We start from the raw sequence: 56,043 nt of genomic DNA, 5'->3' as shown, positions 1-56,043 counted from the left end.
TCGGTGGTGTTCGGGCAGGGCAGGCAGCGGGTCGAGAACGACCGCTGGGTGCTGTTCCGCTCCCACTACGGCTTCGACGCGTTCTACTGCCAGCCCGGCATCACCGGCGCCCACGAAAAAGGCGGTGTCGAGGGCGAGGTAGGCAGGTTCCGCCGCAACCGGCTCTCCCCGATGCCCGTCGTCGCGTCCCTGGATGAGCTCAACGACCGTATCCGTGTCTGGGAAGCAGAAGACGACAATCGGCGGATCAACGACAGGATCCGCACCGTTGGCCAGGACTTCGCCACCGAACAACCGCATCTCGCGCCGTTGCCGGCGGAGACCTTCGATCCAGGGCTGGTGCTGACGCCGAGGGTGGACCGGTCCTCGATGATCACCGTGCGGATGGTGAAGTACTCGGTGCCGGCGCGGTTCATCGGGAGGAAGGTCCGGGTCTCGCTGCGGGCATCCGAGATCGTGGTGTTCGACGGGCGCACGGTCGTGGCCAGGCATCAGCGGATCACGATTAAGCATGGGCAGTCGGTGCAGCTCGATCATTACCTTGAGGTCCTGCAAACCAAGCCCGGTGCCTTGCCTGGTTCCACTGCTTTGGCCAGGGCTAGGGAGGCTGGTTCCCACCGCTCACTGGAGACCGACGCTGTTCATGCGGGTATTAGTGCGGCCCTTGGGGTAGGTGCGGTCAGCGCTGACGTCGTCGCGGTCGAAGCACGCCGTCACGCCGCAACGACTCAGGGTGGGTCCGGTTCGGACCGTCATTTCGACGCGCATCGTGGTGCTCACGGCGAGGAACACGTGCAACGGGTTGTCAGTCTCACCCAGCGCCGGCTCATGGATCCGGCCGCTGTCATCGCCGGCCTGCCACCGGACAGCCGCCCGGTTCCGTCCGTCAGCTCGTACGACGAGCTGCTCGCCAAACGTGTTCCGTCGAACCCAGCGAACACCTCTGTCAACGCGTCCGTCAGCCTGTCGAAGGAGAACATCTCATGAGCCCCACCATCTCGACCACCACGGTGACTCCTACGCTGCGCCGGCGTCGTGGTCTGACGGAGCAGGCCGCCGTTGCGGCCGTCGATCAGGCGTGCCGTCGGCTACGTCTGCCGACGATCCGGGCGGTCCTCGACGAGGCCCTGACCGTCGCCGGGAAGGAACAGCTGTCCTATCAGGGGTTCCTCGCCGAACTGCTACTGGCCGAATGCGACGACAGGGACCGCCGCTCCTCGAGCCGACGCGTGAAAGCCGCGAACTTCCCGCGGGACAAGTGGCTCGGGGACTTCGACTTCGACGCGAACCCGAACATCAACGCCGCGACGATCCATACCTTGGCGACTGGGGACTGGATCCGCAAAGGACAGCCGCTCTGCCTCATCGGTGACTCCGGGACCGGGAAATCGCACCTGCTCATCGGGCTGGGCACGGCGGCCGCGGAGAAGGGGTATCGGGTGAAATACACCCTGGCCACGAGGCTGGTGAACGAACTCGTGGAAGCCGCGGACGAGAAGATGCTCGCGAAGACCATCGCCCGGTACGGGCGGGTGGACCTGCTCATGATCGATGAGCTCGGCTATATGGAACTCGACCGGCGCGGTGCCGAGCTTCTTTTCCAGGTCCTCACCGAACGCGAAGAGAAGAACTCGATCGCGATCGCGTCCAACGAGTCCTTCTCCGGGTGGACGAAGACCTTCACCGACCCCCGGCTCTGCGCCGCGATCGTCGACCGGTTGACGTTCAACGGTGCGATCATCGAGACCGGGACAGATTCCTACCGCCTCGCCCACACCCTCGCCCACCGGGTCCCCGGGTCCCCGGCCAGAAAACCGGTTAAGGAATCAGTCAGGCAACCAGCAACGGCGGAGTGAACCCGTCACAGTCGTAGTGATCACGCCGTGAGGAGTGCTGGTTGACGGGGTTAGTGCCCGGCGCCGAGTTTCCCACCGAGGCGTTCGCGCATCATGGTTGATGCCTCGTTGAGTCCGACGATCTTCACGTCGGTGCCGTGGCTCCGGTATTTCTCCTGAATGGCGTCGAGGGCGGCGATGGTTGAGGCGTCCCAGAGGTGGGAGCCGTGCAGGTCGATCGTGACCCGGTGCGGGTCGGTGGCGTACTCGAACTGGGTGTAGAGGTCGTTGGAGGACGCAAAGAACAGCTCACCGTTTACGGTGTAGATGGCGTGCCGGTCACCGTTCACGGTCTCCTCGGTCCGGTCGACGGTGACGAAGTGGGCGACCCTGCGGGCGAAAGCGACCATCGCGACGAGCACGCCGACACCGACGCCAATGGCGAGGTTGTGGGTGGCGACCGTGACGATGACGGTGGCGAGCATGACGGTGGTCTCGCTCTTGGGCATCCGCTTGAGGGTGGCGGGCTGGATGCTGTGCCAGTCGACGGTGACGATCGAGACGAAGATCATCACCGCGACCAGAGCCGCCATGGGGATCAACGCGACGAGACCGCCGAGGACGACGACGAGGAGGAGCAGGAAAACGCCGGCGAGGAACGTCGAGATCCGGGTACGGGCGCCGGAGGCTTTGACGTTGATCATGGTCTGGCCGATCATCGCGCAGCCGCCCATGCCGCCGGTGAACCCGGTGACGATGTTCGCCACTCCCTGACCCCATGCTTCGCGGGTCTTCTGGGAGCGGGTGTCGGTGACGTCATCGACGAGCTTGGCGGTCATCAGGGACTCCAGGAGACCGACGAACGCCATGGCGACGGCGAACGGGAAGATGATGCCCAGTGTCTCCAGGGTGAAGGGCACGTTCGGGATGAACAGGGTCGGCAACGACTCCGGCAGCTCGCCCTTGTCCCCGACGGTGGGTACCGCGATGGCGGCGAACACGGTGATCGCGGTCAGGACCACGATGGCGACCAGCGGGGCGGGTACCGCTGTGGTTATCTTCGGCAGGCCGAACACGATGACCAGGCCCAGGGCCACGAGGGGGTAGACGAGCCAAGGGACACCGAGGAGTTCGGGGACCTGAGACATGAAGATCAGGATGGCCAGGGCGTTGACGAAGCCGACCATGACCGAGCGCGGGATGAAGCGCATGAGACGGGCCACCCCGGAGACCCCGAGGATGACCTGGAAGATCCCGGCGAGGATGACAGCGGCGATGAAGTAGTCCACGCCGTGGCTGGCGACCAGTGGGGCGATGACTAGGGCGATCGCACCGGTGGCCGCGGAAATCATCGCAGGACGGCCGCCCACGAAGGCAATCGTGACGGCCATGGTGAAGGACGCGAACAATCCGATGCGCGGATCGACGCCGGCGATGATGGAGAACGCGATGGCTTCCGGGATCAGGGCCAGCGCGACGACGAGACCGGCGAGGGCCTCGGTCTTCAGCCGTCGCGGGGACTTCAGGGTTTCCCGCACGGATTGGAGCTGTTCGGGAGTGATCACCGGCTGATGATCAGGTGATGTGACGGCCATTTCTGGCTCCGTTCATGGTTGAGAAACCGCTTCTGCGGCTTCGCTTTGCAATGCTTGAGGGGGGCGCAGCGCCGCGCCGAGGAAGGGGGCCTGAGGTTCGAGGTCTTATCCCACTACCCGAACCTTACTCTAACGTGATGGTAGGGTTTGCATTCGATCAGAACGGAGCCTTTGATGGCAGCGAAGACCACCAGTACGAGCACTGGTGCCGGCACGATGCATATCGGTGAGCTGGCCGAACGGACGGGTCTGTCCCTGAGGACCATCCGCCACTATGACGATGTGGGGTTGCTTCCTGCCACGTTGCGCACCGACGGTGGCTTCCGGGTGTTCTCCGAAGATGACTTCGAACGCCTGATGGTGATCAAGCAGATGAAGCCCCTGGGGTTCTCGCTCGAAGAGATGGCCGAGATCCTCGGTTTCCTTGCCGTGCCGGACAACGCGGAAGCGCAGGAGCTCGGGGCGAACGGATCCGCGTCACTGGCAGAATTTCTGGAGAGGGCTGTGCATCAACGAGCAAAGATGGCGCGGAATCTGGCGCAGGCTGATGAGTTCATCGAACGGCTCCAAGGCCGCGTTTGAGCTGTGTTGAAGGTAACGGGCGCGGCCAACCGTAAGCAGGTCGGTCTCCAGCAAGAAGCTGCCAACCGGCACCCGTGCTCAACTCCTAAGAACCAGTCCACCTTGTAATGGTGTTTGAACTGGCGGACGGCACCTCATTGATCAGAGCTCCCGTGGGGCCATTCCTAACCGTCACAACGGGGCCAGATTAGATTGACACAGCCAGTTCGCCGAGGACTTGTTGCGAAACCCACCCAGCCAGTTGGACGGGGTCCTCGTCAGGGGAGGGGATCGCCTTCAGGACCTCGGCCCGCTGCTGCGATTCATCAGCCAGGGCGGCCGGGTTGTTTCCGGAACCAGCCGGACACCCCCGCGCGATCCTGCGGGAGGCCCGGCGACGAGAAGTGAGCGGCTACGGCGGTCCTTGGCTGAGCGAACGGGCCGTGGGGGGCAGCGAGGGCGATTAGCGAGTCTCCCACGTCACGCACTGCTGGCGACAAGCCCACACCTTCCGCACCTCTACGCCCCGCTGAAGTGATTCGCGGATACGAACGATCCCTCCGCAGTGTGGGCACAGATCGGGGATCCTCGCGTCCCTCTTACTCATCACGCACCATCACACCCCTCCTGGCGTCAACCGGCTCGGCGGTATGCGGTGGCGTGTGATGGCGGGTAATGGTCTACGAATTGTGATGGTCAACGAGTGAGTGCGACGCTGCGATGAGTGATCAGTGCCCGGTAGTGCGGGTTCTCTGTCAGGAAATTGATCGCCATCTCGCACCGCGGCACCAAACCCATTCGTCGCTTGTGAGCGTTGAGCACAACGTGCCGCATCAGGGTCATCTCATAGCCCTGACCCTCAAAGCCGGGCCGTTCAATGCCCTCGACGAGCACAACACGATCACCGCTCGCCACGTACTTCACGTACGCGGCGAGGGACCCGTCCACGAACAGTTCGAACCGGCAGTACAGCGGGTTATCCCGGAAGGTTCCATTGACCGTCGATGTGGCTGCTTTGCGCGCGGCTTCTTCTGCCCTGGCGTCGAGTTCCTCAGTGATGAGCGCGTAACGGGCTGCGACGCCGGCAGGCGGATTCGGGGCGTCCTGCAGTGCGAAAGTCTGATTCGCCAGTACACGGAGCTCCCGGGTCGTGAGCCCGGCGAGATCGTTCACGATCAGTAGGTCATCGAGCTGAGCAGCGGCGCTTTGCACGGCGGCCGCCGTCACGTCCAGCGACTGACACATCCTCTCCGCCGGCATGCTCACGGGCGTGTCCACTGTCGTGCAAGTGGAGCTCGGGTCGTATCGGTCAATCTGGGCAGAGTGCAACGTCGTGGTCATCGTCGTTCCTGTCCTGGAGCTGCCCGAGGCCTTCCTCTAGACCCCAGAGGTGTCACAGATTAGTAACGAACGCCGCAAAAGCAAACCCAGACCACCCAGGACCAACGAGGTCATCGATCGTTCTCGCGGCCTTCGACGTCGACCTGCCTACGCGTCCTGAGCGCCGCGAGAGCTCCTCGTAAGAGGCTGGCACCTGAGGATGAAATCGTGCTTGAGAGGCGGACCCAGCGCGACGGTGCCCTTCGGCAGGCTACTGAGCAGTGCGCCGGTGCGGGTTAGGCTCACAGCAGGGTGACGTGGTCCTATGGTCGCCCGGACATGTACTTCTCGGTCTCACACCAGTAGGTGCCAAGTGCTCTCCAGCAGTCCTTCTACCGCTCAATCGCCCCGGGTAGACCAACGTCGGCCGCCACGGGCATCACGCGAAACCGCGCCCGGCCTGCATCGCGCGGACGATGGTGAGCAGAAGCTCACCGTCGGTGAGCTGCTCATTGGTGTCGCTGATCAGGATCAGGGCGCGTTCGATGAGTTGTATCGGCGTTGCTCCTCACGTGTGTACGGGTTGGTGCGCAGGATCATCTGGGATGAGCAGATGAGCGCCGAGACGGTTCAGGACGTGTTCCTGACCATCTGGCAGGGTGGCACAGCCCGCTACAACCCGAGCCTGGGTACGGGGATGTCGTGGCTGCTCACGATCGCTCACCGTAAGGCCGTCGATAAGGTCCGGGCGGAGGAGAACCACCGGGTCAGGGATCTACGCTGGGGTATCAGGAATCAGTCAGTCGATTACGACCAGGTGAGCGAGACCGTGCTCACCCGCGAGGACACTGATGAGGTCCGTGAGTGCCTGAAGAGCCTGTCTACGCTGCAACGCGAAGCGATCTACCTGGCGTACTACGACGGCCTGACCTACAACAATGTCGCGGCCCATCTCGGGATCCCAATTTCCACCGCCAAAACGCGGATCCGCGACGGTATCGCCCGCCTCCGATCAACACTGCAGTCGACCTAATACTCGAAACACAGCCTTATGGACGACACCTTCCGGCCACACTCAACCCTGCTGATCATTCGTCGACTCGCCGTCGCTGCGGCGAACAAGGAAGCCGCCACGTTCGAACTCGATCACGCGTACCTCAACCTGAAGGAAGCAGCCGTCGTCGCCCTCAAGCACGCACACCCCCTGAGGTCATCGCTCAGGTAGCAGACCTCGAGCCCGGGGAAGTCATCGACCTCGTGAACAACGTCGAGGAACCAGCACTCCCGGCGTTGAATGACGCTAACCTTTTCCCTGCCCACCAAGCAGGAGTGCTAACGACTGACCGCCTCCCGTCGAGGACGCCAGCTAACCTCGGGTGACGCAAGCCTCTCGCTGTAAGTCTGGCACCCGCTACTTTTGAGCTTCGTTGTACGCGTCGATGATCGTCTGGTTGATGCGGCCCCTCGAGCTGGGGTTGTACCCGTTCTCTTGCGCCCAGGCGCGGATCTGCTGAGTATCCTCCCGCTTTGATCGGCTTGCCGCGCCGCCCGCCTTCGAAGCGCTTTGACTCCGGCGCCCCGTGCTGGCCTTCCGACCGTTCTCCACGTACTCGGAGAGAGTGGAACGAAGCTTCGACGCGTTCTCGGTAGTGAGATCGATCTCGTATTCGGTGCCATCGAGTCCGAAACGAACTGTTTCGTCTGCCGTTTTGCCGTTGACGTCGTCAACCAATTCGACTTGTACGCGCTGCGCCATTCTTCACTCCAACTTTCGGTCGTCTATCCCCACATGACCACCCTATCGTTGATTACACGACAAGGCTCTCGGGATTTCTGCTTCCTCACTCGGAGGAGTCCTTTTGTGAATGGCGACTTGTCCTTCCCAGCTAATTTTTGAGAGTAGTTACTCAGCGCAGTGGTTCATGACAAGCCGAGGTCGCAAGCAATGCGAAAGGAGCCCTAGCCCAGCCGGCATGGCCGCGCGTCGGTGACTTGGCCGTTGCTTATCACCTGAGTCGGCCCCTTACGGAGGCTGTGCATAGCCACCGCTCACTCGAGGTGAGCTACCCGATATTGGTGACGTGGTGGGTGTGTGCAGGCGGTCAGGATGGTTCCTGCTGTGCACGTGTGTGCGGGCCAAGCAGCGCAGCGGGAAGGGCTTGGGCCGTGCCCAGGTGTACAGGAGGCGTCTCGTCTTCCGCAGCGGACTGGTGGGGGCTTGCGGTTAGGTTGTGAGCGTGAGGTTCGATGAGCTGATCCTGCCCGAGGACGCGTACTCGCCGGTCCCGCGGGAGAGCAAGTCCGAGTGGCTGCTCATGTACTCGCGCGGCGTCTCCGTCGCGGCGATCGCGCAGGTGTGCAGGGTCGACGCACGGCGCGTGATCCGCGCCGTCAACCGGGGGATCCGTGCGGATCCGGACTGGTTCGGGCGGTGCTGGCTGATCCATGACCAGCCGGTGGCCGGCACAGCCGCCCAGCGCCGGTATGCGAAGAACCTCGAGCAGACCTGGTGGGAGAACTACGCGGAGCTCGTGAAGTACATGCGTGCCCGCGGCGGGGAGCTCCCGCGGCAGAACGACGGCGCGGAAGGTCAGAGGCTGTACCGGTGGATCGAGGGTCAACGGCGTCGCCGCAATGCCGGCACTCTCACCCCGGTGAGGAACGACGCGATGAACGAGCTGGGGGAGTGGCTCGGCGCGCAACGAGGCACCCACGACGACTGGTGGGACCAGCGCCTCGAGGAAGTACGGCAGTTCCACGCCGAGGCCGGACGCCTTCCGAACACCGACAGGAAACGGCATCCCGACGAGGCGTACCTGTCCACGTGGCTCGTCAACCAACGCATCCTTCATCGCAGAGGCCGGCTACGCCCGGGCCGGCGGGAGCGACTCGATAAGGACCTGCCCGGCTGGTTCGAATGACCAGCCGGCGCTTTTAGTGCTTTCCTGGTTTCCGCTGGCGCTCCAACCAGGGGAGTGGTCCTTCGCTGCTTTTCGGTCAGAGACGGACGGATCGCTCCTTCGTCTTTTCATGTCGCCCGCTTAGCCCTTTGAGCTTTCACGTATTGAGTGACGGCGATGCCCAGCCCCGCGCCACAGCCAGCCAGCACGCCGCCCGCGCTCAGGTCAAGGACCAGCCTTGCCACCACGGCGAAGCCGACGATCAGGGCGAGCTGTACGAGGAGATTGGCCAGGTCACGCATGCAATCCACCCTACGGCGGACACTCTCAGCTACCGCTGGTGCCCAGGAGTCCGCGGGTAGCCGGCGGTCGTGGGTGTCGTGCCTGTAGTGCTTCCCTGCTCTCCGCCAAGGCTCCGAGCAGGGCAATGGTCCTGCGCTTCGCTTCGGCCTGATAGGGCCCGGGCGCTCCTTCGTCGCACCCGATCCTGATCTGTCTACGACGTTTTTTGCTGCTGTCCTACGGATTGTGCGTCCCCGCTCCACACCGTCAATCGCTGCGCGACGAGCGCCGGCCACAAACCTCTACGGCGCTCCTGCGTCGCTTATTTCCTTCGAGGTTTCCCACCACCTCCGCCCTTCGGGTTGACAGTGCTCCGTCGGGGACGAGCGAGCGAGCTCGCCAGCAGGCAAAAAACAACGGGGGAGAGAGGCCACTGCTGGTCACAAAGGCCTCCCGACCCCAGACACCTACACCCACAGGAGCACCACCACATGAACACCCAGAACCAGCCCATCCTCGCCACGTCCGCCGCTGACGTCCTCGCACTCGTCCCGCGCGTGCTCGGCTTCCAGCCCCACGAGTCCCTCGCCATCGTCACGATGCACGGGAAGGTCACGGGTGCGACGCTGCGCGTGGACCTCCCCGCCGACACCGTCCCACCGGCGGACTTCGCTCAGATGGTGATGCACTACGTCCTCGCGGACACCGCCGCCGACGGCGCCTTGATGTTCGTCTACACGAACGAGGTGGCAGAGGACGCGAAGACGGGCGCGAATCACTACGCCAAGCCCTACATGGCCCACGCGCAGGCCATCGAGACCGAGATGGGGCGCGCGGGCCTGCAGCTGCGCCAGAGCTGGCTGATCACCGATCAGGGTTGGATGACGTTCTTCTGCGAAGACGAAGGATGCTGCATCCTGCAGCAGCACGAAGAGATCCGCGACAGCGCCGTCAACGCGCACATGATCCTCGGCGGTCACGTCGTGCAGGACAACGCGGACGGGATGGCCGTCGACCCCGTGTTCATCGGTTCGACCGAGGCAGCCGGGAAGATCAGCAATGCCGCGTACTGGTTGGACCGACTCGACGCGATGGACTTCACCTCCCCGGGCATGACAGTCGGACGCGCGGCGTGGCACGAAGCGATCGGCACGACGCCGGACGAGGAAGCCGCGTGCGAGCTGGCCGCACACCTGCAGTACGGGCCGATCCGGGACCGGATCATGGCCGACGCGATCAGCGCAACCGAGGACACGGCGACGTTCGTGCAGGTTCTCGCTGGCCGGTACGAGGGAATCCCGGACTGGTCGCGCGTCGAGGCTACCGAGGACCTCCTGGCCAAGGTCCTCGCGTACACGCCCACCGAGTTCCGGGCGCCAGTGTTCGCCTTCCTCGGCTGGCTCGCATGGCACCGCGGATCATCGTCCACCGCGGCCGCGTACCTCGATAAGGCAGTGGAGGCGAACCCGCAGCACCGGCTCTCCCGGCTCATGCGCGAGCTGATCAGCAGGGGAGCCCTCCCGCTGGCCGCACTCAACCAGCACACCAGCTACGGCGAGCACCAGCGCAAGAACCAGCACTAATCCGCTGATTCGCTAGGGCCAGCTGGATCACAGGCCGAGGGCCGGACACCCACCCCACGGGAGTCCGGCCCTCTCTGGCATCTTGAGATCGATCAGGTCGCTCAGGTCGCTCAGGTCGCCTGGGTGCGCGGGCGGCGGCCTCCGCCGCCAGCTCCCCCGGCCGCCGCCTGACACGCTGACGCGACCACCTGTCCCAGCCACGAGCTCCACCGTGGCGCCCACGTACAGTAGGCCCCCACAGCACCAGGAGGACACAGCCATGGGACCGACCGATTACATCGACCACCCCACACCCATCACCCTGAGTGCCGGCCTCAGCGACCGGCTCGCCGTCCACCTGCCGAAACTGCGGACACCCGGCCTCGAGGAGCTCCTCGAGGACCAGCTCGAGCACCCGCTCGAGGATCCCCAGGCGGGCGCCCGGCCCGTCGCTCTCGGGCCCGTCGACCTCGTCATGACCTCCGACGAGGCCCGGCGCTACTTCGACATCTGAGACCCGGCCCGTGAAGACACCGGCCCTGGCGCAATGCTGCATCTGCCGCGCCACCACGAAACTCCCCGACGAGGGCAGCCCCCTGCCTACAGGCTGGTTGTACCGGTCGTTGACCGTCGACGCGGGGCGCTACTACTGCCCCGACGACGCCCACAGGGCCTGACCCACATACGAGCTGCTATCGCCAGCCACTGATGCCAGGGCGCCGGTTCCAGGGCTTCCCAGGGTTCCGCTAGCGCTCCACCCAGGGCAATGGTCCTTCGCTTCGCTCCGGCCTGATGGGGTCGGGTCGCTCCTCCGTCGCGCCCCGCCCTGATGTTTCTCCGTGGTGCGTGGCTGGGTTGTCTCCGTCATACAGGGCCACTGATCGTAGCCGTCCGGGGGCCCGTCCAGTCAATCCACGCGCCCAGGACCGGGGACGCGGTCGCATGCGCTCCCTTATTTCGCCCCCAGTCCCGGTCACTCTTCGGGATTGACAGTCCACCCTCGACCGGCTGGTTCAGTGGGGCCCCGCATGTCGGGGCAGGAGGTGTGGCTAATGGGCACCGATGAATCGCTGCAGCTCGCTACCGCGGTAGTGCAGCTGCTCACAGCGGTCGTGGCTCTACTCACCGCACGAAGCGCGCTCGTCTTAAAGAGCAAACGCTCCCGAGCAGCAACTCGGAAGCGTAAGCGTCGTGCAGGTAGGTAGTCACTCCTAAACCGGTGGTCGTGACCGTGAAGGTTGCGGCCACCGGGCCTTCCATCATTTTATCGCTACTCAAGGAGAAAGGAAGGGACATGGAAGAACTGAATCTCGGACTCTCGTTGATCGTCCTGGCGATCACGATCATCGCTTGGCGCAAGGTCACCCGAAACGCCGAGAACAGCTAGCAACAGCTCAGCTGATCGCATGATCGATGAAGAGGTCGGCCGCCCACCAGGGCGGCCGACCTTCTTCTATGCCAGCGCTGATAATGCCACTGCCCCTTCGACCTTCCCCGTTCCGTCGTTGTTGGGATCCTGGCTGGCGGCCGTGGGTGTCTTGCCTCTCCTGCTTCCCTAGGTTCCGCTGGCGCTCCACCCAGGGCAATGGTCCTGCGCTTCGCTCCGGCCTGTCACGGCCAGGCTGCTCCTCCGTCGCATCCCGTCCGGGTCTTTTTTGCTGCTGTCCTACGGATTGTGCGTCCCCGCTCCACACCGTCAATCGCTGCGCGACGAGCGCCGGCCACAAACCTCTACGGCGCTCCTGCGTCGCTTATTTCCTTCGAGGTTTCCCACCACCTCCGCCCTTCGGGTTGACAGTGCTCCGTCGGGGACGAGCGAGCGAGCTCGCCAGCAGGCAAAAAACAACGGGGGAGAGAGGCCACTGCTGGTCACCAAGGCCTCCCGACCCCAGACACCTACACCCACAGGAGCACCACCACATGAACACTCAGCAGGCCACCAGCCCCACGCTGGAAATGCTCGACCCCCGCACGCTTACCGTGGACGTGAACGTGCGCAAGGACGCCGCCCTGACGCCCGAGTTCATCGCGAGCATCAAGGAGCACGGCGTGATCGAACCCGTGATCGCACACCCCCGCAACAACGGCGACGGCACCACCACGATCCACGTCCTCATGGGACAGCGCCGCACCCTCGGCGCGGTCGAAGCCAAGACGGCCCTGATCCCGGTCATGGTCGTCGGCAGCCCCGAGGAGGCCGAGCGGATCACCACGCAGGTCGTGGAGAACGTGCAGCGTTCCGCGCTCACCGACGCCGACGAGGCCGACGCCTTCCACCAGCTGTCCCTGCTCGGAGTGAGCGCGGCACAGATCGCGAAGAAGACCGGACGCGCCAAAACGACCGTCGAGGGCGCGTTGAAGGCCAAGAAGAGCGCAGCGGGGGAGGCTGCACTGACGAGGGGCCGGACCATCGAGGAAGCTCTCGTACTGGCCGAGTTCGAGGGCGACGAAAACGCCACCGAGGAGCTCGAATCGGTGATCGAGGGTGATCCTGAGATGCTCGCCCACGCCGCCCAGCAGTTGCGGGACAGGCGCACCCGTGAGCAGGCCCGCATCGAGCTCCTCGCAGAGCTGGCAGCGGCAGGGACCACCGTCGTGGACCACGCGAGTTACGGCTACTACCCGACGGATGAGAACGTGCGCCCCAGTGGGTTGCTCCGCTCGGACGGCGAACGAGCGACCGACGACGACGCGAACGCCGTGTTCGTGGAAAGCAACTACTACGGAGAGGTCTTCACCGTTCCCGTGGTCACCGGGTGGAAGGACCTTGGCTTCACCCTCCGGCACGCAGCGACTTCATCGGCGCCGTCCGGCCCGATGACCGATGAGCAGAAGGCCGACCGCCGGACCCTGATCGCGAACAACAAGGCCATGGTGTCCGCGACGACCGTCCGCCGCGACTTCGTCCAGTCGTTGCTGGCGAAGAAGCAGGCACCGAAGGGGTGGCAGCACTTCACCGCCTACGCGCTCACCCACCACCCCGTGGTCGCCAGCGGCTACAAGGGCGACGTGGCCGCGACCATGGCCGGGGCGAAGATCGAGGGCAAGGAGACATGGGGGTGGAACCCGCTACGCGATCACGTCGCGAAGACCACCACCCGGCCCGAGGTGTCCCTGATCGCGCTGATCTGTGCAGGGTTCGAGGAGACCATCGCGAAGGACTCATGGCGCTCACCCTCCGCAGGTCACGTCGCGTACCTGACGCAGTTGGTTACGTGGGGGTACAAGACCAGCGAAGTCGAGCAGATCATCCTCGACAGCACCAAGCCCACCGAGGAGCTGGACGAGGAGCCCGAGGATCGTGAAGAGGGCGACGAGCTGGACGGCGGTGAGGACGGCGAAACGTTCGCAGAGATCCACGCCGAGGAAGAAAACCTCATCGCTGAAGAGGTAGCCGAGGAGCTGACGCCCTTCTAATAGCACGGAGGGGCACTGAGGGGCACTGAGGGGCACTGTGCAGGGCGGGACACCACCCGCCCTGCACAGCACAGCCCAGCCGCTCACGTGCCACTCATGTGTTGAGGGTGCCGGCTCCCAGGTGCCGGGGCGGTTCGCCGCCGCTGGTGGAACCTCGAGCGGTGGTCGCCGGCGGCGAACCGCCATCCACGCCACACCCAGCACCATGACCCGGAATCCGCGCTGCACGGTGACAGCCGATAGGCCGTTTCGGTCACGACATTCCCAGCAACGAGCACAAGGGCTTCCCTGGTTTCCGCTGGCGCTCCACCCAGGGCGATGGTCCTGCGCTTCGCTTCGGCCTGTCACGGCCAGGCTGCTCCTCCGTCGCATCCCGTCCGGGTCTTTTTTGCTGCTGTCCTACGGATTGTGCGTCCCCGCTCCACACCGTCAATCGCTGCGCGACGAGCGCCGGCCACAAACCTCTACGGCGCTCCTGCGTCGCTTATTTCCTTCGAGGTTTCCCACCACCTCCGCCCTTCGGGTTGACAGTGCTCCGTCGGGGACGAGCGAGCGAGCTCGCCAGCAGGCAAAAAACAACGGGGGAGAGAGGCCACTGCTGGTCACAAAGGCCTCCCGACCCCAGACACCTACACCCACAGGAGCACCACCACATGAACACCCAAAGCACCGAGAGCACCGTGAGCACTGTGAACGCAGACACTGCGGTTTTGGTCAGCACCACCACGAAGGACACCGAGGAAACCGTCAGCGCCCCGCTCCTGCCGGTGCGCGATCGCACAGGCGACGGGTACGACTGGCTCGACACCCTCACCGGCAGCCCGTGGAAGGTCATGGGCGCGTGGGGCACCGACGGATGGGACGCCGGGTCCTGGCCCTACATCTTCTTCGCCACCGCCACCCACCATGACGAGACCGGCACCCTATACGGGTACGGGACCTACATCGAGGGCGACACCTACACCCACTGGTACCGCGCCGAGGACGCATGCCACAAGGCGATCACCCGCGAAGTCTTCTGGTACTGGAAGCACGGACAAGCCGACGGCCCAGCCCACCTGCCAGCCACGGCCGAGGAGCTGGGCGACGAGTTCACCAAGCTCTACGGATGCATCCACCGCTGCTAGAACCCGCTGACAGGACACTGACGGAGACGCCGCACCCTTCCCCTCGCCCACGGGAGAAGGCGCCTCAAATCGAGGGAAAGTAGGCCTGAATTCCCAGACCAAAACCCTCGTTTTTCAGATGAATAAACGGTAGACTTGGTACCAGCAGCAAAGCAGTTGACTCTCATTAAAACCCACACGTAACCAAGGACTGAGCGCCATGACCATCACCGTCTACGAGAAACCCACCGGGTGCTTCGGGTGCAAGAAGACGAAGGAACTGTTCGATGCCGCCGGCGTCCAGTTCCTCACCGTGGACATCACCACCAACGACCAGGCTCTGGCCTACATCACCGAGGAGCTCGGCTACAGCCAGGCCCCCGTCGTCGTGTACGAGAAGGACGGCAGCGAAGATCACTGGTCCGGCCTGAACCCCACCAAGATCAGTCAGGTCATCGCCCTCGACGCAACCACCGTGACCACCTCCATCAGCACGGAAGGGGAGTGAGCACCATGGCCGCACCCACACCCACGCCCGTTCCCACAACTTTGAGGAAGCGCATCGACGGGTTCGTCGTTCTGGTCTGGCTCATCGGTATCGCCGGCGCCGGCCTCCTCACGGTGGCCGCAGTCCTGGCCATCGCCCGGGGAACTCTCCTCGCCGGGCCCGACGCCCTGTTCTACGCCGCCCAGGGCGCCCTCCTCCTCGGAGGCGCACTGAAAATCTGGCGCGGCTGACCACCAGCCGCCCTGCTTCTACTTACTTACTCATCGCACTCATTTACTCATCAACGACAACACCAGCACCCCACACGAAAGGCAGTTGAGCATCATGGCCGGAGAAACCGTCATCACCGTCATCGGGAACCTCACCTCGGATCCCGAGCTCCGTTTCACCCCTAGTGGGGCGGCGGTCGCGAACTTCACCATCGCGTCCACCCCGCGCACGTTCGACCGGCAGTCCAATGACTGGAAGGACGGCGAAACCCTGTTCCTGCGCTGCAACGTCTGGCGCGAGTCGGCCGAGAACGTCGCCGAGACCCTGACCAAGGGAACCCGCGTCATCGCCCAGGGCCGGTTGAAGTCCCGCAGCTACGACACCAAGGAAGGCGAGAAGCGCACCGTGATGGAGCTCGAGGTCGATGAGGTCGGGCCGAGCCTGCGGTACGCCTCGGCGAAAGTCACCCGTGCTCAGCGCAGCGGATCCGGCAACAACGGCGCCGGTGGAGGCAACGCTCAGGGCGGGGGAGGGTTCCAGGGAGGTGCGCAGCCGGGCAACCAGGGCCAGCGGGTTCAGCAGCAGCCCGCGGATGACCCGTGGGGAGCCCCCGCAGCAGCAGGTGCCGGCGGTACCGGTGGTGCCGGTGGGTGGGGCAACGGCCCTGACAGCGAACCGCCGTTCTGATCAACACGTAGGGTGGCCGGCAACCGTCGGCCACCTCCTGATCATCGACCCTCACTCACCAGCAGACCTGCACCCACGAAGACCGCCTCTGGAAGGATCACACCATGACCGAAGACTTTGACGAGTTCAGACTGGCGGAAGACGAGCCACCGACCCCCGTGATCGTGTCGTCGGCTAACGCGATCTACGAGGAGCTGCGCATGATCTGCCACCACAGCTTGCCCGGACATTCCATCCCGGCCCCGGTCGCCTACAAGGTGCTGGGGAGCCTCAAGGGTGTCGAGTGGCTGCTCTCGCAGGCCCTCGGCCAGCTCGCCGCTGGCCTCGGGAAGTCCCTGGACACCCACGACGTCTACGAGTGGCAGGGCCGTGACCCGGTGCAGTCAGTCGCCACAGCAACCGATCACCTGACCTCCGCGGCCGCTCTCGCCAGACAACTCGGTGATAATCTCGCGCAGGCACAGAACGCCATCGCAGGCCAGGGCTACCGGGACTGAGGCATCGTGAGCGACAGAACGATCCTTGACGAGCGGCCGCAGCCGTTGCGGTTCCTGACCCTGCAGCAGGCGGGCGAGGAGCTGAACGTGCAACGCACAACGGTGATGGGGCTCATCAAGACCGGTGAGCTACCGGCCATTCAGGTCGGTGGCCGTGGGCAGTGGCGCATCGAACGGACCAAGCTCGAGGAGTACATCGCCACCGCCTACGACCGAGCCCGGGCAGAGCTAGCTCGAGGGGAACAGGTTGAGGGACAGATCAGGGAAGAGGCTGGGGGAGGGGATCCAGAGTGAGCAAGAACAAGCCTGCGTCGTTCACCCCGTACTTCAGCCAGACCGACGCGGACCAGGTCCGCGCAGCGTTCCTCGCCGCAGGCAATGCCGAGGGGTACCGGTCTGTGACAGACTTGATCGAAGCAGCTGTGATGCGTGAGGTGAAGCGCCTGCAACGCAAGCACAACCAGGGCAGGAAGTGGGAACCGGTCGCACCGGGAGCCCTCCGCCCAGGCCGACGGACTCTCACCGAAGAGAAGAACCGGGCCCACTAGATTTCCTCGGTGTAGGGGAAAGCAAGAAAGCAGTACGGAGACGGAAGCTGGTGGTGCAGCTTCCGTCTCCTTCTTTTTGCCCCAAGGCCTCCACGCTGCAGTCGGCAACCATCCAAGCGAGCCGTCACGGGAACGTCGGCGGTTTTTGACGGGTAGTACGTCATCAGAATGTCGTCAGGTCTTCGTCAGGGTTCGGTGGGGTCGGCTGGCACTGGTGTAACGGCGCTGAGCCACACCCAGCCTTCCCGGTGGATCTTGATCATCGGTTCGAGGAACCGGATCTTGATCGCGGTCCGGGTATAGGCGGTGGCATGGGCCTGGACTCGTATTGCCTTCGAGGGGTAGCGAATCCAGGCGTACACCCGCCGCGGCTCGGCAAAGTCGATCGGCGCGCAGTTCTCGACGTCGAGCTCGGCCGCGGTGAGCATGATCAGCTCCTCGCGCATGACGAACTCCTCGATCCGGTCGTCCATCAGCCTGGCGTAGTGCTTGCCGTACCTTTTCGAGCCCATGAGCCGGCCACGTCCCGCCTACCGCCGCTCTAGAGCCCGTCGACGCCGGCCACGCGACGCAGCCGCCAGTCCTCCCACCGGGGATCGGCGCTCATGTCGAGCTCGAGCACCGGAGACGCCGGCCCGGTCTGCACCTGGAATCGCCAGAACCTCGTCGTCAGGACTCGCCCCTGATCGCGCTGGCCATTGGGAGGGGTGGTGGCTGGTTCCCACCAGCTGCTCGAGCTGGACCACGAGACCGGTTCGCCGATGACCTGCCACAGGCTGCCCCGCCACCGCAGCGCCAACGGCAACCCCGAGGGCAGGAACCGGACGTCCGCGACCTCATCGAGCACATGCCAGGCCGGCACACCGGGCCCTTGCGCGCCAATGCGGGCCGTCTCGGTGTGTGGTCTGTCGACTGGTTGCGTTGTCATCGTCCGTACCGTCCTCATCCTCTGCCGTCCCTCGTGCAGGCTTAAAAATAGAACACAGGTTCGATTATTTGGGAAGCTGGCTGCAACTTGGTGCGGCGGAGGAGCGATGCTTTGTTGCTACGAAGGCCCGCAGTGGCAGGTGGCGATGCCTGTCCTGGTGGCGAGGTCAGCCAGAACTAGGATGAAGCGTATGGCGACATACGATCGCGTGCTGACAGTATCTGCTGTGCAACGCGCAATGACCGATCTGCGTCGCGCGCGGATCCACTCCTTCTTCCTTGCGTATCTCGTTCTCCGGCGGCACGCGATCGAATCAGGAAGCCCGACAGGACTAGCTCCCCACTGGCAGCAGGAACTAGCCCCTTTCATCCGAGTAGAGGGTGCGCCGCGCAATAAGCCCTATTACCGACCCCTATCTCACCAGCAGGTCAGAGATACCAATTCCTACTGGCTGAACAGGAACCTCGCCGGCTCCTTCGCGCCGAGCTCCCTCCGAGGATCCATCGCAGACCTCGCAACAGACGGCCGAGGCCACTATGAACTTGATGACAACCACGAGCAGCAAGCCCTCGATGCACTGCTCCACGGGGAGCGGGTCAACGCCGCGTCGTTAGCCGCGTTCCTACTACGTGACTTCGGCTTCGATCTTCTTCTCTCAGATGTCGAGGACGCGCTGGTCATCGCCTTCCGCAGCGTGTTTCGATTCGACTTCGACGACGTAGGGCAGAAGGCCTTCGATCAGCTGTTTTTACCTGAAGAAGCTCCCCTGATAGAGCTGTTCGAGCCACTTGAGCCGCCACGCACGGAAGAGGGCGAAGGCATTGTCGCCTTCGGGGTGAACGCCGATCCCATGCCCGTCGAGACTTCTCGAAATCCAGTTCGTTCACTGTCCGTCACCGATTTAGGAATCGGCTATCAGCAGGGCCCCGTGACGTCGCACGCATCGAACAGTCCGGCAGCCGAACAACTGCCCGAGTCTCATCCCATGGTCACCTTGGTGCGCCGGCTCCTGGAGACCAGTGGAGGCGTGATCTTCACCGGGCCTCCTGGTACGGGAAAGTCCTATGCGGCCGCTCTCGTGGCTGAGAGCCTCGCAGCGGGGAAGCCGGAACGCATCCGCTACGTCCAGTTTCATGCCTCATACCAATACGAGGACTTCATCGAGGGATTCCGGCCGCAGGAGTCCGGTCAAGGCTTTGTCCTTCGCCCGGGACATCTCATAGAGATGAGCAGGCGCGCTCGAGCGAGTCCCGAGCACACTTTCGTTCTCGTCGTAGATGAACTGAGCCGCGCCGATGTGGGGCGAGTCTTCGGAGAAGCGCTGACTTACGTCGAGAAGAGCAAGCGGGACGTCTCGTTCACTCTCTCATCCGGGAGAGAGGCCTCCATTCCCAAAAATCTCGTACTGCTGTGCACGATGAACCCGATGGACAAGGGAGTGGATGAGGTTGACGCAGCGTTCGAGCGTCGCTTCGCCAAGATTGTCATGCAGCCTGATCCGGGTGCCCTAGCTGCAATGCTCGATGACAACGGTCTTCCCGAGAATCTTCGCAATCGCGTCGTCGCGTGGTTCCGCGATGTGAACAAGAGAGCTACCGATACGCCGATGGCGGCCCTCGGTCAGGCCTACTTCGCGCAGACTACAAACGTCAGCGATCTTCAGGACCTCTGGAATCATCAGCTGCAGTTCCATGTTGCTCGAGCGTTCCGCCACGACAGCGAGTCGCGTCAGAGTGTCGAACAGGGATGGCGTGCTGCCGTCGATCGTGAAGAGGAATCGGCCGAGCAGCAGACACCCTCGGGCGTTCCTGGCGAAGAAACTTCGTAGTGTGAATGTCGCCTGACGAACAGGTCGAGGGAGCGGACTCTTTCGCGGTCCTGAAGCTGCGTGAGTTCGAGTCCAGAACCGTGCCAGCGGGGTTGATCCTCAATGACGACAAGTCATTGAACGTGTATGAGGATGTGCTGCGTCGGGCCCTGGTCACCGTCACGATCAAGGCGGGTTCCTTCCGGTTGCAGGCTGGCCAGTACGTAGGAGTCGTGCCGATCAACAACCGATGTGTGGTTCACATTGAGCCTCGGACTCCGTTGACGAACCTCACCGCAATGGTCAGGGCCGCTGGCTATGACCCGGAACCTCTGGTCGCTATGCGCACGTATGGGGTGTCTGCAGAATCCCATCGTTGGATGAGGGATCTGCTGTCAGATGCACTCGTCGAGGCGGTCTTCGCAATCCGCGAGAACGGGATGCTACGAGCCTATGAGCGCAGGACCGATGAATCGTCCATGCCCCGCGGCCGCATCAATATTGGTGAGACGATCACAGCCCTGGCCGTCCGAGGGATCAACCACCGCGCCCGGTTCTCATGGTTCGAGCGGACCGTCGACACTCCGGAGAACCGGTGTCTCAAATCGGCGCTCCTCGAGCTCGCACGCGAGTACTCGAGCCCAATGCTTCGAGGAAAACCCGGATACCGGGAGCGAGTCCGCCGAATTAACACCGCTCTTCACATGTTCACTGAAGTCACCGACGATCGCGGACGCGACTACCTGCACAATGACGTCATGCAGGGTTTTACTCCGCTGCCGGGGCCCCGTGCCTACTACGCACCTGCGCTCAGTATCGCCCTAAGAATTCTCCGGAAAGAGGGCCTGTTGCTCGAGGAGCCAGGGGCAACAGTGCTGCAGACTTCCTTGCTCGTCAACATGGGCGACGTCTTCGAACGATACGTCCGCGTCCGATTGCAGCGTCACGCCGAGGAGCGCGGATGGGAAGCAGAAGTACTCGACGGCAACCTTAAGGACGGAAGCGTCGCGCTCTACAGCGAGACAACGGCTGAGGAAAGAGCCCTGGCGCCGGACCACCAACCGCCCAGAGGAGTCACTGCCACCACATCGAAAATGACGCCCGACATTGTGCTGCGAACAAAGGGAACCGCTCCTATCGTCGCGGATGTGAAGAACAAGGTCCCCAGTGGCGACATGCCATCACGAGCCGATGTTGAGCAAGTCGCAACCTACGGGCTCAGGTACGGAGCGAGATACGTCATCCTGGTCTACCCGGTGAGTGGAGCCCGGCTGTCAGGTATGCAACCGGTCGGTAACCTCGGGCCCATCACTGTCTTCCAGTACCACTACGACCTCGCAGCGACAGATATGGACCGCGAAGCGCAAGCCTTCGGCTCAGCGGTGCAACGCCTCCTAGGAAGGTCGCAGTAGTTACTTAGCAGAGGTGATGTCAGGCGCATCGAGCATCGGTATGAGATCCACCCCGACAGCATCCAGGCCGAACTCGTTCGCGATTCGAAGAGTCGTGCCAGTGCCCACGAAAGGATCCAGCACCACGCCACGGCTCGGCGTCCTGTGACCGCAGTCAGTCCACCCTGTCGTGACCTTCTTCGCGAAGGTGAACTCCCTGAAATACCCCCCGAGGACATTCTTCGCTTCGGCCGCCAGCTTCTGCACCGCGACGGCATTGCGTCCCGTGCCCGTCTGCACACTCAGAGCCTTACCCGCGTCCGAAACACCTGTCGCCTGGATCGCGGCGATGTGGGCAGGCGTCAACTTGTGCTGCTTCGCCAGTTCCATCGCTCGCGCTGCCTGAGGCCGTGACGGGTCGAGCTGGTCAGTGCGCTCCACCACCCGCCGGCGCGGTGTGCCGCAGGTCGCACACACCTGAGGCGGGCACCCGAGAAGCAGTGAGCGACGCACCAGCTCCCGAGGGAACGGCGCCAAGTGCTTGCCCATATTCCGCTCCGGGTTGATGTTCCAGACATCTCCCGGGTTGGCTCCGTTACCCATCGCTTCGGAGTAACCGACGAGGTCGTAGTAGTAGGACTGTTTCGGTGCCAGGTGAAGGATGTACTCGTGTCTGTTGGCGAGTCGGTTCTTCACAGGGTCCGGCATCCCAGATTCCTTGGCCCAGATGATGCGGTTACGTACGAGCCACCCGGCGTCGACGGCCGCTGCTTCAATCCGACCAGGGATGCCCACCAAGGAGCGTTTGTTGTACGTATCCCCGACATTCAGGAAGACCGAACCGGTCGGCCGCAGCACCCGCTTCCACTCCGTCAAACAATCCATGATCGAAGAGACGTAAGCCTGCGGGGTGCTCTCGAGCCCAATCTGATCCACATGCCCGTAGTCTCGCTTCTGCCAGTACGGGGGAGAGGTCACAACGACGTCCCCAGAATCATGCTCAAGACCGGTCTCGCGAGCGTCACCTGTGACAACCGAGCTGGTCGCGGGCGCTAGCTCCGCCTCCCAAGACTTAAGACTGGAGATGGATACCGAACCCAGATGAGGCGCGTTGGCGACTTCACGATTGAGTGCAGATGGATCTGGAATCGATGTCATGCGGAAAGTGAGCTCCCAGTAGCAGTAGCGAAGGCCCCCGAGTAGGGAGGTTAGACCACGCCTCCCACGTTACGCGTCAAGCGCCCGGTCGTCGAGTCCGGCCTACCCGGGCTATCTCGCCTGCTGCTTCTGAGCTTCGTCGTGCGCGTCGACGCTACTAGCTGGCTGCCGTGTCGTAGAGGGCTCTAAAGGGCGCGGTGTCGAAGCGAGAACCGCAGTAATCCTTGAGGACAGAGCAAGACGGAAAGACCTGAGGAGGTATTTAGCCCACCCGAACCGTGCCCTGTGCGGCGGTAGGCTGATGGGCATGTCGATTCCGGAGGGAGAACCGCGCGTTACCCTCGCTCAGCTTGCGGCGGCGGCAGGCGTTTCGCTCCCGGTGACATCCAAGGTGCTCAACGGTCGCGGCGGTGTTTCACCAAAAACGCGGGCAAAAGTTAATGCCCTTTTGGAAGAACATGGCTACCGTCCCCGTCAAAAGTCAGCCGAGCAAGCAGTTCTTATCGAGCTGGTTTTCCAAGAACTAGAAAGCGCGTGGGCGCTTGAGCTCATCCGTGGTGTGGAACATGTTGCGCGGGAGCACGGTATGAGTGTCGTTCTCACGGAAACTGGTACGGGCCACGCTCCAGGACCTGAATGGATCGAAGGAGTGCTGTCGAGGCGACCAGCAGGCGTGGTACTTGTCTTCTCAGACTTACCTTTGAGCTTCCGTAGGAAGCTCGACGTACGAGACATCCCGTTCGTCATCATCAATCCTGCGGGTGATCCGGCACCCGACGTCCCCTCCGTTGGCTCCGCTAACTGGGCCGGTGGCATGATGGCAACCCGGCATCTGATCGACCTCGGGCACAAGCGAATCGCAGCGATTAGTGGCCCCAAGAACATGATGTGTTCCCTCGCGCGTATTGATGGATACCGCTCCGCAATGAACATGGCAGCTCTCCCCATCGACACAGAATTCATCCGGTACGGTGATTTTCACGTTGAGGGAGGACGCGTTCACGCCTCCGCATTGCTGCGCAGCCCTCACCCACCGACTGCTATCTTTGCGGGCGGCGACCTTCAGGCGCTGGGTGTTCTCGACGCGGCCCGACAGATCGGGCTTCGGGTCCCCGAAGATCTTTCGATTGTTGGCTACGACGACTTACAACTTGCTCAGTGGACAAGTCCAGCTTTGACTACCGTTCATCAACCGCTTATGCAGATGGCAGAAGAAGCGGCAAGGATGGTGCTGCGATTACGCAGCGGTGAACGGTCAAATGATCGTCGCATTGAATTAGCAACTAGTCTCGTGGTGCGGCAGAGTACTGCGGTACCGTCTGAAAATAGAAAATCGCGCCCCGCGGATTCCAAGTGATGCCGCCTCTAAACCCTATACCTACAAGCACCATCGAAGAGCTTCAGCGTAGGGCGTTGAGGGTGCGGGTGAGCTTGTCGGGGTTTGGTACGTCGAAGAATCCGATGCCCTGGTCCTGTCCGGCACCGAGGATTCCCATCCCGGTGTTCTGGTACATGGTGTAGCGGTTGCTGCCGAAGGTCACTGTGGCGTGGGTGTTGTTCCGCGCGTGTTTAGTGCTGACGGATACGCCCTGGATGGGGGCGTCTTGGTAGGAGCGGTCGCCGGTGGACACGATGGCCCGGCTCTCGGTGAGCCCGTACACGGTGGAGCGTTTGCGCCGGCTCTTGAAGATGAAGCGGCCGATGATCATGTAGCCCGTGAGGATGAACGGGATCCCGAAGAGGATGAAGACGGGCTGGGCGCCTGACGTGATGACTTGGTATTCCCAGAACAATGCGAATCCACCCCAGAGCAGGCTGAATGGGATGAGGAAAAGGTCGGCGGGGGAGAAGAGGACCTTCGGGTCGGGCCAGCCCGTCCAGTGCAGGGTCTCATCGGGGCGCAGGAGTGGTTCCAGTCGTTTCCGCTCCTCCATGGAAGGGTTCCGCTGTTCCTTACTTCTGGGCTTCGTTGTATGCGTCGATGATGGTTTGGTTGATCCGGCCCCTTGAGCTGGGGTTGTAGCCGTTCTCCTGCGCCCAGGCGCGGATTTGCTGGGTGTCTTCGCGCTTTGAACGGCTTGCAGTGCCGCCAGCTTTCGAGGTGCCCTGGCTGCGTCGTCCGGTGCTGGCCTTCCGGCCCTTCTCCACGTACTCGGAGATGGCGGAGCGCAGCTTCGAGGCGTTCTCGGTGGTGAGGTCGATTTCGTATTCGGTACCGTCGAGTCCGAAACGAACTGTTTCGTCTGCTGTCTCGCCGTTGAGATCGTCCACCAATTCAACTTGCACACGCTGCGCCATTGTTCACTCCTACTGTCGGTTGTCTATCCCCATGTGACCACCATATCGGGAATTACGTGACCGAATCGAATCGCGCCCTGTTCAGGAACAGCTAGTTCAATCGCGCTCGGAGCGTTCCGCAGAAGGATCATCTAGTGCATGAGGTGAAGTAATCTCGTCGAGCCTATTGTTCGGTAGGAAGCGCACCGGCCAGAACAGCCGCAACCTCCCGGAAGGCTTCGACCCGACGATTCTCGCGCACGTGCCGCACTGCCGGATCCGGATGTCGAAGGGCGCTCCGCCCTGGGTGGTACGACTCAACCGCTGCTAAGCGGCCTGCGGTGTCAGGGTACTTCCTACTGAACCGTTTCCAGAGCAGCTGAGCCTCGGCTCCCTGGAGCAGCACGACTTTCAGGTCCGGCATGAGAGCGATCAACCGCCGGAGTGGATCGACGCCCTCGGTGACCTGGCGACTAGTGAGGCCCGAGCTCTGGTCATGGCGGTACCAGGGGTAGGCGTTCCAGAGCGTAATGTCCTTCGGAGTTAAGCCCGCGTTCTCGAGCAGCTCGCATAGAAGCGCAGCCGTGTCGTCGTCGTTCTCGACGCTCAGCATTCCCGAGCCCCTGACCTCACTCGTCATCGGACCGGGGTCGCGGAGCACACTCAGCACGGGAGCTTCGCTGCCACCGTGCAGAGGAGCGACGTAAGGCACCCAACCGCGGCCGACAGGCGGCTCATCCTCGCGGAGGTCCTCGACAAGCGTGTTGATGGCGGTGATGAAGGGCAAGTGGACACCCAGCGCCATCGATCTGCGAAATGCGGGGTCCTTCATCCTTCTGGTCACGCTTGCGACTCTATCCGGCGGCACCTCGATCGGCTTTGCGTGCAGCACCACCTCGCCGTCTAAGCGTTGAATGGCTAACTAGCTTTCTGTGCTGTCCTTAGACGGTTTGGTCAGCACTGAGCCCGTCGATAAGCGTGTCGCTCAGGCGAGATCACGTGGTGGATCATTTTGCAGGGCCCTGTTGCGCGTCCAAACGGTTCGTACTCGTAGCTAAACCGAGAAGAACACCCCTTACGGCAATGATGTAGTTGTCGGTCACCTACCGTATGTACGGTGATGGAACCAGCACACTACCGACGGAGAGCCCCAATGCGGGAGAGCCAATGACTGACTTCAGTGCCGAAGCCATGGGTATGGTGATTCGCAAGCATCGGCAGGCCCAATCGCCTGTAATAACCCAGGACGAGCTTGCCGCGCGGGCCGGATACGCCAAGGGTGGCGCTGTCTCAATCTCAAGAATTGAACGTGGGCTGGTCCGTCCCAGTAGCCAACGTCTGGTCGCCATAGCTCTCGTCCTTCACCTAACGCCTCAGCAGCTCAAGCAGGAAGCTGCTGACCTGACCGTCGCCTTGCCGGCGAACAGGGACAGCGCCCCGTGAAGCTACGCACTAGGTTTGGCTTGAGAGCGTGACACGTACGCCGGCGCCCACCCACTTCGGGCAGACATTGCGGAAGTCAAAGTTCGGCCACCGCATGACCCGCGAGCTTTACGCGTACCCCAACCGATCGCCGCACCAGAAGCTGTACCGCGAGGATATGCCTGAAGACCTGTGGCTGGGGACTGCATGGGCCTACCGCGACGAGGACCACACAGAACACTCGGACGTGTACCTGCTAGTACAGCGCGACCGAGCCCTAGTGAACTTTGATCTGTCGATGACTTACTTCACCTCACTCGATCCAATTGAGTTCGAGCAGGCGTTGCAGCACGCCCTAGTCAAAGGCCGAACCTTCAAACCCATCGAGTCTCTGCAGGAGTGGGACGAAAAGGCAGGCGCCTACATCATGGTCTTTGACGACTACAAGCAGTTTTACATCGGCCAGTCAGAGAACATACGGAAACGCATCAGACAGCACTGGAGCGCGCGGAAAAGCTTCGACCGCCTCTTATGGGGAAGCCCCTACGAGTCCATCTTTCCCGTCGATGAGTTCCGGGCGCTTGATAACACCCGGATATTTGCAGCCCGCAGCCGCAGTCCCTATGCGGTGGAGGAACGAACCGAGCGGGCAGCCAATCAAAGGTTTTGCTTGAATCGTATCGGCGGCGGCGAAATGAGCCCTCTAAAGTACATGCTCACAGGTAGCAACCCTCGTGTCCGCGAACATGCCTCGCTCGCCGTCCCCATGTCATACGAGAATTGGGAGTCCGCCCGCAAAGAAATTGCCGATTTGGTGGCCCTGCCGGGGGCTACGTCGCGACTAGACCTCGTAGCTCACCTCGCAAGCATGGATATGACAATTTACTCGGTCTCGCACCCATCAGGTCGTGTGTTCTTATGGACGCGCCGAGATTACATTGGACGAACCGCTGTGGCAGGCAGCTTGAGCCCCGAGGAATACGCTGCGTTCCTCTCAGCGATCGGCGAACAAATCGTCTGGCCAGATGAGCAGTCTGCCTGATGATTGAGCTAAGGTGCGACGACACCACGTACTTCAATGGGCGCTGTCATAGGTGTTGGGTCGAGTGCCCTCGACAGGCAAGTGCGGCTTCCGGCGTTCATGGACTTAGATGATGACATGCGATTCTCCTTCGGTTCTCTAGCCCCGTACAAGCAGCCGCCTGACCTCTCATGGCTGATCGCTCTCGGTGAGTGGTTCGGAAGCATTCTGAGTTTCCGGTGGGTCCCAAAGGTCCTTGGCTCGCCGATGTGGGACGGCATCGCAGGTATAGCCGCACTCATCTCTCTAATCGCTATCGCCCTCGCGGTCTACGAGTTTTTGAAGGACAAGCGGCGAATTAAAGCAGTTTTATGGCAAGTCGAAGGGTGGGCCACAGGCACCTTAAATCCTGGCTCGATGCATTTAGAAGTACTGAAGATTGGGCAGACATCTGGTTCACCGTTACAGATTTTTGGCTGGAGCGTCGTAAAAGGATCACTACATCGAGACGAAATCTACGGTTACCCTTGGCAGATGCAAGCTGGGGAGACCGTGACTGTTGCCTTCAAAACCTCCGATCCGAAGCTTGCCTGGTTCCTCATCATGTGGGTCGAAGTAGACGATAATCGCTGGATGAATGCGGAGTGGTTTCCGGTAGCAGATAATCCGAAAGGTTCAAGGGTCGAGGGCAAGTATAACTCCCTGAGCAATAGTAAACGAAAGCCGTGGTGGAAGCCTGCAAAAAAGCACTGGGTGGCGGAACCAGTGGGGCCTGATGGGGCAGGGCGTAACCGCTTCCTAATAAACCAGAAAACTCTCAAAGAAGACATGCTGAAGGTCCTCAGTCTCGTCAGTGCATCCGAAGATGGGAATAATTATGCACCTACGCTTAGAAGCTTTTAGCGCTGATGATCTGGATAGCTAGGGGAACTTCATCCAAAATGGCTGTGGCCGATCGGTTCGGGGCTTCCCGCACTGACCTGAGGCTCTTGAATCGGCTCGAGCACGGGACAGTTCTGAACCAGTTTTTGATGTTCGACCAAACAACCAGTTCGTTCGTCGTCTAGACACCAGTCCCGACTCGAACGCCGGGCTTGGAGTAAGTTGCGGCCATCGCTTCGAACGTTGCGTTTGGGTACACCCCAGGCAACGTTCGTTGGGTTGCTTTAGGAAGAGCCCGTTCGACGCCTGTACTCGGCGTTGAGCCAGCGGTTACTTAGTGCGGGGAGGTGGCGGTAGCCGAGAGCGAGGGCTTGGGCTGGTGCAGGGAATGTGATGATCGGCCGGTTCCGTTGTACGCCGTGCAGGATAGTTCGCGCGGCCCGGTCTGCGCTGACCGCTTGCGCTGGCGCGACGGCGGCCGGGTTTTTCGCGCCCAGGATCGGTGTGCCCCAGATAGCGGTGGCAACTTGGCCGGGACATACGACACTGATGTGCACCCCGTGTGCTGCAGCTTCTGGTCGGAGAGTCGTGGACAGGCCGACGACCGCGAATTTGGTCGTGTTGTAGAGGGTCTGCAAGGGGACAGGTACGAGTCCGGAGATGGAGGCCGTGTTGACGATGTGTCCATGGCCTTGTTTTCGCATGATGCTGTAGGCGAGGTCGGTTCCGTCGATGACGCTGCGGAGGTTGAGGGACAGGATGCGGTCCCACTGCTGTGGCGTTGCTTCCTGGAAGGGGAGGGTTCCTCCGATGCCGGCGTTGTTGAAGACGAAGTCCAGTGCGTTGTTCGCCGTGGCTACCTGCTGCAGGAGGTCCTTGACGGCGTTGCGGTCTGTGACATCGAGGGCCGCTGCAGTGGCCTTCATCCCTTGGGTGCTGAGCGCCAAGGCGCGCGCTCCAGCGGTGTCGGCGTCGATATCGGCGAGGACGACATGTGCACCCTGTGCCGCCATCTGCTCGGCGAGAGCAAGACCGATACCGGAAGCGGCACCGGTTATGACGGCAGTGCGACCAACGAATGCTCCCTGACTGGTCGCCCCGCGAGAGCTCGTGACTTTCTTGCCGACGGCTGCAGCTGCAATGCTCACGGCGGAAAGAGCTGCATTCAGGTGCTTGGGCGACATGACTCTCATGCTAGCCACAGCACCCAACCTCTGACTGTTGCATTGGGGTACACCCAAACGCAACTGCGCAGAAGTACCTATTCTGCGTGGATCTAGGGTCCATTCCTGGCTTTTGCAACAGGATCATGCGAGGGTCTAGACATGACGCAACACAAGATTCAGCGGATCGGGTACGCGCGCGTCTCAACCCTGGATCAGAATCTTGCCCGGCAGCTCGCCATCATCGGCGCTGTCGATCGCATGTTCGAGGAAAAGCAATCAGGCGCGCGGCGCGTCGGCCGCGCTGAGCTGGCAGAGATGATCAAGTACGTCCGCAACGGTGACACCGTCGTGGTGTCTTCCATGGACAGGCTTGCCCGGTCGGTGATCGACCTCAATCAGATAGTGGGGGAGCTGACGGCCAAGGGCGTCTCTGTCGAGTTCGTCGCAGAGCGCGTGACCTTCACACCGGGGACCGCGGATCCGTTCGCGGAGTTCCAGCTGAACATCATGGCGTCCTTCGCGCAGCTCGAACGATTGATTATCCGGGAGCGTCAGGCTGACGGCATCGAGGCTGCTAAGGCCCGAGGCGTTTACAAGGGCCGGCCGCGCAAACTCACTGACGAGCTGCTGGCCGAGGCCAGGGCGCTCATCGACGCGAACATGAACAAGACCGAGGTCGCACAGCGACTCAACGTCGACCGGACCACGCTGTACCGGGCACTGCTCAAAGCACCACCGACTGAGCCGACACTATCCACGTCCTAGGCGCACAGCATGTTCATCTTCTTCTTCCTCGCAGCGTTCCTCGCCGTGTCACTGCTCGGGTGGATCATTCTCGCTCCGACCCACCCGCTGGTGGGGCGAGGGGTGTGCTTCTTCGCCTTCAACAAGCTCGAGCTCAGGTGGCGGAGCGCCTGGTGATTAGGGGTGAAGACGAGAGGTTCTGGTCCAAGGTCATCAAGGGACCCCGCGCGCATGGCCGCTGGCTTTAGACCGGGGCAGTATCCGGCGACGGCTACGGCCTCTTCTGGATCAAGACATCAACCGCCCGAGCTTTGTATCGACGTCGCGCATGGCCTTTGCTAGGTCGCCAGGGGTGACAGGATCTAGTTGCTTCGAACGCTGTGAGGACTACTTCCGACGCTTACGGAATCGGCGTTGATTCGCCGCCATCGTCCTCGACCTGACTTCACCGTGTCCTGTGCTCGCAATAGCCCGCAGGTTCTCGATGCCCAGTTGTCTCTCGGCAAGCTCTTTTTTGACGAACTCCATCTCGAAGTATCTAGATTCTGAGGATCCGGGCCCCAGTGTCCACGGAAGGACTGTTTCAAAGGGCTGCCATCTCAGGGACACCAGTTGGCCGTCGAGACCCTCAGCGGTGAGAGCAACGGACTCCACAACAGCAGTTCCCACTCGACCTCGGTTGGTTGCAGTCACCACGTAGTAGTAGCCCGGTGGCTCGGTTCCGATAACGGCTGCGTTGACTTTCAGCTCCACACGAGCGTTGTCAGTGTGTCGGAACCAAAAAGTCAGCCCGACACCAAGAAGGGAGATCACGATTGCGATGGCTGGAAGGACCAAGTCCCAGGGGCTGCCCCCGACGAGCTCGACACGTACGACGTGTGGCAATGTATTCGCTCAGCCTTCAGCGGTTGAAGATGCACTGGAGCTGTGAGGGCTCGATGAGCGCCGGGTGCGGCGCTTCGCTACTCCGCCGGATTCGAGTCCGAGCTTTTTCAGTTCGTCTTCACTCCAGCCGTCCTTGGTGGCGCGGACGTATGCCTTCTTGTCTTCACGTTCGGCCTCCGCGAGCTGCTCGCGAAGTTCTTCCACGCGCTGACGCGTAATGGTCAGATCCGCGACGGATTCAAGGCGTGAGTCGAGGAGCTTGCGTGCCTGGTTCCTGGTTGTTTCGAGGTCGAGTGTAGTCATGGCTTCACCTTAATCTGGGAGTCGGACGAAAGGAACGCGGGAACCCTGTTAGTAGCCGGCAGGGTAGTCATGAAGGTATGCGTTCGCAGGGTCGTTGAACCAGTCGGTGACGTCGTCGGAGTCGTATCTCACGGTGTTCCGTCCGAGCACGAAGTAGGGCGGACCGATGCCCTCCCGCCGCCACTCGGCCAGCTCTTGGGTTGTTACTCCGTACAACGCAGCCACGTCCCTCGCCGCCACTATCACTCCCACCTGGAGTCCCGCTTTCATCCTTGCCCCCGTTCCTTTCGGCAACGCCGTCAACACTTGGCCGCGAAGTGAATTGGCAAGGTGGAGAGGTCGGACCGTGGAATACCGGAGCGGAGCGAGGATATGCCGCGAAAGCCGTCCTCGGAGCCTTGCCAAGAGAAGGGCGGACAGTACATTCACAAGCCGAAACGGAACGGCGCAGCCGTGAGGATCAATCCAGACGCGAAGCGTCTTCCGAGAGCCTGAACAGCCCACCCGGCACACACCCCCGTGCGAGTACGTTCTCAACCACCTGCGAAGCAAGCTATATGTTTATGTGCCATAAACGCTTAGACCGCTGGCGCCTGCGGCTTGGCGGTGACACACTTGGGGTGTGGGGCCTCCGTTGGAGGGGCGCTGCGCTGGGCCTGAGGATCAAGGGCGGGGGAGCCGTGAGCGAAGGAGGCGAGCAGGAGCCCGCTGAGAGCTCTGCGTCGTCCCCAGGGGAGACGTCAGGTCGTGCCGCCAGGCGGCACGTGTGGTCTTCCCGGCGCAAGCGCATCGAAGGTAAGACCGTGTACGTGCGGGTCTCGATGTCGGAGATGGAGCGCGCGCAGCTGCTGCAGCTCGAGGCGCAGACAGGTTTGTCGCCGTCCGCGATCCTCGTCGACGCCGCTCTGGGTTCCGGTGACCCGGCCGTGCTGACGGTGCGGAAACAGGAGGTCGTCACGTTGTTGGCGATTCGCCGGCTCATCGGAACGGCAGCGAACAACGTGAACCAGTTGGCGCGTCACGCCAATGCCACCGGCGAAGTCAAGAACGAGGCGCTGGCTGCCGTGCAGGAAGCGCGTCAGCTGATGCGTCAGATCGAAGCGAAGATGTACGAGCTGAAGCCGTGATCCCGAACATCACGAAGGGATCCCGGACCGTCGGTCTGATGAAATACCTCGTCGGCCCCGGCAAGCGGAACGAGCACACCGACCCGCACCTGGTCGCAGGCAGCCCGGTCATCATGTCCTGGTTCGACGACGCCGAGCTCAACGACCAGTCCGCGGTGCGGGTCGCGAGCGAGATCGACTTGAACAAGCGGATCAACGACGTCGACATGGACCAGCACGTCTGGCATTGCTCCTTGTCGCTACGCGACGACGAGCGGCCGGTCAGTGACCGCGAATGGGCGGACATGGTCGAGACGTTCATGGACGACATGGGGTTCACCGACAGCAGCGGCAAAGCACCCTGCCAGTGGGTCGCGGTCCACCACGGAACGAGCGTTGCGGGAAACGATCACATTCACATCGTGGCCTCCCGCGTCCGTGAGGACGGCACGAAGTGGAGCGATTGGTCGGACTTCCCGAAGGCGCAGGCAGCGGCCCGGAACCTCGAGAAGCAGTTCGGGCTCATCGAGCTCGGCCAGCACTCCGAGAGGGGTCTGAAGCCGGCGGAGCAACTCGTCGATCGCGGAACCGGCAACACGCGGGAACCGGCTCGACACCGCCTGGAGCGTACGGTTCGCTCGAGCGCGATGGCCTCGACCACCGAGGGGGAGTTCGTGCGCCGGCTCCGTCGCCAGGAGCTTCTCGTGAACGCCCGTTTCGCTGACGGCGGCCGAGCCGTCGTCACCGGCTACTCCGTGGCAGAGCGACCGCCGGCGGGGATGGACCCGGTGTGGTTCGGCGGGGGGAAGCTCGCAAAGGACCTCACCCTGCCGGCGCTGCGCACAGCGTGGACGGACACCCCGGAAGCTTCCCAGGAAGCAGCCGAGGAATGGTGGGCAGCTAAGCGCCACCAGCGGATCGTGAACCGTGACGCCGCGGACATGACGCGGGGTCCGCGCGTGTCGATGATCGGCGGTCACGCCGTCGACGAGGTCGCCGCGCGGAAGCTCGCACTGGACATGGCCAACGCCCGCCGAATCATGTCGTCAGTGGCCCCCGGCGATCACCAGACGTGGGCTCACGTCGCCCGTGAAGTATCCGGTGTGTTCGGGGCCTGGTCGAAGGCCACGGAGTCCGAGCCGGGTCCTCTGGCGCACGCCTCACGCGTCCTGGCGAGGTCCGCGCACCGGTCGGGTGTCACGATCAGTGAGCCGGTGCGCACGCCGCTGCGGATGGCCGGCACGACAGCGTTCCTCCTCGCAGCCACGTCCGCGCCGTCGCCGGTCGCGCAGACGCTCATCATGCAGCAGATGCTGCGCACCATCCGCCTCCTGCACGACATGCAGGCGAGCAACAAGGAGCTCCGTGAAGCGCGGCTACTCAACGACACCGTGCGCCAGCACCTGAGCATCGTCGGAGCGCCATTGCCCGACGTCGCAGAGCCACGCCTGCCCGCGCTCGAGTATGCCGCCGGCACCCCGGCTGGAGCTGAGCGGAAGCCAGTGCCGAACCTCACCGAAGCCACACCACCGCAGCGAGTCCCGCAGCGCGTCGCGCGTGAGACAGCGGAGTACGAGACCGACCTGCACACACCGGATCAGGGGATAGGGAGATAGCAGATGAACCACGACACACCCGACGGGGCAGAGGGACTGTTCCGTCCGCAGCTGCAAGCAGCGATGGCCGTCGCCGGGCGGCTGGGTGAGGTCCTCGCCCGTCAGCGAGCCGAGCGCAATGAGGAGATGCTGCGCGCAGAAGAAGCCCAACGCAAGCAGCTGCAGGAGCGCTTCGAGGCCGAACGAGCCGTGATGCGCACGCAGCTCGGCGCCGTTCATCAGCCGCAATTCTGGGAGAGCGCGAAGCCCGAGGACATCGCCGCCCAGTACGGCCTGGCGCAGCAGTGGGAACCGTTCGACGACATGGCGCGGCTGTCCCGCGAACACATCCGCGACGAGATCCTCACGCGGTACGAAGTGACCCCGGAGGAATACCTCAAGGGTCAGACAGCCGAAGTGACCAGCGACGTCGAGCCGGAACTCGGAGCGGCAGCGACCAAGCGTGAGGCCGAGCGCGACCACGCGGCCGCGGAACTGGAGTCGGCCGCTGTTGTCACCGGCGACCTGCAGAACGACGTCGACACGCAGAACGCCGCCGTGAACGCCGAGGATCTCTGGGACTCAGGGGACCGCAGAGCGAGGCTCGCGGACTTCCTCATGGAGCGGGTCGGTACAACCGGCGTCGAACGCGAAGGAGTCGCCGCCGTCCTCGCAGCCGACGTCAGTAACGGGACTCAGCCCTCAGCGGCAGTGAAAGTGAAGCCGGGAAAGCGTGCAGGACGCCGACAGGAGTCGTCTGAACCAGCACTCACAAGGAACCAGGGCTTTGGTCGTACCGAAGGCGTGGAAAGGTGAGTGAGTTATGGTGAATAAGGGACTTGCTTATCTTGCCGGAATAGCGAGGATTCGCTAATGAAACTTTCGACACGCTTTCGCAAGCTTTTCCGGTCGTCTAGCGCGAGTTCGATATCTTTCGCACAAATCATTACCCTCGGTTTGGGTGTATCTATTCCACTCATCATCCACTCTTACGCTACCCCGACTCTGCAAGACCTCGCATGGGCAGATCGAGTAGTTCTGCCGTTCGAGCCAGCCGAGGTTCTTGGTGCTCTCGCAGCTATAACCACCGCGACGATTGCACTGCAGGTTATGGCGCAGACGGGCTATGCTAAACCGTCTGCATCGGCGGCGGAATGGAACCATCGTCAAAATCTCGCGATTCTATCGTTATTCGGTCCGGTTGTAAGTTGCACGTTGTTGGTACTGGTCGTCATAGAATCTCTCATTGATGGAAGCCTTTCACTTCCCTATATTTGTGTCGCACTCACGATAACTGCAGTGAACTGCTTTATTTCTGCGGATGCCACGGGCAGGATCTTGAGGATTGACCAAGATAATGTGGGAGTGAGGATGGAGATAGCTCGCCGTCGAATCAGTCACTATCGACGGCACCGATTGCCTCAAGTAGTACAGAGAAAAACGGGTGCGATCGTTGCCTTAATCGTCGTAAACTCGCTGCCCGTTACGCTGCTTTCGTTTCTAATCGGGGCGATCATCTCTTCGCAACTAGAATTGGAGTGGTACTGGCAGTGGGGAACACTTGTCTTTTTCCTGATTTTGATAGCTTCTCAGCAGGGTCTGTTTGTATACGTCGGTATAAGCTGGCACGGAATCGACAGAGTTGAAAAATATATGTCAGTTACTTTCTTGACGGTTTTTTACCTGATTGTCTCGATAATTGCCTACTTTGCGTCCCCTAAGAATTTCCTGTTTTTTGTGGGACTACTCATTCTACTTCCGTTGGGCATTTTTCTGTTCTGCATGCAAACTACTCACAATAGAACTCGATGGTTACTGCCCAAGTGGTTCCCTGGGGCCAGCGTGCGTATACCTGCTGCGGCGAATGTGCGCGGCAGGCTTGTGAAGTCGGAAGAGGAACTTCGCAGATTGAAGGAACCGATTATTCCGAAACGTGGTGGGAATAAGCTAGTGAGACGTGTCGTGTCTGCACTCAAACTGGCTCGCCACTTATCATTTTGAGCCAGATTTGATGGCTAACATAATCGACTAGCAAGAGGAGAAAGTGGTGTCCGAAGAGGTAACGACGGACGGAATATCCTACCCTGCAGATGGGGCCATACGCCTGAAACGAGAAGATCGCCGCATGGGTTTATGTCGGTCGGTATGCAGAGAACGTATCAATCTGGGTAGGGCCGCTCGTAGCGCTGGCCGCATCATGTTCGCTCGGGTCTTGCCGAAACCGCAGTGCAACCTGAACATCGGATTTGCTATGTCTCCCGTTGCCGAAAGCGCGATGTCACGTCCTTACGCATCAGATCAATTACTTCAGCGAGAGCAGCGTCGCTCTTCTGTCGACTAAATCTCACTCCAAGAGGAACGTTTTTCCCGTTCCGTATCGGTTTCATTTTCCATGCCTCGGTCATCGCGGGGCCTGCCTCGCTACGTGCAGCTTCCACGAATTTATCGTAGGTTCGAGCGATGGGTGCGGGCGCGTGGATCTTAAGCTGCGCTCGATAGTAAGCGATCCGTGACTGGATACCACTGATGTGAGTAGTTAGTTGCTGTTGGGTTTCTGCGGAACCCTGCCGTCGTCGAATTAGAAAGGGGGCCTCGAGATAATCCTCAACAGCGCGGATGGACTCACTGTAAATCCCCACACGCTTGTCTCGCCGGACCGCTCGTTGTTGTAGAAAATAGCCAATAACAACTACTAGGGCGCCGACGAGTGCAGCAAGTATCGTCGCGAAACCGTCTCCTTCAATCCAGGATGAAGCGGATTCTACGGGAATCGGAGGAGCTACCATCTATTGGCTCACTTCTGGATCGTTGGCTTCGTCTCGAGGTCCGTGCTTCTCCTCAGGTCCTATCCATTCACCTGTGTGGCGATACCACTCCTCCTTTATAAGGTGGACGCCGATTCTTACGGTTAGTTCCGCAGCCCCATCAGCTGGCACCCAACGCATCTCCCTTCGATCGTCGGGGTGCCACATACAGAGGGAGCCGTCTTCATATCGGTGGGGGGAGTCTTCTGGCCCATTTACATGCACCCTTGGCGATGCTGGTGATCCTCGGGAGAACGAAACGGTCACAGAACGTTGAGGAAGGCCGGTTGGTTGGAGGTTGAAACTGACACTGAAGCCTCCTGGAGCGTTCTTGTCCTTCAGCAGGCATACGTCCTCCACCCCGCTCAGTTCCCGCATGAATTGAATGCGTGGAGCTGGTTTTGCGAACCAAGGAGGAGGGTTCCACCTCGACCTCATCGAGAGATGCTCCTCCCATATGATCGTGCGAGACTTGAGGCTGCTGTCGTCGCGGCCACCGGGATACCGATCCTAGAAGCTGCGACCGGCTTGGGGGAGCGCAGCGATGCCACCATCGCTCTCAGCTCGGACGTGGCAGATGCTTCCACGTACTTCCAGAACAGCAGGCTCATAGCGGCCTCAATGTCGTCCTGTTCTGAGCTGTCCAATGCATCGCGTAGATTCCTGGCCGCCTTACGTAGTCGCGCTGCCATGGTCGTCGAATCGATCAGGAGGCGGAGATCGTCCGAGACGCCAGCGGGGTCAGGGGTTGGTTGCTTGGCCTCGAGGCGATCAGCGGCTCCTTCGAACACTGCCAACAAACCGTTAGCTATGCCAGCCCCAGGAGTGACGAACTCGTAGCACCAGACCGATATCTCGAATGATGATGCTCCTGGGTTGGCATACTGCTTGTTCCAGGCTTTTGCGAGCCGCATAATTCTCCGCCTGGTGGAACGGTACGCGGTGGGGGCATCGTTGAACAGATCGATGTGCCCCTCGGGATCGGATGCGTCCCATGCGTCGGTTTCCAGGTTCGGAATCCAGATCCCGCTGCCGGCCTTACGGGTCAGCGCGAGAACTATATCGACGGTCGGATCGGAGCCATCGTCTAGAGGGGAGTGGAAGTGTATTTTCGGTCCGCGCTTCGACTTGGCGACTACGGCGTGAGGGTACTGCTCTCGGATGAGCGGTCCGAGATGGTCGCAGAGCTGCTGGACGATGTCTGAGGGCTCCTCATCATTCGTTCCCTCCGGTCCGAGTCCAGGGTAGAAATTCCGATTGAGGACCAAGCCTCCATCGCCATCGGTAACCGGGTCATTCATCGTGTGCGCAGCAAGCGAGCCGCTGCGGTATGACCGCAGGGCGCCATAAAACTTCTCCGCCGCTGAGCGGGTGAAAGCCAGACGTGAGCGAGCTTCGTGGAGGGCGGCATCACCAGCCTCTATCTGCTCACGTACGTCCTCAAGGATCTCTATTACGGTAGTCATGCTCACTCCAACCCGCCTCTGAAGGGCGATAAGAGTGGGATGTGGTCCGCGAAGTCGTGCTGAGCTGAGGTGCTGCGATTACATCGCAGCACCTCAGCTCAACCCTTCCCCAGCGTCGAACCTGCCTTGGTTGTGGCGCCCTTGCTAGAAGCATTGGTAGCCAAGATACGTCCAGCTCTGGACAGGACGCCCTTCGAGGGCTTCGACGATGAGGATGACTTCTCCGTACCATTCCTCCACTCGTTCTGAAAGGAAGGCAGAGTTTTTCGAAGATCTCGAGGTCTCCAACTCGCGCTGGAGCCCCCTAAACCTCTAAGGTCTTGTTGTCCGACCAAAGACACTTGACCCCGCTCTGCCAATGCCCTCACCGCATTGGCGGCTCGGGGTCTTGCTGCTTCAGGTGAAGAGCATTGAAACGAGTAGTTCTGCAACAGCTTGCCCACCTACTCCAAACACTACATCTTGTGGTTTGCGATGGGAAGACCTACTACCTGTGGTAGTTGCAGCATTGTAATTAGCTACACCGACATTTTGGTTAGAGCTCAATTCCGTCGCCCAGTACCAGGGCCGCCTCAGCGCGAACATGGTGGATTACAGAGCTGACAGTGTTGGGTCAACCGAGGCTGATGGAGACTGGCAAGGATGCTGGTGTGTGGAGATCCTGTTTCAGGAATCTCGATTTCGGTCAATATAGGCGGCCATCCCCGGCACCGTGAAGGCGATCTTGCCGTGCTCCGGGGAGTACACGAGACCCTTGGATATGAGCTGGGCTCTGGTCGGACCCATGCTTTGGACGCTGACGCCCATCCGCTCGGCAACAGCCGCAGTTGCAGAGTCTTCTCCCTTGTCCACAGCCATCGCGGATAAGTAGTCTCGTTCGCGTGGTGTCGCCCGGTCCCAACGTGACGGAAAGAACCCGGAGTCGAGGCGCCGAAGGCCCAGTTCGGAAGCGCTTTGTGCATCGGATCTCGTGAAGGGCGACTGTTCGGCGACTTCCCACATCGCGCTACCAAACTCTTGAATGAAGTAGGGGTACCGTCCTGAGACTTCTACCAGGATAGATAAAGCATCGGTCTCGTAGTGCTGTCCCGTCCTCCCGGCCGGAATCTGGAAGCAGTCCTCTGCCTCGTTGTTCCGCAAGGTACCTATGGTGCGGTAGTCAAACAAGCGTTCCGCGTAGCTTCTGGCGTCTGCGAGACGTGCCGGGAGATTAGGGAGGCCTGCGCCCACGATGTAGAAGGGCAACTCTTCCTGGCCGGCATGGTGCTGAGCAGAGACGAGTGCCGACAGGAGGGCGTCGTCTAAATCTTGCATCTCATCAATGAAGATGATGAACCCTCGTCTTAGTGACCGCATAGCTCCGGATACGTCCTCGACCAGGTCGCGGAGATCAATGTCGATCTGCCCCGTTCCGGCGCGAGTGGGGTCGCGGTCGACTCCCAGGGAGAGGCCCTCGACTCCCACTCCAACGCTGAGGGAAGTGATGGTGCGCAGGAACTGGTTGATCTGATCTGACGCGGCTGACATCGGAGTGTACTTACGAGCGGCCCTTTGAAGCTCGCGCACGAGTGTTTGGCGGATGTCAGATGCTCCGGCCGGCCCTGGACGGCCCTCTAGCTTGATCTCGAGCCATTCATGATGGCGGGCCATCCCACGAAGCTTGTTGAGCAGGACGGTCTTACCTACACCTCGTAGGCCACTAAGGATCATGCCGCGGCTTTGGTAGCCAGCACGGGTCCGGGCGAGGAGTAGATCAAAAGCTTCTATTTCCCTCTCCCGTCCGGCAAGAAAGGGAGGTTGAAGCCCTGAGCCTGGGTTGTATGGGTTCAGCGCTGGTTCCATAGCTAGTAGTGTAAGGCTGACTCTACGGAAAATCATATACGGACACATAGGGAGCTATAACACTGTAGTTTGTCCTACAGCGGTTCCCTCGTGTACTCACTAGTGTTGACCTGGCCGTGGGCCGTTCCGAGAAGCTCGTTGCCACGGACCACCTCCTGCGTGCCAGGCGCCGTGACCGCCCTTCCGAGGCGTCGACAAGGGATTAGACGACTTAGACGATTCTTTGTCGGAGCTGCTTTCCGCCGAATGATCTGGAACCGGCTGCAGAGACGACGAGCTCCGCCGCGAGGCTCGGTCAACGGAGAGCAGGGGCATTCGTCAACTCAACTTGACATAACGTCGGTTATCGGCGATTCGTCGGGGGTCCGACTCGGCTGGCGAGCGGGGCTCACAAGCTGTCCCTGAGACCCGTGCGATGCGTCATGTCTAGACCGTCCTGGGAACTCGTTGCGCTGGTTTCACAACGACCTCACTGCAACGCGATCACGCCTGTTCTGCGTAGTTGCGTTGGAGTGTACCTCAACGCGACACCTCCCGGACGGGAAGACGCACGTATCAGGCACCCTTGCGCCCATTTTCATCGTTCCGGTCAATCGCCCGCTCTCCACCACAGTGGGGCCAAACGACCCTGTCGATTTCCGAAATCGGCTGTATTAACGGAAAACGACCGGCTTACGGGCGCGAGATCCTGCCCAGGAGGCATATTTCCCTTCTTGCCGAGATACTGAACCCATGAAGATGAAAGGGATCCCAATCTGGCTGGCAGTCATCGCGATCCTGGGTATCAGCGGGGCCGTGTACTTCTTCGCTGGCTTAGGGCAAGCACTAGGGGCCCTCGCCATATTGGCAGTGCTCTACTTCCTCCCCTTGGATAACGGCGTTGCAGCAGGAAACGCGGAGGCAGCTAAGACCGATGCCTACAGGGAGCAGTGGCTTGGCCGGCGGAAGGCACGGAACCAAAACAACTCACCGGACGATCCTGCCGAGTAGATTCCCAGCAAAGGATCCTCGAGCGGGTCAGATCGGCTTCGGGCCACTTGAGACGCTCCGACCTAGGCGTCGAGGCTGATCGACGGCGATGGAGTGGTTGATGCGCCTCCTGACCACATGTGTACGGCACAAGCTCCCCACGCTTCGCTGCTTGTCCCGCACACATCTGGACAGCACGAACCAACAGGCCACCTGCACACACCCACCACCGTCGCCGTCACGGGATACTCACCTTGAGCAAGCGGTGGATGTGCACAGCCTCCGATAAGCCTGGTCCTGCACGACAAGACAGAACCTCGTTGAGGGTCAATAGAACTAATGGTGGTAACAGGGAGAGAGGCTGAAGCCAGCCGTGCCGCGCTAGGTCATCCATCTGTGGGCGGGTGGAGCCCGAAGGGTAGAGCTCAAAGCCGTCCACCTGTGGGTAACCTGCCACCCCACCCGATCGAGGTGAAGATCCGACTCGGCGGGGAGCGGCGCTCACCAACTGTTTTTGGGGCCATGCGATCCGTCATGTTTAGATACTTCTGGGAACTCGTTGTGCAGGCTTCATGACGAGCCCATTGCGACTCAGTGATGCCCGTCCTGGGCAGCTGCCTATGCTTTGCGCCAACGGGTGGTTCTTCAGTTGACTGGGTGGGGCAGTGCCGGTGTTTCTCTATCCAGGGGTGGATCACCGGCACTGTGGATGAGCCGTCTCACAGCTCACCCGTCCCCCTTACCCATGGGTAGTGGGCCAGGCACTACAGAATGTACGCATCCTCTGAGGAAAGCGTTAACACGTCCTGAGCGGTGACGAGTTCACATGACTTGAGCGCCGCGTGGTAGTGCTCAATGACGGGCGGCGGTGATCGAAGGATCCGTCGCGCGAGTGCGGTTACATTGCGCCGTGTGCCATGTCCGTTGTTCGAAGTTCAGGCTGACTGCAGTGTTGATCGGAGGCGGGCGATACCGTCGCGGATCCGCGTTTTCGCGGTCGAGACGGGGATCCCGAGATGGGCGGCGACGTCGTTGTAGGTGAGGCCGTCGTAGTAGGCGAGGTAGATGGCTTCGCGTTGCAGTGAGGATAGGTTCTTGAGGCACTCGCGGACCTCTTCGGTGTCTTCGCGGGTGAGGACTGTCTCGCTGACCTGGTCGTAATCGACGGACTGGTTTTTGATGCCCCAGCGGAGGTTTCTGACCCGGTGGTTCTCTTCCGCCCGGACCTTGTCGACGGCCTTACGGTGAGCGATCGTGAGCAGCCAGGACATTCCCGTGCCCAGGCTCGGGTTGTAGCGGGCGGTGCCGCCCTGCCAGATGGTCAGGAACACGTCCTGAACCGTCTCGGCGCTCATCTGCTCATCCCAGACGATCCTGCGCACCAACCCGAAAACACGTGAGGAACAGCGCTGGTACAGCTTATCGAATGCCTGCTGATCCTGGTGGGCGACCCGAGCGAGCAGGTCACCGACGGTGAGCTCCTGCTCACGCTCGTCCGCGCGAGTCACGCCGGGCGCGGTTCCGCGTGATGCCCGCGGTGGCCGTCGTTGGTCGACGCGGGGCAACTGAGCGGTAGAAGGACTGCTGGAGAGCACTAGGCACCTACTGCTATGAGACCGAGAAGTACATGTCCGGGCGACCATAAAACCATGCCGCCCTGCTGTGAGCCTAACCCGCACCGGCGCACTGCTCAGTAGCCTGCCGAAGGGCACCGTCGCGCTGGGTCCGCCTGGGTCATACACGCGATTCCATCTTCAGCTGCCAGCTTCGTCGGAGGAACCTTCGTGGTGCTCGGGACGCGCAAGCAAATCGACGTCGGGAGCCGCGAGAACGACCAATGACCTCGCTGGTCCTGGGTGGTCTGGGTTTGCCTTTACGGCGTTCGTTACTAATCTGTGACACCTCTGGGGTCTAGAGGAAGGCCTCGGGCAGCACGAGGACAGGAACGACGATGACCACCACGTTGCACTCTGCCCAGATCGACCGATACGAGCCGAACCTCGATTTCACGAGAGTGGACACGCCCGTGAATATGCCGGTGAACATGCCGAAGAAGATGATGAGTCAGCCGCTGGATGTGACGGAGGCCGCCGTTCAAAGCGCTGGCGCTCAGCTCGATGACCTAATGTCGGTGAACGATGTCGCCGGGCTCACGACCCGGGAGCTCCGTGTACTGGCGAATCAGACTTTCGCACTGCTTGACATCCCGAATCCGCCTGCCGGCGTCGCAGCCCGTCACGCGATCATCACTGAGGAACTCGACGCCAGGGCAGAAGAAGCCGCGCGGGAAGCAGCCAGATCCACGGCCCCCTCGACGGCCAAGGAAACATTCCGGGATAACTCTCTGTACTGCCGGTTCGAACTGATCGTGGACGGGTCCATCGCCTCCTACGTGAAGTACGTGGCGAGCGGTGATCATGTTGTGCTCATTGAGGGCGTCGAGCAGCCCGGCTTTGAGGGTCAGGGCTATGACATGACCCTGATGCGTAATGTCGTCCTCAGCGCTCACAGGCGACGGCTGGGTTTGGTGCCGCGGTGCGAGATGGCGATCAATTTCCTGACAGAGAACCCGCACTACCGGGCACTGATCACTCATCGCAGCGTCGCACTCACTCGTTGACCGTCACAACTCGCTGACCATCACACGCCATTACACATTGCCGAGCCGGTTGACGCCAGGAGGGGTGTGATGGTGCGTGATGAGTAGGAGGGACGCGAGGATCCTTGATTTGTGCCCGCGCTGCGGAGGGATTGTCCGTGTCCGCGAATCACTCCGACGGGGCGTGGAGGTGCAGAAGGTGTGGGCTTGCCGCCAGCAGTGCGTGACGTGGGAGACTCGCTAGTTGTTTTCGTTGCCTCCACTGCGCGTCCGCTCAGCCAGGGACCGCCGTAGCCGCTCACTTCTCGTCGTCGGGCTCCCAGGATCGCACGGGGGTGTTCGGCTGGTTCCGGAAACAACCCGGCCGCCCTGGCTGATGAATCGCAGGAGCGGGCCGAGATCCTGAAGGCGATCCCCTCCCCTGACGAGGACACCGTCCAACTGGCTGGGTGGGTTCCGCAACAGGTCCTCGGCGAGCCGGGCGTCAGCCACGATCACGACCTTCGGCAGTTCACCCATTGCTCGTAGCGCGCCGATGAGGCCCCTCACCTCGAGCGCGGACGTCGCGTTGACGACCAGCACATCGGGTTGATCGGCCACTACTGCCGCGAGCGTCTCGGCCGTCCCGTCGCTGGTGCCGGTGATGCGGAGAAAAGCGCACGGCTTCAGGAGCTGACGGAAAGCCACGAGCATGAGGACATCGCAGGAGGCAAGGTGCACCTGCACCTCAGGGTGAGACCGATCGGCTAGGAACATGGTGTGAGACCTTGTCATCGCTGCGTCGCCGTCATTGGAAAACGTGCCCCTCAACCTAAACCCGCTCAGTGACGCTCCCACATCCCCGCATTCGTCGTGGCACTTGCCTCAGCCGTGTGTTACGACGCTTTGAAGAGCTTGCGCCACCCCCCGTCACCGCCTTCAACTTCCCTTCGACCGCATCCCCCACCCGTTCAATAGGTGCATATAGGACCGGACGTCGCCCGCCTCGAGATCGAGCATCCGCCCGAGGTCGAGTTTCTGCCCCATGGCAGCCGGCAGGTCCTCCTCACTCAGGACGGGCAGGAGGTACGCTCAGCTCCTAGTAATTGTCTTCTCGAGCTAATCCGGATGCCTCAGCGTGTTTTGAGGAGCACGGACATCACCTCTTCCCGGTCATACCGATCGACCAGGACTTGTGATGACTCAGGACAGTCAGCAGCAGAGCACAACGCGCGCTGCCAAGGCCGCGGACCTCACCGCACATGATCTGTGGTTGCATTACTTCAGCGTCGGCGGGATCCTCGAGCTCGACGCCTATCTCCACGGCCTGTACCTGCTCGACGTGAGCGAACGGAATCTCGTCGCTCTAGCTCTCAATGAGCTCATAGACGACCTCCCACAACGCCTCCGAGCGGACTTCGAAAACCTTCCGATCCTCAAGGCACAGCCATTGCCTGACGAGATTTTCGACCAGCAGCACTCGCTCGGCCCTGTCCGCTCGCGGCAGATATACCCGACGCAACGCGTCCCGCGATCAGCCAGGTTCATCCACTACTGCGCACCTTCCGGCACTTGGATTCGAACGACGTAACCTACTGGCTGAGGTTTCTGGCCATCTTCGGCCCGATCCTCGACCTTCATGGTCGCGCACCGCATCGCTTTGGCTCTGCAGCACAAGGACCGCGGGATCGCCCTGCACGGCCGGGCGAAGAAGCATCGTCCGACTCCCCTATAGAGAGTTCCTCGGGTGGCTTATCAACGGGTTCCCCCGCCAATCAGGCAGCGACATGCGCGTACATCCGCTCTACGGGCCCACCCCCGCACCGAAAGTAAGCAGCTCCCCAGCGCCGCACAATCCCCTCCGTCGGGAGAGGCAGTTCAATGCCTGAGCAGATCACCCATTGTGACCCGCCCCAGGTCGGAGTAGGGGGAAACGAAGGAAAACCGAACTTACAACTTCAACAGGACGTCGCTTTTCACGGTGGCCGGCCTGTCGTGGTGCGTTCTCGAGCGAGTCGGTAACCGAAGCCGCGGACTGTTTCGATAATGTCGTCGCCGAGTTTCCGTCTCAGGTACTGCACGTAGACGCTGACGATGTTGGTGTCGGGATCGAGGTCGTTGGACCAAACCCGTTCGAGGATCTGTTGTTTCGTGAGAACTTGTTGAGGGTGCCGCATGAACAGTTCGAGGAGGGTGAACTCGCGAGCGGAGAGGTCGACGGCGCTGGTATCGATGAAGGCCTGGCGTCGCTCCGGGTCGAGTCGGATGCCCGCGTACTCCACCGGCTGGTCAGTCGTCGTCGCTGTATGATCGCGGATTCGTAGGTTGATGCGGGCCAGGAGCTCAGCGAAAGCGAATGGTTTCGTGAGGTAGTCATCAGCCCCCGATTCGAGGCCCGTTACCGTGTCCTGAAGGGAGGTCCTTGCCGTGAGGATGATGACGGGAAGGCTGTTTCCGGCCTGTCGTAGTACCGACAAGACCCCGAAACCGTCGATCAGTGGCAGGCCGATGTCGAGGATCATCAAGTCGTACCGGTCCTGCATGGCGGCTTGAAACGCCGAAACGCCATCGGTCATGACGTCGCAGACAAACCCTGCCCGGGTGAGGCCCTCGACCATGAATGCGGCCATCCTCTGTTCGTCCTCGGCGATGAGGATGCGTTGCGTCATGACCACAGCTCTCCTGTGTCATCACGGGTATTGGCCAGCGTCCTGGTTTCGACGCGGTCCGGTGGCAGTTCGATGGTGAAGGTTGATCCTTTCCCGATTTGGGTAATGAGGTCAACGCGCCCGCCGTGGCTCTCAGCGATCGCGGTCACGATCGACAGTCCGAGTCCTGAGCCTTCGGTGGTGCGACCCGTCTGGGCTCGGGCGAAGCGTTCGAAGATGCGGGCGGTGTCTGCCGGTTCGATTCCTGTGCCGAAGTCCCGTACCCACAGACGGATCCCTGACGTATCGGCTGCAGCCCCGAACGATATCCTGTGACCTTCCTCGGTGTACTTGACCGCGTTGTGCGCGAGTTGAAGCAGTGCCTGGGTGCGTCGCTGCTCGTCGCCCAGGAACGTCACGTCCTGCCGACCGTCAACCGTCCAGCGGCGCTTACCCAATGATCTGGCCTTATCGGCGACTTCGTCGATGAACCGGTCGGCCTCAATCGGACCATCCTGGACAAAGTCGGGCCGCGCTGCTGATGCCAGGAGGGTGATGTCGTCCACGAGGCGGCGCATACGGTCGAGCTCATCGATCAGCATGATGATCGTGCGTCGAGCAGCGGCAGGGTTCTCAGGATCGAGCAGTTCGAGGTGACCGCGGAGGATCGTGATCGGGGTGCGCAGCTCGTGACTGGCGTCATCGAGGAACTGCCGCTGGGAGGAGAAGGCGTCGTCGAGCTTGTCGACCATCCCGTTGAAGGTCATCGCGAGCATTGAGATGTCATCAGTGCCCCGCACAGGGATCCGTTGCGAGAAGTCGGCGTCACTGACCTGCTCGATAGCTTCTCGCAGTAAGCGCACGGGTCTCAGGAGGCGGCCGGACAGCCACCAGCCGACACCGCCGAGCACGACAAGGGCGAAGAGGGCGACGGCCGCGGACGTGACGGTTGCAGACACCGCTTCGTCCCGTTGAGCTCCGACGTCATTGACGATGACGTAGGTTCCGGTCTCACGCAGTCCGTTGATCCGAACGGGTACGGCGGCGTAGAAGACCTCCGTGCCGTCGATCATCGCGGAACCGCGTAGGACATCGGACCCGGCGAGGTCGTTCGTCAGCGATCGGAGAAGTTCGGGTTCGGACATCAGGTCGACCGGGCGACCGGCGCTGCTGATGACGTCCTGCCCGGCAAGTCCTATGAAGGTCTCGAATCGGCCGCCGACGTTACCTCGTTCAGCTGCGTCGAACAGCTCGTTGAGGGTTGTGAAGTCCTCCACCGTCCACGGTGTGCCACGCGAGGTCAGGAAGCTCGAGAACTCTTCGATCTCCTGATCGAGCGCGTTGTCGGCCCGCGTCTGAACACGGTCGAGTTGCAACGAGTACGCGGTGACAGCGGTTGCAAGGGTCACGAGAGCTGCCAAGGGCACACCCCAGCCGATGATCCGTGCACGCGCGGAGTGAACAGGTCGCAGCTTCCGCAGCCTGCGTTCGACAGCACGACCTTCTATGGGTGAACTACCTGGCAAGGCTCCCACGATCTTTCTGCTGCGTGCTGGGGTCATGAGCGCATTCGACCGACCACGTGATGGTTCGTCGCTTCGCAATCGCCACAATAGATCCTTCGTTGCCTGCAGCTATCATCACGACTCCGGGGAAGCCCGCGACGATGTCGTTGAGGATAGCGAGGCCGTCGTCGTCGAGTTCAGTGTCGATTCGGTTCAGAATAAGCAGCGGCGGATCTGCCAGGGCAGCTCGACCGAGCAGCAATCGGGCGCGTTCGGAGACCGTCAGAGGTTCACCTCCTCGCCTCAGTTGTGTGCGCTCACCTTTGCTCATCAACCCGACGGTAGCGCTGAGTCCTACCCGGTCCAATGCAACCTGGCTCTCCTCCTCCCCGAGGTCAGGTCTGCGATACCGTATGGCTCGCGCGATGGTGCCGCGTTCCAGGCTTGCTCCCGCTGATGCGTATCCCACTAGTTCACGACGCGTTTCCGGTGAAGCTTCGAGCAGGTTCACGCCGTCAATGCAGACGATAGCTGCAGGATCGCGCCTCAACCCGAGCACGGCATCGAAGACATCGTCCACGCGGGCTGGATCAGCGGACTCCACCATGACCGTGTCCCCCGGTCTGGCGAGGAACGCGGGGGGTGGGCACGAACTGCATGCGGAGGGCGCGACGATCGACACGACCCCGTCGCCGCGCCGGAGAGATTGTGGAAGCTGTCGCGCGATTTTCGCGGACCTGGCGCTCGAACCGCCGTGTGACTTCGCGAGGGTTGTTCCGTGGGCTTGCTGTTTCTTCTTCTTGCCCCGCTCCCCCGCGCCGTTGCGTTGATTCCCCTCCTGCAGCGCCGGCGCGAGGATGCGTCGGGCTGCCTTGAAGTTCTGCCGGTACTCAACGACGCGTCCAAGGTCACTCACCGGCGTCGAGATCAGTCCGACGATCGTCAACGCGCCGGCGATAACGGCCGTGTCCATCGACTGCCACAGCCCGACGACGCCGACAGCAGCTACAGCGACAGCGGCCGCGCCTGCAGCAACCCCACGGATGTACCCGGTAATTCGGGATCGGGCGATGGCTGCGTTGACGACGTCCTGACCGGCCGCGCCGATCCTACGCACTTCACGCTTCTCCCCGTTGGCCGCCCTGATCACATGAGTCGCCGCCATGGTGTCAGCGAGCAACGAGGCAAGTCGTCCTCGTTTCCGCCGAACGATTCTCGCGCGATCGAAGGCCGTGCGGGCGAGAGTCAACATTGCTACAGCCAGGATCATCAGCGGGATCAGGGCCGCTAGGCCGAGCGCAGGATGGAGGAATGCCAGCCCAAGGGTGGCCCCGAGGATCAGCGGGATGCCTACGGCCAGTGGCGCGATACCGAGTGACACCCAGTTCCGGACACTCGTGAGGTCATTGGTGGCTCGGGCGATCGTGATGCCGGCGGCAGGTGGCTTCTCTGCAGTCATCGCCGCTTCAACCAGCCCGAGCCGGATCTGATGGATGTAGCTTTGCCCGAGGCGCTCCGCCAACACACGCTCGATCGCCCGCAAACCGCCAATCCCTAGCGCGGCGGCGAGAAGACCAGCGCCGGAGAACATGGCTCCAGCTGGGTCCGAACCGGACCCGAGGAGCCTGGTCATGAGCAAAGCTGTCGCCCCTGCGAGGATCGCCAGGAGAAGTCCGGCTCCAATGAGGCAGACCATTGTTTTCCTGCGATCACCCTCGAAGAGCTTCGGTAGGCGATCATTGTCTACTGATGCCTCCTTCGGGCTGGAGGCTTCGACCGCGCCTTTAGCGCTGCTCATGCTGCCTGAGCGGGGGTGGGAAGCACCGCCGCCACCAGGTCACGAGCCACAGTCGCTTCGCACAGGTCGTAGGTGCTGATGACGGGGACGTCGAGCACCGACGCCGCTTCCTGCGCCGCCAGCGGCGAGGCGGTGAGCAGGCCCGACACTGCTGCAACTCCGACCCCGCTCTCCTGAAGCACCTGAACACCCGCCGTGGCTCCGAGGGCGTCCGCGGCCGAGAACACCACACGGTCAACGACACCCTGGAATACCGGATCGGCCATGAGACGCGCGGTCTCCCCCTGGTACACGCCGTCCGCTATCTCAACGACGACGACATCGGTCTCCTCAGTGCTCAACCGCGCGATGAGGCGGGTCAGCAGGTCACGGACCTCTGCGTACTCCAGCTTGAAGGTGGTTGGGTGACCGAAGTCGGTGAAGTCGATGACCTCACGTGCGCCGGCGTCGGTGAACAGACGCGGATCGTTCCCTGAGCCCGTCCCGGTGGCCTTACCTGCCGAGACGCGCAGACCGGCATTGGTCAGCCCGTTGACGAGACATCCGAGAGTGGTCGACTTCCCCGAGTTCATGGACGTGCCAAGAACGGCGACCACCGCTGGACGGCGGACACGGGAGGGCGCCACCACGTTGGCTGGCACGAAGTCCTTGAGGTTGAGCACTCCCTCGGTCGTGGCGAGCAGCCCGATGGGCTGCAAAGTAGTGGCCTGCTTCATGCCTGCATGCTGCTCGAGCACCTGCCCGGCAACACCTCCGCCGGCTACCAACTGGCACTCAGCGAGATCTTCGGGCACCACGGCCAGGAACTGATCGGGCGCATACCGGTTGCCGTAGGCCACGAGGATCTCGTCGCCTACGAACATAGCTTGCCTGCGAGACACCGGGCTCTCGAGCTTCAGATGGGAACCGAGCTTGACGACGCGCGCCAGGACGACGTCTCCGGCCTTCGGTGCCTCCTGCCGGAGCAGATACCCGCTTGCATCCTCCTCGAGCGCCGCGGCGAGAAAACGGGTGGTGTATGCCTTCTTGGCTCGCTGCAGGCGCTCCGGATCGACCGGGACCACATCTGCCTTCGAGGCACGAGACATCACCGTCGGGGCAAGAGGAGTAGCGGTGGCAGCAGGTTCGATAGTCAGACTCATGGCGGGCTCCTTCAGGTAGGGATTACTGCGGTATGACTTCAGTAAAGAACCCCATTCGAAGAACAACATGAGCCACCGATGAGAGTGCTCTTATGTCCCGTACACCTGCCCGACACCTACCGCCCCTGCCTCGCAGGGCTCCTCATCTGGCTCTTATCCGCACTCGCTAAAGTGCTCACCGCGCTTCACCGAGCTCGCCCCGCTCACTAACGAGTGCCGCCCCATAGTCACCGCCCGGTCGTCCATCCACCCCGAGCTCTCACGTATTTCAAGGAATCGTATGCAGAACTCCGCTCACGAGCACAAGCACGAGCACGAGCACGGACTCTTGCCCTCCCTACGTGGTCGGTCGCCTGTCCCTCGTGTCCTGATCGTCTCGACGGGTCGTGACCGAGGCGCCCTCGCTGCCGCGCGGGCCTTCAAAGCCGCAGGGTGGTACGTGGGGGTAGGGACCCCCGAGGGTGGAGGAGTGTTGGGATCGTCGAAGGCCTGCGACATGACTTACCGGGTGCCGCGCCCTCGCGATGACGGTATGCCCTTCGTTGAAGGCGTTCGACGAGCCGCCCTGGACGGCGGTTTCGACATCGTCTTCGGAGGCGGAGACGATTGGATGGCTGCGCTTGCTGCATACCGGTCGCAGATACCCGTACCAGTAGCTCACCCCGACTACCGGATTGTGCAGACCGTCCTCGACAAGGTCCAACTCGCCGAATACGCCGAAAAGGCGGGACTGGCGTCCCCCCACACCGAGCTCGCGACCGACGAAGGTCTCGCCGCGTGGACAGGTCCAGTGGTCGTCAAATGCAAGGAACACTGGTCGCCGAACCAAACACGGCCTCTACGAATCGAAGCGAAGCTCTTCCCCGACGCAGTGACAGCACTCCCCCAGGTCGAGCGCATCAGGGCAGCCGGCGCTGAACCCATCCTGCAGAAACCTGTCAGCGGCCACCTGGGCGCACTGATCGGGGTCTTTCACGATGGGCACCTCCACGGTCGGACGCAACAGGTATCAACCAGGCTCTGGCCCACCCCCAACGGCGCGTCAGCCCGCGCCCGCACAGTGCCCGTCGACGAGGACCTCGCGGCCAAAGCGGAAACCCTCCTCGCAGACCTCCACTGGCACGGTCTGGTGGAACTGCAGTTCCTCACCGGCGACGACGGCGTCCCCCACCTCATCGACTTCAACGGACGCTTCTATGGGTCCCTGGCCCTGGCAGAACACGCGCGTCCTGGGCTCGTCAACGCCTGGGCGGAAATAGTGCTGCTATCGAAGGTCGCTCACCTCGACGACGCCCGCGTCGGCGCACGCTACTCCTGGGCGGCCGGCGACTTCAGACGCGCAAGGATCGAACGCCGCGGAGGGATCTTCCGAGACGTCATGGACAGCCTGCAATGGTCCGCTCGAGCGAGGCACAGCGTCTGGGACCGCGAAGACATCCGGCCATCTCTGGTACTCGCTCTAAGTCGATTCCGGTAGGTTCCGCCAGTCCGGCAGCGCTCAGTACCTCCTGTTTACGATCGGTGGAGCTTCGCCCCCGAAATCTCCGACACCGCGGCTGGCCCCAATTACGAACACGACCTGCTGCCGAGGGCGAGTCATCTACCTGCTTCCAGCTCGGTTGTGAGGCCGCCGCACAGGGGCCTGGCACCATGATGAAGGATTGGAGCTTCAGGACCAAGCACCTCCCTTCAGGACCAATGAGGGACCAAGCGCGCCCGGTGGCAGTGACGCGACGAGGCCACTCGCGGCGGTCTAAAGGGCCTAGTGGGGCAGCGTCATCCGACCCCTCGCGGGTGGATCAAGGACGCCGAATACGGTCTCCCCCGGGTCCCGAAAGAATTTTTTCGGCGGGTGTCGAACGTGGCCTTGCTCGTTCGCTGAAGAGGTGTAACGGTTCCACTGACGAAAGGACGCACCATGAAGTACGTGATCATGTTCACCAGCAACCCTGAGTTGGACGCGCAGGTGCCGCAGGACAAGCAGCAAGAGACTTACTCCCGCATGTACCAGTGGTTCGGGGAGAACGCGGCGCATCTCGCGCCTGTCGGAGCGCAGTTGCAGTCGGTCGAGACGGCCACGACCGTAAAGCACAGGGAGGGCGGAACGGTGGTCGTCGATGGGCCTTTCTCCGAGGCCAAAGAGGTCATCGGCGGTTTCCAGGTCATCGACGTCCCGGACCTGGATGCAGCAATCGCCCTGACGAGGACGTGGCCAGGGCTGGAGCACCCGGGCTGCGGCGTGGAGATCCGCCCCATGGTGGACTTCAGCCAGCAAGAACAGTGACCGGATCGGATGCCGCGGCAGGGCCAGGCGGCGGAGCTGCGGCATCCGATCTACTCCTCGCGCGGGTCGTGCGTGAACAGTCAGGCCGGATCGTCGCTTCCCTGGCCAGGTCGCTGGGTGACTTGGACGTCGCCGAAGAAGCAGTTGCCGAGGCCGTCGAAGAAGCACTGCGCGCGTGGCGGGGCGGCCGGATCCCGCCGAACCCTGGCGGGTGGCTCACCCAGGCAGCACGCCACAACGCCATCGACCGGCTCCGCCGAGCAACCCGTTACCGCGAGAAGCTGGCGAGCATGGCACCCGAAAGCGAACGGGGGACTACGATCGCGGATCCAGCCGAAACAGACTCGTTCATCGACATCGATGAAGCTGATGACCGGCTACCGCTGCTGTTCGGCTGCTGCCACCCCGCGCTGTCGCCGGAGGCTCAACTGGCGCTTACCTTGAGAGCGGTATGTGGCCTCACCACCGCTCAGATCGCGCGTGCCACCTTCAGCACCGAGCCCGCCACCGCGCAACGCATCGTGCGCGCCAAACGGAAGATCGGCGCCACTGGCATCCCACTGCGCATCCCGGACGGGCCGGACCGGGCGGAGCGGCTCGACATTGTTCTCACGGTCGTGTCGGTGATGTACAACGAAGCCCACCTCATTGCCGGCGGCGACGCCACCTCCAATCACGGCATCGCCGACGAGGCGATCTGGCTGGCAGGCGTCATCGCGGCGGCGCTGCCTCGCGAGGCAGAAGCTCATGGCCTCCTCGCGCTGCTGCTGTTCCACCGCGCGCGCGAATCGGCCCGGTCCATGGACGGCGAGCTCGTGCTGCTGGCCGATCAGGACCGATCACGGTGGAACGCCACGCTCACCGCTCGCGCGCGCGCCGAGCTGGAACACGCCGCTCAGTTACGTCGGTCTGGCCGCTGGCAGCTGCACGCCGCGATCGCCGCGTGCCACGCCGATGCCGACACCGCAGCCGAAACCGACTGGCCTCAGGTCCTCGTCCTCTACGACCTGCTCCTCGGCTACGACCCATCACCCGTCGTACGGCTCAACCGCAGCGTCGCACTCGACCGCGTCGGAGCACCCGCCGCCGCGCTCACCGAAATCGACACCCTCAAGAACGACCTCGAGCGTGCGCACCTCTGGCACGCCGTCCGCGCACACCTCCTCCGGCGACTCGGTCGTGATGACGAGGCCCTCGCGGCGGATCTCCGGGCCCTGGAACTCACCGCGAACGACGCCGAGCGCCGACTCCTCGCAGCACGCGCCGCCCCTAGCCACGACCCGGGGTCGTCAGGCGTCTGAATGAGACAGCAGCGAGGCGAAACGTTCGTCAACATATGTTGAGATGATCTTGGTTATCGGCGGTTCGTGGGAGGTCCGACTCGTCCACGCGAGATGTTCCATTCCAGGGAAACGACGACTTGAACAGAACTGGGTAGTTCTATAGTGTCGCGACATGAGCACACCTGCAGTGACCAGGTTCAGTCCGGCATCAACCGCCTTCGCCACTGAGCGGTTCGACGTTCTCGCCGGTTTGCGTGGGGAGAGCCCGGTGTCGTTCTTGCCCCAAATTGGGATGTGGGCTGTAACGGGATACGCCGAGGTGCGGGAGGTCTTAGCTGACCCAGAGACGTACACCTCGGGCGGGACGTATATACCGGCACAGTTCATCCCCACTGAAGCGTTTGAGGTGTATCCAGCGTCCGGTGCGCTGTGGGCGCATTCGATGGTCAGTAGCGACGGCGAACAGCACCGCCGGTTACGGACAGCGATGGCAACAGCGTTCACGATGACCCGGGTCCGGGCTTTGGAGTCGACGATCCGTCAGGACGCCGACGAACTGCTTGCCGCGATGACGCGCTCGACTGAAACATCCGCCGGGACATCCGCCGGGACGACGGATCTTTTCGCCGCGTTCGTGCGCCCACTACCCTCTAGGACGATCGCTCGGTTCTTCGGTATTCCTGTGGAGCACGCGCCCCGTTTCTCAGCGTGGTCGGATGCGTTCCTTGTGCCCCAGGTGCCCGGGCTTCCGGCAGGGGCGTATATCGGCGCGGCGCATGATTTTGCGGCGTTCGACGCCTACATCCGAGCTCTGATTGAGAGCGACCCGCGCGACCTCGACGACGGCATCGTCCGGGAACTGATCCTCGGTCGCGCTCGAGGTGACCATGACCTGTCGGATGATGAGTTGGTCGGGGATATCGCCAACGTGCTCTTCGCCGGGCACGAGACGACAGTGAGTTCACTCTCGAATATGTTCGCTCGACTCCTCCGTGACCGACCGACCTGGACCGCACTATCGACGGGAACCCTCGGGACGGACGCCCTTGTCGAGGAGCTCCTGCGTCTGGACACCGCTGGTATCGGGTTGTTCCGTGAAGCACCAGCCGGCGCGGTGCTCGGGCATGTAACGCTCCCGGCCGGAGCGAAGTTGTGGGTGTCATTCAGCGCAGCCAATCGTGACCCCGCTCTCTTCGAAAGCCCCGACCAGTTCAACCGGCAAAGGCCGAAGGAACGAGCTCCGCTGACCTTCGGGCACGGTGCGCATGTCTGCATCGGCGCCGCTCTCGCTCGTACCCAGGTGCGTATCGCCGTCGAGGCCGTTACTCGTCGCTTCCCTGATCTGACCCTCACGGCGCCCATCGTGGAAACACCGAATTACATCATCCGGTCCACTCCGTCCCTGCTCGTAAGCCAGTCGTAGACCCGGTCAGCGCAGGCGTCGGCGGCCGCATCATCGAGCGGCCGCGTACTGAACATGAAGCGGTAGAAAAGTGGTCCCAACAGTGCGTCCGCTACGTCCTCTAGTGGCGGAGCGTCACTGATCTCGCCGGCTGCACACGCTCGAACGAGCATCTCGCCGACGTCCCGCACAAATCCGGAGGTGAAAGTCGACTGGATCTTTCGCTGTTCCGGGTCATCGAGGGCGGAGACTGCCAGAGTCACAGCTGCCCGCCCCCACACGGTCGCCAACCCTCTGGCCACCACCTGGGCATACCGCCGCAGGTCGGCGAGTAGATCACCACGCTCGTCGGGCGTACCGACCGCCAGTTCGGCGAAAGCATCCCGCAGGATGTCGTCCCGACTCGCCCAATGTCGATACAGGGTGCTTCGCGCTACTCCTGACCTCGCACTTATCTGCTCGATCGTGATCGCACCGAAACCGACCTCCGTCAGCAAGGCATAACTCGAGGCCAGGACCTTGGCCCTCGTGCGCAACAGTCGCGAGTTCTCTCTGAGCTCCATCCGATCAGACTCCCACCTCGTCACTCGGCAGGGCCACCCGAACCGA

The 56,043-nt window shown here is 62.1% G+C and carries 60 protein-coding genes (1 of these 60 only partly in view); 36 read left to right on the top strand and 24 right to left on the bottom strand.

Translation table 11 applies throughout. From position 1 onward, the window contains the following. Together istA and istB are read left to right on the top strand one after the other, a co-directional pair. Positions 1-987, top strand: partial view of an IS21 family transposase gene (gene istA, locus AC4D16_RS16565; protein WP_490955793.1) — the 3' portion only. The gene continues 630 nt to the left of window position 1, outside the view; only the last 987 of its 1,617 coding nucleotides appear in the window; its start codon lies beyond the left edge, outside the window; it ends in the stop codon at positions 985-987. Further along, a complete protein-coding gene (istB, locus tag AC4D16_RS16560) occupies positions 984-1,856 on the top strand; it encodes an IS21-like element helper ATPase IstB (RefSeq protein WP_490951031.1) in 873 nt (290 codons plus the stop codon). The genes istA and istB overlap by 4 nt, the downstream gene beginning before the upstream one ends. Positions 1,857-1,906: 50 nt before the next feature. Here the strand turns inward: istB and AC4D16_RS16555 are convergent, their stop codons facing one another. Then, on the bottom strand, positions 1,907-3,430 hold the full coding sequence (locus AC4D16_RS16555) for a SulP family inorganic anion transporter (protein ID WP_490955792.1): 1,524 nt from the start codon (positions 3,428-3,430) through the stop codon (positions 1,907-1,909). Between the two features lie 174 nt (positions 3,431-3,604). On the opposite strand from AC4D16_RS16555, the gene AC4D16_RS16550 reads away from it, so the two are divergent. Then, entirely contained in the window at positions 3,605-4,012 is a 408-nt protein-coding gene (locus tag AC4D16_RS16550) for a MerR family transcriptional regulator (RefSeq protein ID WP_490951029.1), read from the top strand. A 675-nt stretch (positions 4,013-4,687) separates the two neighbouring features. On the opposite strand, the gene AC4D16_RS16545 is transcribed toward AC4D16_RS16550, so the two are convergent. After that, the gene (locus AC4D16_RS16545; RefSeq protein ID WP_490955791.1) at positions 4,688-5,269 is read right to left on the bottom strand and encodes a GNAT family N-acetyltransferase; all 582 of its coding nucleotides are present in this window, start codon (positions 5,267-5,269) and stop codon (positions 4,688-4,690) included. A gap of 415 nt (positions 5,270-5,684) precedes the next feature. On the opposite strand from AC4D16_RS16545, the gene AC4D16_RS16540 reads away from it, so the two are divergent. Then, entirely contained in the window at positions 5,685-6,344 is a 660-nt protein-coding gene (locus tag AC4D16_RS16540) for a sigma-70 family RNA polymerase sigma factor (RefSeq protein WP_490955790.1), read from the top strand. An 18-nt stretch (positions 6,345-6,362) separates the two neighbouring features. After that, a complete protein-coding gene (locus AC4D16_RS16535; protein ID WP_490955789.1) occupies positions 6,363-6,536 on the top strand; it encodes a hypothetical protein in 174 nt (57 codons plus the stop codon). Positions 6,537-6,722: 186 nt separating this feature from the next. Here AC4D16_RS16535 and AC4D16_RS16530 read toward each other — a convergent pair whose 3' ends face one another. Continuing rightward, a complete protein-coding gene (locus AC4D16_RS16530; protein WP_490955788.1) occupies positions 6,723-7,067 on the bottom strand; it encodes a histone-like nucleoid-structuring protein Lsr2 in 345 nt (114 codons plus the stop codon). 481 nt (positions 7,068-7,548) lie between these two features. Here AC4D16_RS16530 and AC4D16_RS16525 point away from each other — a divergent pair, with 481 nt between their 5' ends. Further along, positions 7,549-8,232, top strand: coding sequence for a helicase associated domain-containing protein (locus tag AC4D16_RS16525; RefSeq protein ID WP_490955787.1), 684 nt, complete (start codon positions 7,549-7,551; stop codon positions 8,230-8,232). Between the two features lie 107 nt (positions 8,233-8,339). On the opposite strand, the gene AC4D16_RS16520 is transcribed toward AC4D16_RS16525, so the two are convergent. Beyond that, positions 8,340-8,513, bottom strand: coding sequence for a hypothetical protein (locus tag AC4D16_RS16520; protein ID WP_490955786.1), 174 nt, complete (start codon positions 8,511-8,513; stop codon positions 8,340-8,342). Positions 8,514-8,984: 471 nt separating this feature from the next. Between AC4D16_RS16520 and AC4D16_RS16515 the strand changes: the two genes are divergently transcribed. The 11 genes from AC4D16_RS16515 (at position 8,985) to AC4D16_RS16465 (ending at position 17,028) form a co-directional block, all read left to right on the top strand. Beyond that, entirely contained in the window at positions 8,985-10,076 is a 1,092-nt protein-coding gene (locus AC4D16_RS16515) for a DUF4192 domain-containing protein (protein ID WP_490955785.1), read from the top strand. Positions 10,077-10,335: 259 nt separating this feature from the next. Continuing rightward, a complete protein-coding gene (locus AC4D16_RS16510) occupies positions 10,336-10,569 on the top strand; it encodes a hypothetical protein (protein WP_490955784.1) in 234 nt (77 codons plus the stop codon). A gap of 10 nt (positions 10,570-10,579) precedes the next feature. Next, on the top strand, positions 10,580-10,732 hold the full coding sequence (locus AC4D16_RS16505; RefSeq protein WP_490955783.1) for a hypothetical protein: 153 nt from the start codon (positions 10,580-10,582) through the stop codon (positions 10,730-10,732). A 1,243-nt stretch (positions 10,733-11,975) separates the two neighbouring features. Continuing rightward, entirely contained in the window at positions 11,976-13,472 is a 1,497-nt protein-coding gene (locus AC4D16_RS16500; protein WP_490955782.1) for a ParB/RepB/Spo0J family partition protein, read from the top strand. 653 nt (positions 13,473-14,125) lie between these two features. Next, positions 14,126-14,599 carry a hypothetical protein gene (locus tag AC4D16_RS16495; RefSeq protein ID WP_490955781.1) on the top strand — a complete coding sequence of 158 codons (474 nt, stop codon included), beginning with the start codon at positions 14,126-14,128 and terminating at the stop codon, positions 14,597-14,599. Between the two features lie 199 nt (positions 14,600-14,798). Next, positions 14,799-15,086 carry a glutaredoxin family protein gene (locus tag AC4D16_RS16490; protein WP_490955780.1) on the top strand — a complete coding sequence of 96 codons (288 nt, stop codon included), beginning with the start codon at positions 14,799-14,801 and terminating at the stop codon, positions 15,084-15,086. A 5-nt stretch (positions 15,087-15,091) separates the two neighbouring features. After that, entirely contained in the window at positions 15,092-15,316 is a 225-nt protein-coding gene (locus AC4D16_RS16485) for a hypothetical protein (protein ID WP_490955779.1), read from the top strand. Positions 15,317-15,410: 94 nt separating this feature from the next. Beyond that, positions 15,411-15,983, top strand: a complete 573-nt coding sequence (locus AC4D16_RS16480) for a single-stranded DNA-binding protein (RefSeq protein ID WP_490955778.1) — start codon at positions 15,411-15,413, stop codon at positions 15,981-15,983. Between the two features lie 104 nt (positions 15,984-16,087). Next, positions 16,088-16,480, top strand: coding sequence for a hypothetical protein (locus AC4D16_RS16475; protein ID WP_490955777.1), 393 nt, complete (start codon positions 16,088-16,090; stop codon positions 16,478-16,480). A 6-nt stretch (positions 16,481-16,486) separates the two neighbouring features. Next, positions 16,487-16,774 (top strand): helix-turn-helix domain-containing protein, encoded by a 288-nt coding sequence (locus tag AC4D16_RS16470; RefSeq protein ID WP_490955776.1) that lies wholly within the window; start codon positions 16,487-16,489, stop codon positions 16,772-16,774. Then, positions 16,771-17,028: a ParB family protein gene (locus AC4D16_RS16465; protein WP_490955775.1), complete on the top strand. Its 258-nt coding sequence runs from the start codon at positions 16,771-16,773 to the stop codon at positions 17,026-17,028. The genes AC4D16_RS16470 and AC4D16_RS16465 overlap by 4 nt, the downstream gene beginning before the upstream one ends. Positions 17,029-17,213: 185 nt before the next feature. Here AC4D16_RS16465 and AC4D16_RS16460 read toward each other — a convergent pair whose 3' ends face one another. Then, entirely contained in the window at positions 17,214-17,501 is a 288-nt protein-coding gene (locus tag AC4D16_RS16460) for a hypothetical protein (RefSeq protein ID WP_490955774.1), read from the bottom strand. Between the two features lie 68 nt (positions 17,502-17,569). Further along, positions 17,570-17,890, bottom strand: a complete 321-nt coding sequence (locus AC4D16_RS16455) for a DUF6504 family protein (protein ID WP_490955773.1) — start codon at positions 17,888-17,890, stop codon at positions 17,570-17,572. Positions 17,891-18,146: 256 nt separating this feature from the next. Between AC4D16_RS16455 and AC4D16_RS16450 the strand changes: the two genes are divergently transcribed. Together AC4D16_RS16450 and AC4D16_RS16445 are read left to right on the top strand one after the other, a co-directional pair. Continuing rightward, positions 18,147-19,784, top strand: a complete 1,638-nt coding sequence (locus AC4D16_RS16450; RefSeq protein WP_490955772.1) for an McrB family protein — start codon at positions 18,147-18,149, stop codon at positions 19,782-19,784. Positions 19,785-19,789: 5 nt separating this feature from the next. Next, positions 19,790-21,175 carry an McrC family protein gene (locus AC4D16_RS16445; RefSeq protein ID WP_490955771.1) on the top strand — a complete coding sequence of 462 codons (1,386 nt, stop codon included), beginning with the start codon at positions 19,790-19,792 and terminating at the stop codon, positions 21,173-21,175. Here the strand turns inward: AC4D16_RS16445 and AC4D16_RS16440 are convergent, their stop codons facing one another. Next, complete coding sequence (locus tag AC4D16_RS16440; protein WP_490955770.1) at positions 21,176-22,132, bottom strand: DNA-methyltransferase; 957 nt, start codon at positions 22,130-22,132, stop codon at positions 21,176-21,178. A 487-nt stretch (positions 22,133-22,619) separates the two neighbouring features. Here AC4D16_RS16440 and AC4D16_RS16435 point away from each other — a divergent pair, with 487 nt between their 5' ends. Next, positions 22,620-23,669 (top strand): LacI family DNA-binding transcriptional regulator, encoded by a 1,050-nt coding sequence (locus AC4D16_RS16435; protein WP_490955769.1) that lies wholly within the window; start codon positions 22,620-22,622, stop codon positions 23,667-23,669. Between the two features lie 43 nt (positions 23,670-23,712). Here AC4D16_RS16435 and AC4D16_RS16430 read toward each other — a convergent pair whose 3' ends face one another. The 3 genes from AC4D16_RS16430 to AC4D16_RS16420 all read right to left on the bottom strand — a co-directional run bounded on the left by AC4D16_RS16430 (position 23,713) and on the right by AC4D16_RS16420 (position 25,433). Further along, on the bottom strand, positions 23,713-24,246 hold the full coding sequence (locus tag AC4D16_RS16430) for a hypothetical protein (protein WP_490955768.1): 534 nt from the start codon (positions 24,244-24,246) through the stop codon (positions 23,713-23,715). 19 nt (positions 24,247-24,265) lie between these two features. Then, entirely contained in the window at positions 24,266-24,610 is a 345-nt protein-coding gene (locus AC4D16_RS16425; RefSeq protein ID WP_490955767.1) for a histone-like nucleoid-structuring protein Lsr2, read from the bottom strand. 163 nt (positions 24,611-24,773) lie between these two features. After that, the gene (locus AC4D16_RS16420; RefSeq protein ID WP_490955766.1) at positions 24,774-25,433 is read right to left on the bottom strand and encodes a uracil-DNA glycosylase; all 660 of its coding nucleotides are present in this window, start codon (positions 25,431-25,433) and stop codon (positions 24,774-24,776) included. 266 nt (positions 25,434-25,699) lie between these two features. On the opposite strand from AC4D16_RS16420, the gene AC4D16_RS16415 reads away from it, so the two are divergent. The 3 genes from AC4D16_RS16415 (at position 25,700) to AC4D16_RS16405 (ending at position 27,935) form a co-directional block, all read left to right on the top strand. After that, positions 25,700-26,032, top strand: a complete 333-nt coding sequence (locus AC4D16_RS16415; protein ID WP_490955794.1) for a helix-turn-helix domain-containing protein — start codon at positions 25,700-25,702, stop codon at positions 26,030-26,032. Positions 26,033-26,126: 94 nt separating this feature from the next. Next, positions 26,127-27,053 (top strand): GIY-YIG nuclease family protein, encoded by a 927-nt coding sequence (locus AC4D16_RS16410; protein ID WP_490955765.1) that lies wholly within the window; start codon positions 26,127-26,129, stop codon positions 27,051-27,053. Between the two features lie 99 nt (positions 27,054-27,152). Then, on the top strand, positions 27,153-27,935 hold the full coding sequence (locus AC4D16_RS16405) for a hypothetical protein (RefSeq protein ID WP_490955764.1): 783 nt from the start codon (positions 27,153-27,155) through the stop codon (positions 27,933-27,935). A 263-nt stretch (positions 27,936-28,198) separates the two neighbouring features. Here AC4D16_RS16405 and AC4D16_RS16400 read toward each other — a convergent pair whose 3' ends face one another. Next, positions 28,199-29,098, bottom strand: coding sequence for an SDR family NAD(P)-dependent oxidoreductase (locus AC4D16_RS16400; RefSeq protein ID WP_490955763.1), 900 nt, complete (start codon positions 29,096-29,098; stop codon positions 28,199-28,201). Positions 29,099-29,239: 141 nt separating this feature from the next. Between AC4D16_RS16400 and AC4D16_RS16395 the strand changes: the two genes are divergently transcribed. Next, a complete protein-coding gene (locus AC4D16_RS16395) occupies positions 29,240-29,845 on the top strand; it encodes a recombinase family protein (protein WP_490955762.1) in 606 nt (201 codons plus the stop codon). Positions 29,846-29,854: 9 nt separating this feature from the next. Beyond that, complete coding sequence (locus AC4D16_RS16390) at positions 29,855-30,001, top strand: hypothetical protein (RefSeq protein ID WP_490955761.1); 147 nt, start codon at positions 29,855-29,857, stop codon at positions 29,999-30,001. A 210-nt stretch (positions 30,002-30,211) separates the two neighbouring features. Here the strand turns inward: AC4D16_RS16390 and AC4D16_RS16385 are convergent, their stop codons facing one another. The 3 genes from AC4D16_RS16385 to AC4D16_RS16375 all read right to left on the bottom strand — a co-directional run bounded on the left by AC4D16_RS16385 (position 30,212) and on the right by AC4D16_RS16375 (position 31,282). Then, entirely contained in the window at positions 30,212-30,577 is a 366-nt protein-coding gene (locus AC4D16_RS16385) for a hypothetical protein (protein WP_490955760.1), read from the bottom strand. 141 nt (positions 30,578-30,718) lie between these two features. Further along, entirely contained in the window at positions 30,719-31,012 is a 294-nt protein-coding gene (locus tag AC4D16_RS16380) for a hypothetical protein (protein WP_490955759.1), read from the bottom strand. 48 nt (positions 31,013-31,060) lie between these two features. Continuing rightward, a complete protein-coding gene (locus tag AC4D16_RS16375) occupies positions 31,061-31,282 on the bottom strand; it encodes a helix-turn-helix transcriptional regulator (protein ID WP_490955758.1) in 222 nt (73 codons plus the stop codon). Positions 31,283-31,815: 533 nt separating this feature from the next. On the opposite strand from AC4D16_RS16375, the gene mobC reads away from it, so the two are divergent. The 4 genes from mobC to AC4D16_RS16355 are packed head-to-tail and all read left to right on the top strand — an operon-like array spanning position 31,816 to position 35,714. Further along, entirely contained in the window at positions 31,816-32,139 is a 324-nt protein-coding gene (gene mobC, locus AC4D16_RS16370; protein ID WP_490955757.1) for a plasmid mobilization relaxosome protein MobC, read from the top strand. Positions 32,140-32,177: 38 nt separating this feature from the next. Next, positions 32,178-33,734: a relaxase/mobilization nuclease domain-containing protein gene (locus AC4D16_RS16365; RefSeq protein ID WP_490955756.1), complete on the top strand. Its 1,557-nt coding sequence runs from the start codon at positions 32,178-32,180 to the stop codon at positions 33,732-33,734. A gap of 3 nt (positions 33,735-33,737) precedes the next feature. Continuing rightward, positions 33,738-34,529, top strand: coding sequence for a hypothetical protein (locus AC4D16_RS16360; RefSeq protein WP_490955755.1), 792 nt, complete (start codon positions 33,738-33,740; stop codon positions 34,527-34,529). 57 nt (positions 34,530-34,586) lie between these two features. Continuing rightward, positions 34,587-35,714, top strand: a complete 1,128-nt coding sequence (locus AC4D16_RS16355; protein WP_490955754.1) for a hypothetical protein — start codon at positions 34,587-34,589, stop codon at positions 35,712-35,714. A 785-nt stretch (positions 35,715-36,499) separates the two neighbouring features. On the opposite strand, the gene AC4D16_RS16350 is transcribed toward AC4D16_RS16355, so the two are convergent. From AC4D16_RS16350 to AC4D16_RS16340, 3 genes are all read right to left on the bottom strand, one after another. Further along, positions 36,500-36,895, bottom strand: coding sequence for a type II CBASS E2 protein (locus AC4D16_RS16350; RefSeq protein ID WP_490955753.1), 396 nt, complete (start codon positions 36,893-36,895; stop codon positions 36,500-36,502). A gap of 56 nt (positions 36,896-36,951) precedes the next feature. Beyond that, complete coding sequence (locus tag AC4D16_RS16345; RefSeq protein ID WP_490955752.1) at positions 36,952-37,983, bottom strand: hypothetical protein; 1,032 nt, start codon at positions 37,981-37,983, stop codon at positions 36,952-36,954. 666 nt (positions 37,984-38,649) lie between these two features. Then, on the bottom strand, positions 38,650-39,825 hold the full coding sequence (locus AC4D16_RS16340) for an ATP-binding protein (protein WP_490955751.1): 1,176 nt from the start codon (positions 39,823-39,825) through the stop codon (positions 38,650-38,652). A gap of 732 nt (positions 39,826-40,557) precedes the next feature. On the opposite strand from AC4D16_RS16340, the gene AC4D16_RS16335 reads away from it, so the two are divergent. Next, positions 40,558-40,815 (top strand): hypothetical protein, encoded by a 258-nt coding sequence (locus AC4D16_RS16335; protein ID WP_490955750.1) that lies wholly within the window; start codon positions 40,558-40,560, stop codon positions 40,813-40,815. Positions 40,816-41,729: 914 nt separating this feature from the next. Here AC4D16_RS16335 and sigK read toward each other — a convergent pair. Beyond that, positions 41,730-42,302: an ECF RNA polymerase sigma factor SigK gene (gene sigK / locus AC4D16_RS16330; RefSeq protein ID WP_490955749.1), complete on the bottom strand. Its 573-nt coding sequence runs from the start codon at positions 42,300-42,302 to the stop codon at positions 41,730-41,732. Positions 42,303-42,745: 443 nt separating this feature from the next. Here sigK and AC4D16_RS16325 point away from each other — a divergent pair, with 443 nt between their 5' ends. Then, positions 42,746-43,414 (top strand): GNAT family N-acetyltransferase, encoded by a 669-nt coding sequence (locus AC4D16_RS16325; RefSeq protein WP_490955748.1) that lies wholly within the window; start codon positions 42,746-42,748, stop codon positions 43,412-43,414. Positions 43,415-43,633: 219 nt separating this feature from the next. On the opposite strand, the gene AC4D16_RS16320 is transcribed toward AC4D16_RS16325, so the two are convergent. Continuing rightward, entirely contained in the window at positions 43,634-44,086 is a 453-nt protein-coding gene (locus AC4D16_RS16320; protein WP_490955747.1) for a hypothetical protein, read from the bottom strand. Positions 44,087-44,570: 484 nt separating this feature from the next. On the opposite strand from AC4D16_RS16320, the gene AC4D16_RS16315 reads away from it, so the two are divergent. After that, a complete protein-coding gene (locus AC4D16_RS16315; protein WP_490955746.1) occupies positions 44,571-44,963 on the top strand; it encodes a hypothetical protein in 393 nt (130 codons plus the stop codon). 385 nt (positions 44,964-45,348) lie between these two features. Here the strand turns inward: AC4D16_RS16315 and AC4D16_RS16310 are convergent, their stop codons facing one another. The 4 genes from AC4D16_RS16310 to AC4D16_RS16295 form a co-directional block, all read right to left on the bottom strand. After that, entirely contained in the window at positions 45,349-46,041 is a 693-nt protein-coding gene (locus tag AC4D16_RS16310) for a response regulator transcription factor (RefSeq protein WP_490955745.1), read from the bottom strand. After that, a complete protein-coding gene (locus AC4D16_RS16305; RefSeq protein ID WP_490955744.1) occupies positions 46,038-47,429 on the bottom strand; it encodes a sensor histidine kinase in 1,392 nt (463 codons plus the stop codon). Before AC4D16_RS16305 ends, AC4D16_RS16310 begins: the two co-directional genes overlap by 4 nt. 106 nt (positions 47,430-47,535) lie before the next feature. Then, positions 47,536-49,323, bottom strand: coding sequence for an ABC transporter transmembrane domain-containing protein (locus tag AC4D16_RS16300; protein ID WP_490955743.1), 1,788 nt, complete (start codon positions 49,321-49,323; stop codon positions 47,536-47,538). Continuing rightward, on the bottom strand, positions 49,320-50,465 hold the full coding sequence (locus tag AC4D16_RS16295) for a P-loop NTPase family protein (RefSeq protein WP_490955742.1): 1,146 nt from the start codon (positions 50,463-50,465) through the stop codon (positions 49,320-49,322). Before AC4D16_RS16295 ends, AC4D16_RS16300 begins: the two co-directional genes overlap by 4 nt. 532 nt (positions 50,466-50,997) lie before the next feature. On the opposite strand from AC4D16_RS16295, the gene AC4D16_RS16290 reads away from it, so the two are divergent. The 4 genes from AC4D16_RS16290 (at position 50,998) to AC4D16_RS16275 (ending at position 55,455) form a co-directional block, all read left to right on the top strand. Next, positions 50,998-51,942: an ATP-grasp domain-containing protein gene (locus tag AC4D16_RS16290; protein ID WP_490955741.1), complete on the top strand. Its 945-nt coding sequence runs from the start codon at positions 50,998-51,000 to the stop codon at positions 51,940-51,942. Positions 51,943-52,383: 441 nt separating this feature from the next. Next, the gene (locus AC4D16_RS16285) at positions 52,384-52,749 is read left to right on the top strand and encodes a YciI family protein (protein ID WP_490955740.1); all 366 of its coding nucleotides are present in this window, start codon (positions 52,384-52,386) and stop codon (positions 52,747-52,749) included. 68 nt (positions 52,750-52,817) lie between these two features. Beyond that, entirely contained in the window at positions 52,818-54,050 is a 1,233-nt protein-coding gene (locus tag AC4D16_RS16280) for an RNA polymerase sigma factor (protein ID WP_490955739.1), read from the top strand. A 154-nt stretch (positions 54,051-54,204) separates the two neighbouring features. Next, complete coding sequence (locus AC4D16_RS16275) at positions 54,205-55,455, top strand: cytochrome P450 (protein WP_490955738.1); 1,251 nt, start codon at positions 54,205-54,207, stop codon at positions 55,453-55,455. On the opposite strand, the gene AC4D16_RS16270 is transcribed toward AC4D16_RS16275, so the two are convergent. Beyond that, positions 55,410-56,043, bottom strand: a 634-nt coding sequence (locus tag AC4D16_RS16270) for a TetR/AcrR family transcriptional regulator (protein WP_490955737.1), incomplete at its 5' end; no start/stop codon positions are given. The two genes, AC4D16_RS16275 and AC4D16_RS16270, sit on opposite strands and share 46 nt — an antisense overlap.

The organism is Arthrobacter sp. TJ-236, from assembly GCF_058269235.1.
Note: the sequence above shows the minus strand (reverse complement) of the source record. Positions and strands in the feature narration are given on the sequence as shown.

Coding starts and splice junctions, on each gene's coding strand:
- AC4D16_RS16375 (WP_490955758.1), bottom strand. CDS start 31,282: ATGAAAGCGGGACTCCAGGTGGGAGTGATAGTGGCGGCGAGGGACGTG.
- AC4D16_RS16550 (WP_490951029.1), top strand. CDS start 3,605: ATGGCAGCGAAGACCACCAGTACGAGCACTGGTGCCGGCACGATGCAT.
- AC4D16_RS16435 (WP_490955769.1), top strand. CDS start 22,620: ATGTCGATTCCGGAGGGAGAACCGCGCGTTACCCTCGCTCAGCTTGCG.
- AC4D16_RS16350 (WP_490955753.1), bottom strand. CDS start 36,895: ATGCGGGAACTGAGCGGGGTGGAGGACGTATGCCTGCTGAAGGACAAG.
- AC4D16_RS16490 (WP_490955780.1), top strand. CDS start 14,799: ATGACCATCACCGTCTACGAGAAACCCACCGGGTGCTTCGGGTGCAAG.
- AC4D16_RS16400 (WP_490955763.1), bottom strand. CDS start 29,098: ATGTCGCCCAAGCACCTGAATGCAGCTCTTTCCGCCGTGAGCATTGCA.
- AC4D16_RS16295 (WP_490955742.1), bottom strand. CDS start 50,465: ATGAGTCTGACTATCGAACCTGCTGCCACCGCTACTCCTCTTGCCCCG.
- AC4D16_RS16460 (WP_490955774.1), bottom strand. CDS start 17,501: ATGGACGACCGGATCGAGGAGTTCGTCATGCGCGAGGAGCTGATCATG.
- AC4D16_RS16380 (WP_490955759.1), bottom strand. CDS start 31,012: ATGACTACACTCGACCTCGAAACAACCAGGAACCAGGCACGCAAGCTC.
- AC4D16_RS16500 (WP_490955782.1), top strand. CDS start 11,976: ATGAACACTCAGCAGGCCACCAGCCCCACGCTGGAAATGCTCGACCCC.
- AC4D16_RS16535 (WP_490955789.1), top strand. CDS start 6,363: ATGGACGACACCTTCCGGCCACACTCAACCCTGCTGATCATTCGTCGA.
- AC4D16_RS16390 (WP_490955761.1), top strand. CDS start 29,855: ATGTTCATCTTCTTCTTCCTCGCAGCGTTCCTCGCCGTGTCACTGCTC.
- AC4D16_RS16285 (WP_490955740.1), top strand. CDS start 52,384: ATGAAGTACGTGATCATGTTCACCAGCAACCCTGAGTTGGACGCGCAG.
- AC4D16_RS16365 (WP_490955756.1), top strand. CDS start 32,178: ATGAAATACCTCGTCGGCCCCGGCAAGCGGAACGAGCACACCGACCCG.
- AC4D16_RS16415 (WP_490955794.1), top strand. CDS start 25,700: ATGTACGGTGATGGAACCAGCACACTACCGACGGAGAGCCCCAATGCG.
- AC4D16_RS16320 (WP_490955747.1), bottom strand. CDS start 44,086: ATGCTCGTGGCTTTCCGTCAGCTCCTGAAGCCGTGCGCTTTTCTCCGC.
- AC4D16_RS16520 (WP_490955786.1), bottom strand. CDS start 8,513: ATGCGTGACCTGGCCAATCTCCTCGTACAGCTCGCCCTGATCGTCGGC.
- AC4D16_RS16405 (WP_490955764.1), top strand. CDS start 27,153: ATGGACTTAGATGATGACATGCGATTCTCCTTCGGTTCTCTAGCCCCG.
- AC4D16_RS16335 (WP_490955750.1), top strand. CDS start 40,558: ATGAAGATGAAAGGGATCCCAATCTGGCTGGCAGTCATCGCGATCCTG.
- AC4D16_RS16325 (WP_490955748.1), top strand. CDS start 42,746: ATGACCACCACGTTGCACTCTGCCCAGATCGACCGATACGAGCCGAAC.
- AC4D16_RS16345 (WP_490955752.1), bottom strand. CDS start 37,983: ATGACTACCGTAATAGAGATCCTTGAGGACGTACGTGAGCAGATAGAG.
- istB (WP_490951031.1), top strand. CDS start 984: ATGAGCCCCACCATCTCGACCACCACGGTGACTCCTACGCTGCGCCGG.
- AC4D16_RS16395 (WP_490955762.1), top strand. CDS start 29,240: ATGACGCAACACAAGATTCAGCGGATCGGGTACGCGCGCGTCTCAACC.
- AC4D16_RS16360 (WP_490955755.1), top strand. CDS start 33,738: ATGAACCACGACACACCCGACGGGGCAGAGGGACTGTTCCGTCCGCAG.
- AC4D16_RS16300 (WP_490955743.1), bottom strand. CDS start 49,323: ATGAGCAGCGCTAAAGGCGCGGTCGAAGCCTCCAGCCCGAAGGAGGCA.
- AC4D16_RS16450 (WP_490955772.1), top strand. CDS start 18,147: ATGGCGACATACGATCGCGTGCTGACAGTATCTGCTGTGCAACGCGCA.
- AC4D16_RS16495 (WP_490955781.1), top strand. CDS start 14,126: ATGAACACCCAAAGCACCGAGAGCACCGTGAGCACTGTGAACGCAGAC.
- AC4D16_RS16485 (WP_490955779.1), top strand. CDS start 15,092: ATGGCCGCACCCACACCCACGCCCGTTCCCACAACTTTGAGGAAGCGC.
- AC4D16_RS16315 (WP_490955746.1), top strand. CDS start 44,571: ATGACTCAGGACAGTCAGCAGCAGAGCACAACGCGCGCTGCCAAGGCC.
- AC4D16_RS16475 (WP_490955777.1), top strand. CDS start 16,088: ATGACCGAAGACTTTGACGAGTTCAGACTGGCGGAAGACGAGCCACCG.
- AC4D16_RS16445 (WP_490955771.1), top strand. CDS start 19,790: ATGTCGCCTGACGAACAGGTCGAGGGAGCGGACTCTTTCGCGGTCCTG.
- AC4D16_RS16530 (WP_490955788.1), bottom strand. CDS start 7,067: ATGGCGCAGCGCGTACAAGTCGAATTGGTTGACGACGTCAACGGCAAA.
- AC4D16_RS16515 (WP_490955785.1), top strand. CDS start 8,985: ATGAACACCCAGAACCAGCCCATCCTCGCCACGTCCGCCGCTGACGTC.
- AC4D16_RS16510 (WP_490955784.1), top strand. CDS start 10,336: ATGGGACCGACCGATTACATCGACCACCCCACACCCATCACCCTGAGT.
- AC4D16_RS16555 (WP_490955792.1), bottom strand. CDS start 3,430: ATGGCCGTCACATCACCTGATCATCAGCCGGTGATCACTCCCGAACAG.
- AC4D16_RS16310 (WP_490955745.1), bottom strand. CDS start 46,041: ATGACGCAACGCATCCTCATCGCCGAGGACGAACAGAGGATGGCCGCA.
- AC4D16_RS16355 (WP_490955754.1), top strand. CDS start 34,587: ATGAAACTTTCGACACGCTTTCGCAAGCTTTTCCGGTCGTCTAGCGCG.
- AC4D16_RS16340 (WP_490955751.1), bottom strand. CDS start 39,825: ATGGAACCAGCGCTGAACCCATACAACCCAGGCTCAGGGCTTCAACCT.
- AC4D16_RS16410 (WP_490955765.1), top strand. CDS start 26,127: ATGACCCGCGAGCTTTACGCGTACCCCAACCGATCGCCGCACCAGAAG.
- AC4D16_RS16275 (WP_490955738.1), top strand. CDS start 54,205: ATGAGCACACCTGCAGTGACCAGGTTCAGTCCGGCATCAACCGCCTTC.
- AC4D16_RS16480 (WP_490955778.1), top strand. CDS start 15,411: ATGGCCGGAGAAACCGTCATCACCGTCATCGGGAACCTCACCTCGGAT.
- AC4D16_RS16430 (WP_490955768.1), bottom strand. CDS start 24,246: ATGGAGGAGCGGAAACGACTGGAACCACTCCTGCGCCCCGATGAGACC.
- AC4D16_RS16290 (WP_490955741.1), top strand. CDS start 50,998: ATGCCCTTCGTTGAAGGCGTTCGACGAGCCGCCCTGGACGGCGGTTTC.
- AC4D16_RS16425 (WP_490955767.1), bottom strand. CDS start 24,610: ATGGCGCAGCGTGTGCAAGTTGAATTGGTGGACGATCTCAACGGCGAG.